This is a genomic window from Pseudonocardia terrae, assembly GCF_021343995.1.
GTDB lineage: Bacteria > Actinomycetota > Actinomycetes > Mycobacteriales > Pseudonocardiaceae > Pseudonocardia > Pseudonocardia terrae.
This window is the reverse complement of the sequence record NZ_JAJTTE010000004.1, coordinates 1-56,780: the sequence shown is the minus strand read 5'-3', so window position 1 is coordinate 56,780 and position 56,780 is coordinate 1. Positions and strand designations below refer to the sequence as shown.

General features: G+C 73.7%; 52 protein-coding genes and 1 pseudogene (1 of these 53 running past the window's edge). 38 read left to right on the top strand and 15 right to left on the bottom strand.

Features of this window, described 5'->3' with window-relative positions; genetic code table 11:
- The 5 genes from LWC33_RS03740 to LWC33_RS03720 all read left to right on the top strand — a co-directional run.
- Positions 1-1,343, top strand: partial view of a DNA repair helicase XPB gene (locus LWC33_RS03740; RefSeq protein WP_233302781.1) — the 3' portion only. Its footprint begins 319 nt before the window's first position; the window shows 1,343 of its 1,662 coding nt (coding positions 320-1,662); the start codon falls outside the window, past its left edge; the stop codon is at positions 1,341-1,343.
- 115 nt (positions 1,344-1,458) lie between these two features.
- A complete protein-coding gene (locus tag LWC33_RS03735; protein WP_233302780.1) occupies positions 1,459-1,677 on the top strand; it encodes a hypothetical protein in 219 nt (72 codons plus the stop codon).
- 75 nt (positions 1,678-1,752) lie between these two features.
- Entirely contained in the window at positions 1,753-2,004 is a 252-nt protein-coding gene (locus LWC33_RS03730) for a PspC domain-containing protein (RefSeq protein ID WP_233302779.1), read from the top strand.
- Positions 2,005-2,544: 540 nt separating this feature from the next.
- On the top strand, positions 2,545-3,246 hold the full coding sequence (locus LWC33_RS03725) for an endonuclease domain-containing protein (RefSeq protein WP_233302778.1): 702 nt from the start codon (positions 2,545-2,547) through the stop codon (positions 3,244-3,246).
- Positions 3,247-4,057: 811 nt separating this feature from the next.
- The gene (locus tag LWC33_RS03720) at positions 4,058-4,486 is read left to right on the top strand and encodes a hypothetical protein (protein WP_233302777.1); all 429 of its coding nucleotides are present in this window, start codon (positions 4,058-4,060) and stop codon (positions 4,484-4,486) included.
- 268 nt (positions 4,487-4,754) lie between these two features.
- On the opposite strand, the gene groL is transcribed toward LWC33_RS03720, so the two are convergent.
- On the bottom strand, positions 4,755-6,383 hold the full coding sequence (gene groL, locus LWC33_RS03715) for a chaperonin GroEL (protein WP_233302776.1): 1,629 nt from the start codon (positions 6,381-6,383) through the stop codon (positions 4,755-4,757).
- Between the two features lie 198 nt (positions 6,384-6,581).
- Between groL and moeA the strand changes: the two genes are divergently transcribed.
- The 4 genes from moeA (at position 6,582) to LWC33_RS03695 (ending at position 12,643) form a co-directional block, all read left to right on the top strand.
- Complete coding sequence (gene moeA, locus LWC33_RS03710; RefSeq protein ID WP_233302775.1) at positions 6,582-7,829, top strand: molybdopterin molybdotransferase MoeA; 1,248 nt, start codon at positions 6,582-6,584, stop codon at positions 7,827-7,829.
- 499 nt (positions 7,830-8,328) lie between these two features.
- Positions 8,329-9,195, top strand: coding sequence for a phosphatidylserine decarboxylase (locus LWC33_RS03705; RefSeq protein ID WP_233302774.1), 867 nt, complete (start codon positions 8,329-8,331; stop codon positions 9,193-9,195).
- Positions 9,192-10,199, top strand: a complete 1,008-nt coding sequence (locus LWC33_RS03700) for a CDP-alcohol phosphatidyltransferase family protein (protein WP_233302773.1) — start codon at positions 9,192-9,194, stop codon at positions 10,197-10,199. Before LWC33_RS03705 ends, LWC33_RS03700 begins: the two co-directional genes overlap by 4 nt.
- Before the next feature lie 107 nt (positions 10,200-10,306).
- Entirely contained in the window at positions 10,307-12,643 is a 2,337-nt protein-coding gene (locus LWC33_RS03695) for an AAA family ATPase (RefSeq protein ID WP_372476548.1), read from the top strand.
- Positions 12,644-12,720: 77 nt separating this feature from the next.
- On the opposite strand, the gene LWC33_RS03690 is transcribed toward LWC33_RS03695, so the two are convergent.
- Together LWC33_RS03690 and napA are read right to left on the bottom strand one after the other, a co-directional pair.
- Positions 12,721-13,413 (bottom strand): LytR C-terminal domain-containing protein, encoded by a 693-nt coding sequence (locus tag LWC33_RS03690; RefSeq protein ID WP_233302771.1) that lies wholly within the window; start codon positions 13,411-13,413, stop codon positions 12,721-12,723.
- A 39-nt stretch (positions 13,414-13,452) separates the two neighbouring features.
- The gene (gene napA, locus LWC33_RS03685) at positions 13,453-13,761 is read right to left on the bottom strand and encodes a nucleoid-associated protein NapA (protein ID WP_037048722.1); all 309 of its coding nucleotides are present in this window, start codon (positions 13,759-13,761) and stop codon (positions 13,453-13,455) included.
- Between the two features lie 185 nt (positions 13,762-13,946).
- On the opposite strand from napA, the gene LWC33_RS03680 reads away from it, so the two are divergent.
- Together LWC33_RS03680 and LWC33_RS03675 are read left to right on the top strand one after the other, a co-directional pair.
- Complete coding sequence (locus LWC33_RS03680; protein WP_233302770.1) at positions 13,947-14,519, top strand: peptide deformylase; 573 nt, start codon at positions 13,947-13,949, stop codon at positions 14,517-14,519.
- Positions 14,520-14,671: 152 nt separating this feature from the next.
- A complete protein-coding gene (locus LWC33_RS03675; protein WP_233302769.1) occupies positions 14,672-15,571 on the top strand; it encodes a S1C family serine protease in 900 nt (299 codons plus the stop codon).
- Between the two features lie 159 nt (positions 15,572-15,730).
- Here LWC33_RS03675 and LWC33_RS03670 read toward each other — a convergent pair whose 3' ends face one another.
- Positions 15,731-16,165 carry a nitroreductase family deazaflavin-dependent oxidoreductase gene (locus LWC33_RS03670; RefSeq protein ID WP_233302768.1) on the bottom strand — a complete coding sequence of 145 codons (435 nt, stop codon included), beginning with the start codon at positions 16,163-16,165 and terminating at the stop codon, positions 15,731-15,733.
- A 66-nt stretch (positions 16,166-16,231) separates the two neighbouring features.
- Here LWC33_RS03670 and thiD point away from each other — a divergent pair, with 66 nt between their 5' ends.
- The 5 genes from thiD (at position 16,232) to LWC33_RS03645 (ending at position 21,719) form a co-directional block, all read left to right on the top strand.
- On the top strand, positions 16,232-17,092 hold the full coding sequence (gene thiD, locus LWC33_RS03665) for a bifunctional hydroxymethylpyrimidine kinase/phosphomethylpyrimidine kinase (protein WP_233302767.1): 861 nt from the start codon (positions 16,232-16,234) through the stop codon (positions 17,090-17,092).
- 181 nt (positions 17,093-17,273) lie between these two features.
- Complete coding sequence (locus LWC33_RS03660; RefSeq protein WP_233302766.1) at positions 17,274-19,550, top strand: xanthine dehydrogenase family protein molybdopterin-binding subunit; 2,277 nt, start codon at positions 17,274-17,276, stop codon at positions 19,548-19,550.
- Positions 19,547-20,095: a (2Fe-2S)-binding protein gene (locus LWC33_RS03655; RefSeq protein ID WP_233302765.1), complete on the top strand. Its 549-nt coding sequence runs from the start codon at positions 19,547-19,549 to the stop codon at positions 20,093-20,095. Before LWC33_RS03660 ends, LWC33_RS03655 begins: the two co-directional genes overlap by 4 nt.
- Entirely contained in the window at positions 20,092-20,919 is an 828-nt protein-coding gene (locus LWC33_RS03650) for an FAD binding domain-containing protein (protein ID WP_233302764.1), read from the top strand. Before LWC33_RS03655 ends, LWC33_RS03650 begins: the two co-directional genes overlap by 4 nt.
- Positions 20,920-21,098: 179 nt before the next feature.
- Positions 21,099-21,719, top strand: a complete 621-nt coding sequence (locus LWC33_RS03645) for an antibiotic biosynthesis monooxygenase (RefSeq protein ID WP_233302763.1) — start codon at positions 21,099-21,101, stop codon at positions 21,717-21,719.
- Positions 21,720-21,764: 45 nt separating this feature from the next.
- Here LWC33_RS03645 and LWC33_RS03640 read toward each other — a convergent pair whose 3' ends face one another.
- From LWC33_RS03640 to mftM, 3 genes are all read right to left on the bottom strand, one after another.
- Complete coding sequence (locus LWC33_RS03640; RefSeq protein ID WP_233302762.1) at positions 21,765-22,367, bottom strand: carboxymuconolactone decarboxylase family protein; 603 nt, start codon at positions 22,365-22,367, stop codon at positions 21,765-21,767.
- Positions 22,367-22,933 (bottom strand): VOC family protein, encoded by a 567-nt coding sequence (locus tag LWC33_RS03635; protein WP_233302925.1) that lies wholly within the window; start codon positions 22,931-22,933, stop codon positions 22,367-22,369. The genes LWC33_RS03640 and LWC33_RS03635 overlap by 1 nt, the downstream gene beginning before the upstream one ends.
- Before the next feature lie 76 nt (positions 22,934-23,009).
- Entirely contained in the window at positions 23,010-23,708 is a 699-nt protein-coding gene (gene mftM, locus LWC33_RS03630) for a mycofactocin oligosaccharide methyltransferase MftM (protein WP_233302761.1), read from the bottom strand.
- 262 nt (positions 23,709-23,970) lie between these two features.
- On the opposite strand from mftM, the gene LWC33_RS03625 reads away from it, so the two are divergent.
- Complete coding sequence (locus LWC33_RS03625; protein WP_233302760.1) at positions 23,971-24,555, top strand: zinc-binding dehydrogenase; 585 nt, start codon at positions 23,971-23,973, stop codon at positions 24,553-24,555.
- Entirely contained in the window at positions 24,492-24,716 is a 225-nt protein-coding gene (locus tag LWC33_RS36425) for a zinc-binding dehydrogenase (protein WP_372476544.1), read from the top strand. The genes LWC33_RS03625 and LWC33_RS36425 overlap by 64 nt, the downstream gene beginning before the upstream one ends.
- Before the next feature lie 68 nt (positions 24,717-24,784).
- Here LWC33_RS36425 and LWC33_RS03620 read toward each other — a convergent pair whose 3' ends face one another.
- The 4 genes from LWC33_RS03620 to LWC33_RS03605 form a co-directional block, all read right to left on the bottom strand.
- A complete protein-coding gene (locus LWC33_RS03620; protein WP_233302759.1) occupies positions 24,785-26,326 on the bottom strand; it encodes a VWA domain-containing protein in 1,542 nt (513 codons plus the stop codon).
- Positions 26,327-27,547: an AAA family ATPase gene (locus tag LWC33_RS03615; protein ID WP_233302758.1), complete on the bottom strand. Its 1,221-nt coding sequence runs from the start codon at positions 27,545-27,547 to the stop codon at positions 26,327-26,329.
- A gap of 176 nt (positions 27,548-27,723) precedes the next feature.
- Positions 27,724-29,016, bottom strand: a complete 1,293-nt coding sequence (gene mdo / locus LWC33_RS03610) for an NDMA-dependent methanol dehydrogenase (protein WP_233302757.1) — start codon at positions 29,014-29,016, stop codon at positions 27,724-27,726.
- A gap of 195 nt (positions 29,017-29,211) precedes the next feature.
- Positions 29,212-30,402, bottom strand: coding sequence for a GNAT family N-acetyltransferase (locus LWC33_RS03605; protein ID WP_233302756.1), 1,191 nt, complete (start codon positions 30,400-30,402; stop codon positions 29,212-29,214).
- Between the two features lie 199 nt (positions 30,403-30,601).
- Between LWC33_RS03605 and mftA the strand changes: the two genes are divergently transcribed.
- The 7 genes from mftA to LWC33_RS34780 all read left to right on the top strand — a co-directional run bounded on the left by mftA (position 30,602) and on the right by LWC33_RS34780 (position 37,579).
- Complete coding sequence (mftA, locus tag LWC33_RS03600; protein ID WP_232868004.1) at positions 30,602-30,703, top strand: mycofactocin precursor MftA; 102 nt, start codon at positions 30,602-30,604, stop codon at positions 30,701-30,703.
- Positions 30,693-31,004, top strand: a complete 312-nt coding sequence (gene mftB, locus LWC33_RS03595) for a mycofactocin biosynthesis chaperone MftB (RefSeq protein WP_233302755.1) — start codon at positions 30,693-30,695, stop codon at positions 31,002-31,004. The genes mftA and mftB overlap by 11 nt, the downstream gene beginning before the upstream one ends.
- Positions 31,005-31,026: 22 nt before the next feature.
- A complete protein-coding gene (gene mftC / locus LWC33_RS03590) occupies positions 31,027-32,289 on the top strand; it encodes a mycofactocin radical SAM maturase (protein ID WP_233302754.1) in 1,263 nt (420 codons plus the stop codon).
- A gap of 64 nt (positions 32,290-32,353) precedes the next feature.
- Positions 32,354-34,672 (top strand): oxidoreductase, encoded by a 2,319-nt coding sequence (locus LWC33_RS03585; RefSeq protein ID WP_233302753.1) that lies wholly within the window; start codon positions 32,354-32,356, stop codon positions 34,670-34,672.
- A complete protein-coding gene (locus LWC33_RS03580; protein WP_233302752.1) occupies positions 34,672-36,537 on the top strand; it encodes a mycofactocin system FadH/OYE family oxidoreductase 2 in 1,866 nt (621 codons plus the stop codon). Before LWC33_RS03585 ends, LWC33_RS03580 begins: the two co-directional genes overlap by 1 nt.
- 64 nt (positions 36,538-36,601) lie before the next feature.
- Positions 36,602-37,312 carry a mycofactocin biosynthesis peptidyl-dipeptidase MftE gene (gene mftE / locus LWC33_RS03575; protein WP_233302751.1) on the top strand — a complete coding sequence of 237 codons (711 nt, stop codon included), beginning with the start codon at positions 36,602-36,604 and terminating at the stop codon, positions 37,310-37,312.
- A gap of 141 nt (positions 37,313-37,453) precedes the next feature.
- Entirely contained in the window at positions 37,454-37,579 is a 126-nt protein-coding gene (locus LWC33_RS34780; RefSeq protein WP_255690796.1) for a hypothetical protein, read from the top strand.
- Here the strand turns inward: LWC33_RS34780 and LWC33_RS03570 are convergent.
- Positions 37,566-38,717, bottom strand: a complete 1,152-nt coding sequence (locus LWC33_RS03570; protein ID WP_233302750.1) for an alkaline phosphatase family protein — start codon at positions 38,715-38,717, stop codon at positions 37,566-37,568. The genes LWC33_RS34780 and LWC33_RS03570 overlap by 14 nt on opposite strands.
- Positions 38,718-38,779: 62 nt before the next feature.
- On the opposite strand from LWC33_RS03570, the gene mftF reads away from it, so the two are divergent.
- From mftF to LWC33_RS35765, 8 genes are all read left to right on the top strand, one after another.
- Positions 38,780-40,243 (top strand): mycofactocin biosynthesis glycosyltransferase MftF, encoded by a 1,464-nt coding sequence (gene mftF, locus LWC33_RS03565; protein WP_233302749.1) that lies wholly within the window; start codon positions 38,780-38,782, stop codon positions 40,241-40,243.
- Positions 40,244-40,519: 276 nt separating this feature from the next.
- On the top strand, positions 40,520-41,032 hold the full coding sequence (locus tag LWC33_RS03560) for a (2Fe-2S)-binding protein (RefSeq protein WP_233302748.1): 513 nt from the start codon (positions 40,520-40,522) through the stop codon (positions 41,030-41,032).
- A 3-nt stretch (positions 41,033-41,035) separates the two neighbouring features.
- Entirely contained in the window at positions 41,036-43,516 is a 2,481-nt protein-coding gene (locus tag LWC33_RS03555; RefSeq protein WP_233302747.1) for a xanthine dehydrogenase family protein molybdopterin-binding subunit, read from the top strand.
- Positions 43,513-44,364 (top strand): FAD binding domain-containing protein, encoded by an 852-nt coding sequence (locus tag LWC33_RS03550; protein WP_233302746.1) that lies wholly within the window; start codon positions 43,513-43,515, stop codon positions 44,362-44,364. Before LWC33_RS03555 ends, LWC33_RS03550 begins: the two co-directional genes overlap by 4 nt.
- A 154-nt stretch (positions 44,365-44,518) precedes the next feature.
- The gene (locus tag LWC33_RS03545; protein ID WP_233302745.1) at positions 44,519-45,217 is read left to right on the top strand and encodes an SRPBCC family protein; all 699 of its coding nucleotides are present in this window, start codon (positions 44,519-44,521) and stop codon (positions 45,215-45,217) included.
- Positions 45,218-45,403: 186 nt separating this feature from the next.
- Positions 45,404-46,294 carry an alpha/beta fold hydrolase gene (locus tag LWC33_RS03540; RefSeq protein ID WP_233302744.1) on the top strand — a complete coding sequence of 297 codons (891 nt, stop codon included), beginning with the start codon at positions 45,404-45,406 and terminating at the stop codon, positions 46,292-46,294.
- A 416-nt stretch (positions 46,295-46,710) separates the two neighbouring features.
- Positions 46,711-47,739, top strand: a complete 1,029-nt coding sequence (locus LWC33_RS03535; RefSeq protein WP_233302743.1) for a P1 family peptidase — start codon at positions 46,711-46,713, stop codon at positions 47,737-47,739.
- Positions 47,740-47,930: 191 nt separating this feature from the next.
- Entirely contained in the window at positions 47,931-50,558 is a 2,628-nt protein-coding gene (locus tag LWC33_RS35765) for an FUSC family protein (RefSeq protein ID WP_233302742.1), read from the top strand.
- A gap of 101 nt (positions 50,559-50,659) precedes the next feature.
- On the opposite strand, the gene LWC33_RS03525 is transcribed toward LWC33_RS35765, so the two are convergent.
- From LWC33_RS03525 to LWC33_RS03515, 3 genes are all read right to left on the bottom strand, one after another.
- Positions 50,660-50,941 (bottom strand): MoaD/ThiS family protein, encoded by a 282-nt coding sequence (locus LWC33_RS03525; RefSeq protein WP_233302741.1) that lies wholly within the window; start codon positions 50,939-50,941, stop codon positions 50,660-50,662.
- A 5-nt stretch (positions 50,942-50,946) separates the two neighbouring features.
- Complete coding sequence (gene moaA / locus LWC33_RS03520) at positions 50,947-52,008, bottom strand: GTP 3',8-cyclase MoaA (protein ID WP_372476543.1); 1,062 nt, start codon at positions 52,006-52,008, stop codon at positions 50,947-50,949.
- Positions 52,009-52,208: 200 nt separating this feature from the next.
- On the bottom strand, positions 52,209-53,411 hold the full coding sequence (locus LWC33_RS03515; protein ID WP_233302740.1) for an acyl-CoA dehydrogenase family protein: 1,203 nt from the start codon (positions 53,409-53,411) through the stop codon (positions 52,209-52,211).
- Positions 53,412-53,516: 105 nt separating this feature from the next.
- Between LWC33_RS03515 and LWC33_RS03510 the strand changes: the two genes are divergently transcribed.
- From LWC33_RS03510 to LWC33_RS36700, 5 genes and pseudogenes are all read left to right on the top strand, one after another.
- Positions 53,517-53,921: a TOBE domain-containing protein gene (locus LWC33_RS03510; protein ID WP_233302739.1), complete on the top strand. Its 405-nt coding sequence runs from the start codon at positions 53,517-53,519 to the stop codon at positions 53,919-53,921.
- On the top strand, positions 53,918-54,703 hold the full coding sequence (gene modA, locus LWC33_RS03505; RefSeq protein ID WP_233302738.1) for a molybdate ABC transporter substrate-binding protein: 786 nt from the start codon (positions 53,918-53,920) through the stop codon (positions 54,701-54,703). Before LWC33_RS03510 ends, modA begins: the two co-directional genes overlap by 4 nt.
- A gap of 19 nt (positions 54,704-54,722) precedes the next feature.
- Positions 54,723-55,565, top strand: coding sequence for an ABC transporter permease (locus LWC33_RS03500; RefSeq protein WP_233302737.1), 843 nt, complete (start codon positions 54,723-54,725; stop codon positions 55,563-55,565).
- Positions 55,566-55,575: 10 nt separating this feature from the next.
- Positions 55,576-56,061: pseudogene (locus tag LWC33_RS36705) on the top strand (ATP-binding cassette domain-containing protein); the annotation flags it as partial.
- Positions 56,062-56,100: 39 nt separating this feature from the next.
- Complete coding sequence (locus tag LWC33_RS36700; protein ID WP_443719657.1) at positions 56,101-56,679, top strand: TOBE domain-containing protein; 579 nt, start codon at positions 56,101-56,103, stop codon at positions 56,677-56,679.
- Positions 56,680-56,780 lie beyond the last annotated feature (101 nt).

Sequence of the window (56,780 nt, the reverse complement as noted above, 5' to 3'; positions counted from 1 at the left end):
TCATGACCGCGCTGGACCGCGCGGTGCTGGAGGAGGTGCTCCGGCAGAAGAAGATCGCGCCGATGCTGGGGGCCCGGATCGACCAGGACACCGTCGTCGTCCACCCGTCGGAGCGCGGGCATCTCAAGCAGATGCTGCTCAAGGTGGGCTGGCCGGCGGAGGACCTGGCCGGCTACGTCGACGGCGAGGCGCACCCCATCGAACTGGTCCAGGACGGCTGGACCCTGCGCGACTACCAGGCCCAGGCCGTCGACGGGTTCTGGGACGGCGGCTCCGGTGTGGTCGTCCTGCCCTGCGGTGCGGGGAAGACGCTCGTCGGCGCAGCGGCGATGGCCCGGGCCGGTGCGACCACCCTGATCCTGGTGACCAACACCGTCTCGGGCCGGCAGTGGAAGCGCGAGCTCGTCGCGCGCACCAGCCTGACCGAGGAGGAGATCGGCGAGTACTCGGGCGAGAAGAAGGAGATCCGCCCGGTCACGATCGCGACCTACCAGGTGATCACCCGCCGGACCAAGGGTGAGTACAAGCACCTCGAGCTGTTCGACTCCCGGGACTGGGGCCTGGTCGTCTACGACGAGGTGCACCTGCTGCCCGCGCCGGTCTTCCGCATGACGGCGGACCTGCAGTCCCGCCGTCGGCTCGGCCTGACCGCGACCCTGGTCCGGGAGGACGGCCGGGAGGGCGACGTCTTCTCCCTGATCGGCCCGAAGCGCTACGACGCCCCGTGGCGAGACATCGAGCAGCAGGGCTGGATCGCGCCCGCCGAGTGCACCGAGGTCCGGGTCACGCTCACGGAGAGCGAGCGGCTCGGCTACGCCACGGCGGAGGCCGAGGAGCGGTACCGGATGGCCTCGACCGCGCGCACCAAGCTGCCCGTCGTCAAGGCCATCCTGGACCGGCACCCGGACGAGCCGACGCTGGTCATCGGCGCCTACCTCGACCAGCTCGACGAGCTCGGCGAGGTACTGGACTGCCCGGTGATCCAGGGCTCCACGAAGAACAAGGAGCGCGAGGCGCTGTTCGACGCCTTCCGCGCCGGGGAGCTGAAGCGACTGGTCGTCAGCAAGGTCGCCAACTTCTCGATCGACCTGCCCGAGGCCACCGTGGCCGTGCAGGTCTCCGGCACCTTCGGGTCCCGGCAGGAGGAGGCACAACGGCTGGGCCGGCTGCTGCGGCCGAAGGGCGACGGCCGGCAGGCGCACTTCTACTCGGTCGTGTCGCGGGACACCCTCGACACCGACTACGCGGCCCACCGTCAGCGGTTCCTCGCCGAGCAGGGGTACGCCTACCGCATCGTGGACGCGGACGACCTGCTCGGACCGGCCCTGCCCGAGATCGGCTGACCGGAGCGTGACGGCGGTTCCCCGGGACGGGGGTACCGCCTCACCCCGATGCGGCCGTGCGCGGAAAGGCCAGGTCGTGGACACTCGGTGGCGCAACCGTGACAGGGAGCCGAGAATGTCCGTCGCCGGCTGGGTCGTCGTCGGGGTGCTGGCCTGGGTGGTCGTCGCCCTGGTCGTCGCGGTGCTCGTCGGCCGGATGGTGCGGCTGCGGGACCGGCAGGTCCCCGAGGACCCCTTCCCGCGCCCGGCGCCGGCACCCGAGCAGGACCCGTCCTGGCCGGGCACGGGCGGGCGCACGCCCCGGACCCCGGAACCCCGCCGACCCCGGGGCTGATCCGGGTCGGTCTCCGGGAGGGATCCGGGGCCGACCTCGAGGTGCGGGCCGCCCGTCGGCGGCAGGCTCGTGGTCATGGAACAGCAGACCACCACCGCCACCCCCGACCAGCCGATCGTCGTCCCCGCCCCGCGGGAGCAGAAGCCCTTCCGGCTGCACCGCAGCCGCTCGGACAAGATGCTCGCCGGTGTGTGCGGCGGGCTCGCCGAGAGCCTGGACGTCGACGCCGGCCTCATCCGGATCGCGCTCGTCGCCCTGACCGTCCTCGGCTTCGGCTTCGGGATCGTCCTCTACCTCGCCGCCTGGTTCCTCGCGCCCGAGGAGTGAGAGTCGCTCGGGATGCCCGCGAGTCGCGCCCTGACCTCCCGCGAGTCGCGCTGTGGGCTTCCGCGAGTCGGGTTGTGGGCTTCGGCGAGTCGGGTTGTGGGCTCCCGCGAGTCGCACAGTGGGCCCTCGCGAGTTGGGGATTCGGTAGCGCGAGTCGGCGGTTTCGGGTCGCCGAGTCCGCGATGTCGGCAGGTCAGGGCCGGGCAAGCTGCACGAGCGCCCCGGCCCTTCCGTGTCAGCGCCGGCGTCCCGACCTGTTGGCGAGCCGTTCGGTCGAGCCTGCGCCCGGAGTCGGCTCCACGACCGTGCCCGAACGGGAGGTCCTCGCCCCGTCCCTCGGCCGAGATCAGGCGGCGAGCCACCGGACTGCTGTGGTCCGCCGCCCACGGCCCAGTCGCTGGTCAAGATCCGTCCGACGGCCACGGAAGCGCTGTCGTCGCGACTCTCCGGTGACCTTCGTACTGATCACGAGCCTGATGATCGATCCGAGTGTCACGGGAGTGTCGCCAGTACTACCACTCTGCCCCCCTCGGAAAGATCATGAACGAGCTGGGGCAGGGTTCCGTCCAAGAGGCCTCGTGCGGCCCGCCGGACGCGCTCGTCGACGTCGTGGTGCCCGGTGGGCAGCAGCGCGGACAACCGGGGCTGAGAGTCCGCCGCGGCCGGCTCTTCGCGGACGAGATCACCGGCGTCGCAGGCGTGCGGGTGACCTCGGCCAGGCGCACCGCCTTCGACCTCGCCTGCCGCTGCACCCTCTCGGACGCGATCGTGGCGGTCGACGCGCTGGCCAGAGTGGGGGAGTTCGAGCCGGACGAACTGCTGGTGATGCGGACGCGGCATCTCGGTGCCCGCGGAAGCGCACGGCTGCCGGAGATCGTGCGCCGCGCGGACCGGCGCTCGGGCTCGCCGATGGAGACCCGCATCCGGCTCGCAATCGCCGACGCGGGCCTGCCGTGTCCGACCCTCCAGCACCCTGTCGGGCCCTACGCGCTCGACCTCTCCTACCCCGCATTGCTGCTCGCGTTCGAGTACAACGGCGGCGACCATCTCGACCCGACACGCGCATTGCGCGATCTGGCCCGGGAGGCCCATCTCGCCCGAGCAGGTTGGCGGGTCGTGCGGTTCTCGGCGGTCGAGGTCCATCGGCACCCGGAGCGCGTGGCGGCGAGGGTCCGCCGCGAGCTGGAGGCGGCCTGTCGGGTGCGCGGCCTCGACCCGGAGCGGCTCGCAGGGCACCTGTGATCGCTTCGAGCGTCACAGGAGTGCCGCGTCGACAGCGACAGTGGCAGCCTCGGAACGATCATGTTCCGGTGAGCGATGCTTGCGGGTGCGCGGGCCCGGTCCAGCACTGAGTTGGGCTGGCCGGGCTGGTGGAGCGTGTGATCGTTCCGAGCGCCACGGGAGGGCTGTCGGACCAGTGATCCTGTCACGCTCGCAACGACTTTGGCCTGCGAGTGCGACGGGAGAGCTGTCGGATCAGCGATCTCGTCGCGCTGGGAACGATCTTGCTCCTGCGAGTCACGGCAGCCGCACCAGTGAACCCGTCGCAGCCGGAGATTTCGTCGAACTCGAATGATTCTTCCTCCCGGCGTCACGAGAGGGATGCGGGATCAGCGATTCTGTCGCGCCCGCAATGATCTTGGTCCTACGAGCGTCACGGGAGACCTGTCCGTCACGACCGTGGTCCTACGAGTGTCGCGGGAGAGCTGTCGGGCCAGCGATCCCGTCTCGCTCGGAACGATCTTGCTCGAGTGAGTTCCGGCTGCGGCTGCGGATGCGCGGCCGTGGCCCGGTGCTGCGCCGGCGGGGCTGGTGTGATCATTTCTAGCGTCACGGGAAGGCTGCCGGGCCAGCGATCCTGTTGGGGCCGGAATGATCAAGGAGGGTGAGTGTCACAGTGCTGCTGCGGCGACCGTGAGGCGACTCCCGGACGGATCACCGGATGGTCGCAGGGCGACATATCGCCGCAGGGCGATACATCACTGGGTGGCCGTAGGGTGGTGTGGTGGTGGCACGACTGCCCGGCGACCTGCGGGTTCGTAGCGTCGGGCCCGTGACCACGACACCGCACCACGATCCCGGCGCGGCGCGGTGGAACCCGCCCGTCGGTTCACCTCCGCGAGCGGGCGTTCCTGCGCTCCGGCTGCCCGCCCACCCCGCGGGCCTGCCCGAGGGCGTGCCGAAGGGGCGTCCGCCGGCGCCCGGCGCTGTGCTCGCGACCCGGATCGCCGGGCTCACCCTCACGGTCCTCTGTGCCCTCTGGCCCGCCTTGTTCGCCCTGATGGGGATCGCGTTCGGGCTCGGCCTCGGCGACGCGGGCGGCGTGGTGTTCGGCGCGGTCATGGGTGTGGTCGCCACCGCCTGGCCGGTCGGCTTCTGGTTCGCGACGCGGGGAGCGCGGCGGGTCTGGCCGGTGCTGGTCGCGCTGGTCCCGACCCTCCTCGTCGCCGGCGGCGGCATCTGGCTGTGGACGGCCGGCTGAGCCACCGAGCCACTCGACAACCCCGGCCACTCGACAACCCGAGCCACTCAACAGACCCGGGCCACCTGCCCGTCACCTGGGCCCCGCGCCCCAACACCTCAGCCACCGGCATCCCGAGACACCCGACACCCCGAGCCACGCGACACCCCTGCCGACGCACCCCGTGGAAGCCAACCCGAGAACGCCGCGGGGGCGGCGGGCCGAAGCCCACCGCCCCCGCGGGACGTACTGCGCGAGTGGCAGGACGCAGAGCTGGAGCGAGCTCCGCTCAGAAGTCCATGCCGCCCATGCCGCCGGTCGGGTCGCCGGCCGGAGCGGCGTTCTTCTCCGGCTTGTCGGCGATGACCGCCTCGGTGGTGAGGAACAGGGCCGCGATCGAGGCCGCGTTCTGCAGCGCCGAGCGGGTGACCTTGGCCGGGTCGATGATGCCGGCCTTGACCAGGTCCTTGTACTCACCGGTGGCCGCGTCGAGGCCCTCGCCGGCGGGGAGGTTGCGCACCTTCTCCGCGACGACGCCGCCCTCGAGGCCGGCGTTGACGGCGATCTGCTTGAGCGGCGCCTCCAGGGCGACCTTCACGATGTTCGCGCCGGTCGCCTCGTCGCCGTCCAGGCCGAGGCCCTCGAACAGGCCCGCACCGGCCTGGATCAGGGCGACGCCGCCGCCGGCGACGATGCCCTCCTCGACGGCCGCCTTCGCGTTGCGGACGGCGTCCTCGATGCGGTGCTTGCGCTCCTTGAGCTCGACCTCGGTGGCCGCGCCCGCCTTGATGACCGCGACACCGCCGGCCAGCTTGGCCAGGCGCTCCTGCAGCTTCTCGCGGTCGTAGTCCGAGTCGGTGCGCTCGATCTCGGCGCGGATCTGGTTGACCCGACCGGCGATCTGGTCCGCGTCGCCCGCACCGTCGACGATGGTGGTCTCGTCCTTGGTCACGACGACCTTGCGGGCGGTGCCCAGCAGCGACAGGTCGGCGTTGTCCAGCTTGAGGCCGACCTTCTCCGAGATGACCTCGCCGCCGGTGAGGATGCCCATGTCGGTGAGCATGGCCTCGCGGCGGTCACCGAAGCCCGGGGCCTTGATGGCGACGGACTTGAAGGTGCCGCGGATCTTGTTGACGACGAGCGTGGCCAGGGCCTCGCCCTCGACGTCCTCGGCGATGATCGCCAGCGGCTTGCCCGACTGCATGACCTTCTCCAGCAGCGGGAGCAGGTCCTTGACGGTCGAGATCTTCGAGCTGACGAGGAGGATGTACGGGTCCTCGAGCTCGACCTCCATGCGCTCCGCGTCGGTCACGAAGTACGGGGAGATGTAGCCCTTGTCGAAGCGCATGCCCTCGGTGAGCTCGAGCTCGAGCCCGAAGGTCTGCGACTCCTCGACGGTGATGACGCCTTCCTTGCCGACCTTGTCCATCGCCTCGGCGATGAGCTCGCCGATCTGCTTGTCCGCAGCGGAGATGGAGGCGGTGGCGGCGATCTGCTCCTTGGTCTCGACCTCCTTGGCCGACTTCAGGAGCGCCTGCGAGACGGCCTCGACGGCCTTCTCGATGCCGCGCTTGAGACCCATCGGGTTCGCGCCGGCGGCGACGTTGCGGAGGCCCTCGCGGACGAGCGCCTGCGCCAGGACGGTCGCGGTGGTGGTGCCGTCACCCGCGATGTCGTCCGTCTTCTTGGCAACTTCCTTGACGAGCTCGGCGCCGATCTTCTCCCAGGCGTCCTCGAGCTCGATCTCCTTGGCGATCGACACACCATCGTTGGTGATGGTGGGCGCGCCCCACTTCTTCTCCAGGACGACGTTGCGGCCGCGCGGGCCGAGCGTCACCTTGACGGCGTCGGCGAGGGTGTTCATGCCGCGCTCGAGCCCGCGGCGCGCCTCCTCGTCGAACGCGATCTGCTTCGCCATGGGGGTGGTCCTCCGGTTGGGATGACTCGTCGGTTCGAACACGGCGCCCGCGACGGACGGCCGGCAACCCTGCGCCGGCCTCACCGGCCCGACCTGGCACTCCCGACAGGCGAGTGCCAGCGCCGTTTTTAGCACTCGGGGTGGGCGAGTGCAACCGAGCCCGGGGCGACCCCGGCGCTGTTCCGGCCCTGCGGCAGGATGGCCGGTGTGAGCGCCGCCAAACCGCCCCGCACCGTCCAGGAGCACCGGGCCGTCGTCGCGGCTCTCCTGTCGCCCACCGGGGTCGAGGTCGTGTCGCTCGCCGAGGCGCGCGGGCGGGTCCTCGCCGAGCCGGTCGCGGCGGCGATCTCGCTGCCGCCCTTCGACAACTCCGCGATGGACGGCTATGCCGTCCGGGCCGCCGACGTCCGCGGGGCCACCGCGGACGCCCCGGTCACCCTGCCGGTCGCCACCGACATCCCCGCCGGCCGCACGGACGTGCCGCCGCTGGAGCCCGGCACCGCGGCCCGGATCATGACCGGCGCCCCGGTTCCGGCGGGCGCCGACGCGATCGTCCAGGTCGAGCTGACGGACGGCGGGACCGGGCGTGTCGCGATCTCCGCCGCCCCCGAGGCCGGCACACACGTGCGCACCGTCGGCGAGGACGTCCACGAGGGCACGGTGGTGCTCGACGCCGGCACCGTCCTCGGCGCCGCGCAGATCGGCGTGGCCGCCGCCGTCGGGCGGGACTCGCTGCCCGTGCGCCGCCGCCCGCACGTCCTCGTCCTCTCCACCGGCTCGGAGCTGGTCGCGCCGGGCGAGCCGCTCGCGCCCGGCCAGATCTACGAGTCCAACGGCGCGATGCTCGCCGCCGCCGTCCGCGACGCGGGCGCCACCGCCGACCAGCTCCGCTTCGTGCCCGACGACGTCGAGCAGTTCCGCAAGGTCCTCGCCGAACGGATCGTGGCGGGCGTCGACCTGGTGGTGACCTCCGGAGGGGTGAGCGCGGGCGCCTACGAGGTGGTGAAGGACGCGCTGACCGGGCACGGCGTGGAGTTCGTGAAGGTCGGCATGCAGCCCGGCGGGCCGCAGGGTGCGGGCGTGGTGGAGTTCGGCGAGGTCAGCTGCCCCGTCGTGACGCTCCCGGGCAACCCGGTGAGCTCCCAGGTCTCCTTCGAGGTGTTCGTGCGCCCCGCGCTGCGCCGGGCGATGGGCCATCCGTACGCCGAGCGGCCGGTCGTCACGGCCCGTTCCCGGGACTCGCTCCGCTCGCCCGCCGGGCGCGCGCAGTTCCGCCGCGGCACCCTCGACGCCCGGGACGGCACGGTCGGCGAGGTCGGGTCGCCCGCCTCGCACATGCTCGCGGCCCTGGCCAGGGCGGACTGCCTGTTCGTGGTCCCGGCGGAGGTGACGGAGGTCCGAGAGGGCGACGAACTCGAGGTGTGGTTGCTCGACAACGGCGTGTGAGCGGCCTCTAGGGGGTACGTCGCCCTTCTGTCACCCGGAAAGTGGTACGTGTCACACGCAGAGGGTGCAACACTTCGGCCCGCCGGGACGTCTTACCAGGTGAGTGTTCGGCCGATCGGTGCAGATCATCCAGTTCATCAGGGATTGATCTGGACGATCGGTCGGGTGCTGGGGATACTTTGAGCGAGGGGCGGGTACACCACCTCTCGACGCAGAGGACCTACCGCCCGTCGCTGGGGAGCGGACGAGCGGTTCCAAGGCCGGGGTCGCCGTCTCGGGGGATGGCGGCCCCGGCCCTTTGCTTTCCTCGGTGCCCGTCGCCCCCCGGCCTGTCGAGGCCCCTCCCGCGCCTCGGTCCAACCCCTTTCGTCCTGCCGGGCCCGCAGGGGCCCCACCGCCTCGTCCCGGCATCGCAGTAGCGTGGCGCCCGCGCCCTCCCTCCCGCACCGGCCGGGAGCCCGGGAGAAACGGCGCCGCCGACGAGGAGCCGCTGGCGACCATGGCCGCGACCACCCCCGCGACCCCGTCCCCGGGCGCCCCCGGGGACAGGCCCGAGCTGCACCCGGCGGGCGCGCCGCCCGCCACCGGTGGCGAGAACCCGCTGCTGCACGCGGCCAAGCTGGTCCGCGAGGCCGTCCCGCCGCTGCACCCCGGCGGCCGTCCGGTCATCGCCGCCGTCGCGGCTTCGGCCGGCGCCGTCCGGCTGCTGACCGGCCGGGGCACCGGCGCCGGTCTGCTGGCCACCGTCGCGACGGCCGCCTTCTTCCGCGCGCCGCGCCGCGTGCCGCCGCTGCGCCCGGGGGCCGTCCTCGCACCGGCCGACGGCACCGTCGCGCTGATCTCCGAGGTGGTCCCGCCCGCGGAGCTCGACCTGCCGCGCGAGCCGGTCACCCGGGTCAGCGTCTTCCTCTCCGTGCTCGACGTGCACGTCCAGCGCATCCCGATGCACGGCCGGATCCGCTCGGTCGAGTACCGCCCCGGCGCCTTCCTCTCCGCGGACCTGGACAAGGCCAGCGAGGACAACGAGCGCAACGGGCTGGTCCTGGAGACGCAGACCGGGCACCTGGTCGGCGTCGTCCAGATCGCCGGGCTGCTGGCGCGGCGCATCCGCTGCGACGTGCAGCCGGGCGACGAGGTCGCCGCCGGCGAGACCTACGGACTCATCCGCTTCGGCTCGCGCGTCGACACCTATCTGCCGCCGGGCGTCGCGCCCGAGGTGTCGGTGGGACAGCGCACCATCGGCGGCGAGACCGTCCTGGCGAATCTGGCCGTCGAGAAGGACGGCCCGGTGACGGACGCCGTGGTGGAGGACGCCGTGGTGCAGGACGCCGTGGTGCAGGACGCCGGGGAGAAGGGCCGGCCGTGAACACCTACCAGGCGGGCGTGCGGCTGCTGCCCAACGCGGTCACCGTCCTCGCGCTCTGCGCCGGGCTCTCCGCGGTCAACTTCGCGCTGCACGGCCGGTTCGAGCTGTGCATCGCCGCCGCGGGCGCGGCCGCCCTGTGCGACGCCCTCGACGGCGGACTGGCCCGTCTCCTCGACGCCAGCAGCCGCATCGGGCAGGAGCTGGACTCGCTGGCGGACCTGGTGTCCTTCGGCGTCGCGCCGGCGCTCGTCCTCTACATCTGGGCCCTGCAGGGCACCCGGCTCGGCTGGGTGGTCGCGCTGATCTTCGCCGTCTGCATGGCCCTGCGGCTGGCCCGCTTCAACACCCTGATCGACGACGAGGACCAGCCGCCGTTCGCCAAGGAGTTCTTCGTCGGGGTCCCGGCCCCGGCGGCCGCGCTCACGGCGGGCATCCCGCTGTACCTCTTCCTGCACTTCGGGCCCGGCTGGTGGTCCTCGCCGGTCACGGTGGGGGTGTGGGCGCTGTGCACCGCGGCGCTGATGGTCAGCCGCATCCCCACGCTCTCGCTGAAGACGGCGCGGGTGCGGCCGCGGTGGATCGCGCCGCTGCTGGTGCTGGTCGGGGTGGCCGCGGCGATCCTGCTGACCGCGCCGTTCCTCGGGATGGCCCTGATCGGCGTCGGTTATCTGCTGCTCATCCCGTACACGGTGTACCGCTACAAGTGGCTGGAGCGGCACCCGGAGGCGTGGGGCGTGCCGGTGCGCGAGCGCCGGGCCGTCGCCCGGGCCGCCCGGTCGGCCCGCCGGCTGGGCCTGCGCCCGCCGCTGCGCCGCCGCGTCGCCGGCCGGACGATGGCCGTCGCCCGGGGCATGGGCGGTATCGTGCGGCGCCGCAGCGCCGAGGACCCCGTCGAGCCGTTCGACTCCGGCCCCTCGCGTCCGATCCGGCCGATGCGCCCGCTGGGCGGGCAGGCGCGCCGCATGCCGAGCACCGAACGGCGTCGCGGGCTGCGCCGGCGCTGAGGGACGCGTGCGGAGCGAACCTCTGCGCTGAGCGACGCTTGCGGAGCGAACCTCTGCGCTGACCCCGCGGGCGGGTTCGGGCCGGTCGATACGGTTACCCGGTGCCCGTGATCACCTTGGTCGCCCGCCTCGCCACGTCCGCCGTCGACGCCCGGCGCGGGGTCGTGCGGCTCCACCCCGAGGTCCTCGACGCGCTGCACCTGCGCAGCTGGGACGCCGTCACCCTCACCGGAGGCCGGGTCACCAGCGCCCTGGCCGTGGCCGGCGACCCGGCCGCCGCGGCCGGTCAGGCACTGCTCGACGACGTCACGCTCTCCAACGCCGGCCTCACCGAGGGTGCGTCCGTGGTCGTCGGGCCGGTGGCGGTGGCCCCGGCCCGGCGGGTGGTGCTCGCCGGCTCGCGGCTGGTGCGCAGCGCGGTCCCGCCGGCCACGGCCCGGCTCGCGCTGCTCGGCAAGGTCCTCACCGGTGGCGACGCGGTCTCCCTGCTGCCGCAGGACATCGCCCCGCCGCCCGGGGCCGACGTCCCGAGGGCCCGGCGTGCCCTCGCCGCGGCGATCGGCGGGGCCTGGACCAGCGAGTTGGTCACCGTCTCGCAGGCCGACCCGCCCGGCCCCGTCTCGGTGCACCCGACGACCGTCGTCGGCTGGCTGGACGGGCCGACGACGGGGGACTCCCCGCAGGCCGGACCACGGCCGTCGACCAGACCGGCTGCCCCGCGGTCCGCTCCGCCACCCGCGCCACCCGCGCCGGCCGAGGCCACGGGAACCGCGCTCCCGCTCGACGCCCTGGTCGGCCACACCGCGCAGGCGCGCCGGCTCGTCGAGTGGCTCGAGCTGACCTTCTCCCGGCCGGAGCTGCTGGTCCGGCTCGGCGGGACGCCCCGGCTCGGGGTGCTGGTGACCGGGCCCGAAGGCGTCGGCAAGACGACGCTGATCCGCAGCGTGGCCGGCGCGGTCGGGGCCGGTTGCGTGGAGCTGCCCGGGCCGGCGGTCGCGGCGCTGGAGGCGGCCTCGGCCGCCGCGCGGGTCCAGGAGTGCCTGACCCGGGCCCGCGGCGAGGCGGCCGCCGGTCGGCCGGTGGTCCTGCTGGTCACGGACGTCGACGCGTTGCTCCCGGCCGCCTCACCGCCTCCGCTCGCCACCCTGGTCCTCGACGGCCTGCGGGAGGCCGTGGGCACGCCGAACCTGGCCCTCGTCGCCACGACGGCCGCGCCCGAGGCCGTCGACCCCCGGCTGCGGGCGCCGGACCTGGCCGACCGGGAGGTGGGCCTGGGCCTGCCGGACGCCGCGGTGCGGGCGGACCTGTTGCGCCGGCTGCTCGCCGACGTCCCGCTGGCCGACGACGTCGACCTCGCCGCGGTCGCCTCGCGGACCCCCGGGTTCGTCGTCGCCGACCTGGCCGCGGTCCGCCGCGAGGCCGCGGTGACGGCGGCGCTGCGGCACGGGGCCGGGAGCAGCGCCGCCGACGTCCCCGCGCCGGCGGTGCCGGACGACGCCGCGCCCGGTCCGGCCCCCGCGGAGGCACCGGCATCCCCGGAGACCGACGGGGCCCGGATCGAGATGGCCGACCTGCTGGGCGCGGTGGGGTCGGTGCGCCCGATCTCCATGTCCTCCACCGGCACCCTGCAGACCGGCGGGATCACCCTGGACCAGGTCGGCGACATGACCGACGTGAAGCAGGCGCTCACCGAGGCCGTGCTCTGGCCGTTGCGCTACCCGGACTCCTTCGCCCGCCTCGGTGTCGAGGCCCCGCGCGGCGTGCTGCTCTACGGTCCGCCCGGCGGCGGCAAGACCTTCCTGCTCCGCGCGCTCGCCGGGTCGGGGCAGCTCAACGTGTTCTCGGTGAAGGGCGCCGAGCTTCTGGACAAGTACGTCGGCGAGTCCGAGCGCGCGGTCCGCGAGCTGTTCCGTAAGGCCTCGGATGCCGCGCCTGCGCTCGTGTTCCTCGACGAGGTCGACGCCCTGGCCCCGCGCCGGGGCGGCTCCACCGACTCCGGCGTGGCCGACCGGGTGGTCGCCGCCCTGCTGACCGAGCTCGACGGGGCGACGCCGCTGCGCGAGGTCGTGGTGGTCGGCGCGACCAACCGGCCCGAGCTGGTGGATCCCGCGCTGCTGCGCCCCGGGAGGTTGGAGCGGCTGGTCTTCGTGCCGCCGCCCGACGCCGAGGCGCGCGCGGACATCCTGCGCGCCGCGGGCCGCAACACCCCGCTGGCCGACGACGTGGACCTCGCTGCGCTCGCCGCAGAGCTCGAGGGCTACTCGGCCGCCGACTGCGCCGCCGTGCTGCGCGAGGCCGCGCTCACCGCGATGCGGGAGTCGCTCGACGCCACCGAGGTCACGGCCGCGCACCTGGACAAGGCCCGCCGGGCCGTGCCGCCGAGCCTCGACCCGGTGCAGGTCGCCGAGCTGGAGGCCTACGCCGCCCGCCGCGCGGCGGACTGAAGCCCCTGAGAACGGCGAACGGCGCGCCCCGGACAGGGGCGCGCCGTGCGCTGGGGAGCGGATCGGTCAGTGGGGTGTCACTTGGCCTTGTAGTCCTTGGTGACGATCACGATGAGGCCGGGGCTGGCGTCCTCGATGCCCTGGAAGCGCGGCTCCGCCCGCAGCCCGTAGTCCTGCGCCAGCCGATCGGCCGACGCCTGCTCGCTGGTGCCCGGGCGGTAGTAGACCGTGCTGGTCGGGATCACGCCGTAGGGGTAGCCGGTGGTGTCGGTGACCGTCCAGCCGCCGTTGCGGAAGTCCGACGCGGCCCGCGCGGCCAGGCCCTCGACCGTGCTGTTGTTGTAGACGCGCAGGGGCAGCGTCGGGGCGGCTTCGACCCCACCTGCACCACCCGCGCCGGCGAGCCCACCGACACCGCCGGCGCCACTGGCACCACCGACACCGTTGGTGCCACCGACACCGTTGGCACCGCCGACGCCGCTGCCGTCGCCGAAGCCGCCCGCCGGTGTGCCGGCCGGCGCGGCCTCCGTCGGCGTGGCCGGGAAGGAGGGCACCGGGACCTCGTCCGTGCCGGAGCCCGGCGCGGGGGTCGCGGGGGCCACCGAGGCGGTGGGCGCGGCCGCGGTGGAGCCCGATCCGTCGTCCGAGCCCCCGCCCCCGCCCCCGGTGCCCAGCGAGACCAGACCGATGACGGCGGCGATCACGGCGACGCCGACGAGCGCGATGCCGCCGACCTTCAGCGGTGACGGTCCGGACGCGGGAGCGGTCACGTCAGTCCTCCGGTGCGGGGGCGGCGGGCGGGGTCACGGTCACCACGGCTCCATGCCGAGCCGGCGGGCGGCCCGGGTGCGCTGCCGGCTGGCGCGCAGCCGGCGGAGACGCTTGACCAGGAGAGGATCGGCGGCGAGGGCCTCGGGCGTGTCGACGAGCGCGTTGAGCACCTGGTAGTACCGGGTGGCCGACATGTCGAACAGCTCGCGGATGGCCTGTTCCTTGGCCCCCTGGTACTTCCACCACTGACCCTCGAAGGCGAGGATCTCGCGCTCGCGCCGGTCCAGCTCGCGGACCGGCGGGCCGGCGGGACGGTTCGTCCCACTGGTTTCCGTGGCGGACTCCATCACGCTCCCTGCACAGTCGCTCCGACGCCCGAATGACACAGCTGTCATTCGCGGGCGCCATTGAACCACGATGGACCGACAGAAACGGGGTGGACGCGCCACCCGGCGGCGTGAATCGCCGGACCGTCCCGGGGAGGCACCGGGCGGACACCGGGGACGTCCCGCGCGGACATTACTGTCTCGGTGTGGCCGTCCGTCCCATCGTCATCATCGGCGATCCCGTCCTGCACACGCCCACCCGCCCCGTCGAGACGTACGACGACGAGCTCAGGGCCCTGGTCGCGGACATGTTCGACACCATGGCGGCGGCGCACGGCGTGGGGCTCGCGGCCAACCAGATCGGCATCGGGCTGCGGGTGTTCGTCTACGACTGCCCCGACGAGGAGTCCCGCACGATGCGGCGCGGGGTGGTCGTGAACCCGGTGCTCACCACCTCGGAGAAGCCGCAGGGCATGCCGGACCCGGACGAGGACGACGAGGGCTGCCTCTCCGTCCCCGGGGAGCAGTTCCCGACCGGACGGGCCGAGTGGGCCAGGGTCACCGGCACGGACGAGTTCGGCGAGCCCGTCGACGTCGACGGCCTGGGCTTCTTCGCCCGGTGCCTGCAGCACGAGACCGACCACCTCGACGGCGTCATCTACGTGGACCGCCTCGTGGGCCGCAACCAGCGCGCGGCCAAGAAGATGCTGCGCAAGCACGGTTGGGGCGAGCCCGGCCTGGCCTGGGACCCTGCCGCGCAGGAGGCCGAGGAGGTCTGAACGGCGCCGCGGCGGTCTGTGGCGCTGCAATGGGTGTGCGGCCGCGTCGGAAGTGCCGCGACTCGTCCAGCGCGGGCGAGGACCGTGACCGGGAACACCCGGCCCCGCTACCCCGTTGAGCCTCCTGCAACGCTGTAATCAGGAGGCTCGCCATGGAGGAGCTCGACGCCTACTCCCGCACGGTCAGCACGGTCGCCGCGGAGCTCACGCCCCGCGTGGCGGCCGTCCGGTTCGGCCGCGGCTCCGGCTCGGCGGTCGTGGTCGCGCCGGGGGAGCTGCTGACCAACGCGCACGTCGTGGGCCGGTCCACCCGCGGCCGGGCCGACTTCGCCGACGGTGCCCAGGTCCCGGTCCGGGTGGCCGGTTCGGACCCGCTCTCCGATCTCGCCCTGCTGCGCGCCGACGAGCCGCTGCCGGAGCCCGCGCGGCTCGGCGAGGCGGAAGCGCTCGTCGTCGGGCAGCTCGTGGTCGCGGTCGGGAACCCGTTGGGTCTGGCCGGCTCGGTGACGGCCGGGGTCGTGAGTGCGCTCGGCCGGGCCCTGCCGACCCGGGACGGGTCCGCGGGCCGGGTGGTGGAGGACGTCATCCAGACCGACGCGGCGCTCAACCCCGGCAACTCCGGGGGCGCGCTGGCCGATGCCCGCGGCCGCGTCGTGGGGATCAACACCGCGGTCGCCGGGACCGGCCTGGGCCTGGCGGTGCCGATCAACGCGACCACCCGCCGGATCGTGGAGACGCTGCGCCTCGAGGGCCGGGTGCGGCGCGCCTACCTCGGCGTGGTCGGTGCCCCCGCGCCGGTGCCGGCCGTGGTCGCGGACCGGTACGGGCGGCGCAACGGGCTGCGGCTCGCCGAGGTGGTCACCGGCAGCCCGGCCGACCGGGCCGGGTTGCGCCGCGGCGATCTCGTGCTCGACGTCGGGCGCACGCCGGTCGAGGACGCCCAGGGCATCCAGCGCCAGCTCTTCGGCGACGCCATCGGCGTGCCGCTGCCGGTGACGGTGCTGCGCAACGGGGCGATGGTCGACGTCGTCGCGGTGCCGACGGAGCTGTGAGAGCGGAGCGTGCGGCCGGGGCGCGAGAACGGGCACCGAGGCCGGGCCCTGAGCAGGAGGCCCTGAGAACGAGGGCCCTGAGAACGGGGCCCGAGAACTGGCTCCGAGAACGCGCGGGCGGCGGGTGCCTCGGCACCCCCCCCCCCCGATCCCGTCAGGTCAGGACTTCGGGTCCAGCACGAACACCGGGATCTGCCGGTCCGTCTTCTCCTGGTACTCCGCGTAGGACGGGTAGGCCTCGACCGCGCGCTCCCACCAAGAGGCGCGCTCCGCGCCGTCGACCTCGCGGGCGACGTAGGTCTTCGTCTCGGTGCCGTCCTGGAGCGGGAACTCGGGGTGCGCCTTGATGTTGTAGTACCAGACCGGGTGCTCGGGGGCCCCGCCCTTCGACGCGACGACCGCGTAGCTGCCGTCGTGCTCCACGCGCATCACCGGCGTGTAGCGCAGCTTCCCGCTCTTCGCGCCGCGCAGCGTCAGCAGCACGATCGGGCTGCCCAGGATGTCGACGCCCTCGGTCGTGCCCGTCTCCAGGATCTTCTTCGTCTGGTCCTGCACCCAGCCCTCGGGGCTGAGCTCCACCTTCTCGTCCGCCATGTCCCCAGTGAACCGGACCGCCCGCCACCGCATTCCGCCGCCCGTCCCGCGGGCTACCGTCCTCCCATGCCCGAACCGTCTCTCGGCACCACCCCGCCCCGCGTCATGACGATCGCGGGCACGGACTCCGGCGGCGGTGCCGGCATCGCCGCGGACCTGCGCACCTTCGCGGCCTGCGGGGTGCACGGCTGTCTCGCCGTCTGCGCCGTCACGGTGCAGAACTCGGTCGGGGTGACGGGCGTGCACACGATCCCGCCGGAGATCGTGGCCGCGCAGATCTCGACCGTGGCGTCGGACATCGGGCTCGACGCCGCCAAGACCGGCATGCTCGCCGGTGCCGAGATCATCGAGGCGGTGGCGGCGGCCTGCGACGCGAACGGAATCGGCGCGGACGGGCGGACGCCCCTGGTCATCGACCCCGTCGCGGCCTCCATGCACGGCGACCAGCTGCTCGCCGACTCCGCGCTCGACGCCTTCCGCGACCTGCTCTTCCCGCGCGCGACCCTGGTGACCCCGAACCTCGACGAGGTGCGCCTGCTCATCGGCATCGACGTGCACGACCGCGAGGTGCAGTACGCCGCGGCGAAGGAGCTGCACGCCCTCGGCCCGCGGGCGGTGCTCGTCAAGGGTGGGCACCTCGCGGAGGACACCGACGGCTGCGTCGACCTGTTCTTCGACGGCGAGTCCTTCACCGAGCTGCCCGGCCCGCGCTTCGCGACCGGCCACACCCACGGCGGGGGCGACTCGCTGGCCGCGGCGATCGCGTCCGGCCTCGCCCGCGGGCTCGCGCTTCCGGAGGCCGTGGAGTTCGGCAAGCGCTACATCGTCGAGGCCGTGCGGTACGCCTATCCACTCGGCCAGGGGCACGGCCCGGTCTCGCCGTTGTGGGCCGTCCGGCCCTGGTGGGACGCTCCGCCATCGGTGTGAACGTTCGTTCGCTCAGGAAACGATGCCCCGGCTGCGACCCGCAGGTGCGGTATGCTCCGGCGGAATCCCCCGCTAGCGCGGAAACGCGGGTCGGTGCTGCCGACTTAGGGCACGCTAACCTGCAGGTCAGGGGCCTGCGGGAGGTCGCATGCGGCTGCCCACGGGGCTAGTGTCGCGCCCGATGAGCATCTTGGGCACGCGCGTTGTCCGTACCGAGGACCCGGTGTTCCTCACACGGGGCGCGACATACACCGACGACCTGACCGACGAGCGGCTCACCGGGGCACTGCACGTGACCCTGGTCCGCTCCCCGCTGGCCCACGCCACGATCAACTCGATCGACGTCGAGGAGGCGCGCAACGCGCCCGGCGTCGTGGCCGTCTTCACCGGCGCCGACTGCGACATCGCGCCGGCCCTGCTGTTCCCGGCGGCCAACAAGAAGATGCTGCGGCCGTTCCTGGCCACGGACCGGGTGCGCTACGTCGGCGAGGCGGTCGCGGCCGTCCTCACCGAGGAGGCCTACCAGGGCGAGGACGCCGCCGACCTGGTCGACGTCGACTACGAGCCGCTCGACGCCGTGGTCGACATGAAGGAGGCCCTCAAGGACGAGGTCCTCCTGTTCCCCGAGGCCGGGACGAACAGCGTCACCGCGATGCACCTGAACAAGGAGGAGCCGGGCGACGACTTCTTCGCCGACTGCGAGGTCGTCGTCAGCCGGGAGATCGTGAACCAGCGGGTCGCCGCGGCGCCGCTGGAGACGCGTGCGGCCTCCGCCTACTGGGGCGAGGACGGCCGCTGCACGATCTTCTGCTCCACCCAGAACGCGCAGAGCGCCCGCGACGAGGTCGCCGGCTGGCTGGGCATGGACGCCAAGGACCTGCGGCTGATCCTGCCGGACGTCGGCGGTGGCTTCGGCGCGAAGATCGGCGCCGACCCCGAGTTCGCGCTGGTCGCGTGGCTGTCGAAGAAGGTGGGCCGCCCGGTCCGCTGGAACGAGAGCCGCTCGGAGAACATGACCGGGATGGTGCAGGGCCGCGCCCAGCTGCAGACCATCACGATCGGCGGCGACCGGGACGGCACCGTCAAGGCCTACCGCCTCGACGTCGTGGCCGACGCCGGCGCCTACCCGCGCCTCGGCGTCGCCCTCCCGATGTTCACGCGGATGATGGCCCCCGGCACGTACGACATCCCGAAGGTCTGGTCGACCGCCCAGGTCGTCGCGACCACCACGACGTCGACCGCGGCCTACCGCGGCGCCGGTCGCCCCGAGGCCACCCAGGCCATCGAGCGCGCGATGGACCTCTTCGCGGACGAGATCGGGATGGACCCGGCGGAGCTCCGCAAGAAGAACGTCGTCAAGCCCGAGCAGTTCCCCTTCACCACGAAGGGTGGCGCCGAGTACGACACGGGCGAGTACGCGAAGGCGATCGACCTGGCCTGCGAGGCGGCGAACTACGAGGGCCTGCGGGCCGAGCAGGCGCGCCGCCGCGAGCGCGGGGACGCGCTGCAGCTGGGCATCGGCGTGTCGTCCTACGTCGAGATCACCGGCGGCGGCGCGTTCGTGGAGAACGCGACCGTGCAGGTGCACGCGGACGGCACCGTCACCGTGCTCACCGGCACCTCGCCGCACGGCCAGGGCCACGCGACCGCGTGGGCGATGCTGGCCAGCGAGGAGCTCGGCATCCCGGTCGAGAAGATCACCGTGAAGCACGGCGACACGGACCTGATCCCCACCGGCGCCGGCACCATGGGCTCGCGGAGCCTGCAGACCGGCGGCGTCGCGGTGCACAATGCCGCGGTCGAGCTGGTCGAGCTGGCCAAGCAGCGGGCCGCGGACGTGCTCGAGGCGAGCATCGACGACCTGGAGCTGGACAAGGCGACCGGGTCGATCGTGGTCAAGGGCGCCCCGGGCGCGAAGAGCGTCTCGCTGGCCGACCTGGCCGGCACCGAGGAGCTCAAGGTCTTCCACGAGTGGGACGCCAAGAAGCCGTCCTTCCCGTTCGGCGCGCACGTCGCCGTCGTCGAGGTCGACGTGGAGTCCGGCAAGGCCACCGTCGAGCGGATCTGGGCGCTCGACGACGCCGGCCCGATCCTCAACCCGCTGATCTTCGACGGCCAGCGGCACGGCGGCATCGCGCAGGGCATCGCGCAGGCGATGCTCGAGGAGGTCGTGTTCGACCCCGAGGGCCAGCCGCTCACGGCGACCTTCGCGGACTACGGCATCCCCTCGGCCGCGGAGCTGCCCAGCTTCGACCTGGTCACCATGGAGACGCCCACGACGATCAACTCCATGGGCTACAAGGGCGTCGGCGAGGCCGGGACCATCGGGTCCTGCCCCGCGGTGCAGAACGCGGTGATCGACGCCGTGTCGCACCTCGGCGTCCGCCACATCGACATGCCCCTCACCCCGGTGCGGGTGTGGACCGCCATCAAGGAAGCGCAGGAGGCCACCCGATGAAGGTGGAGATCACCGTCAACGGTGAGCACACCAGCCACGACGTCGAGCCGCGCACGCTGCTCGCGCACTACCTGCGCGAGAACCTCGGCCTCAAGGCCACCAACATCGGCTGCGACACGACGTCCTGCGGCGCCTGCACCGTCCTCGTCGACGGCGAGGCCGTGAAGTCCTGCACCGTCCTCGCGGTCCAGGCCGACCAGCAGACGGTCACCACGATGGAGGGTCTCGACGGCGCCGCGAAGGGCGAGCTGGGCCACCCGGTCACCAAGGCGTTCCGCCAGGAGCACGGCCTGCAGTGCGGGTTCTGCACCCCGGGCATGGTGATGGCCGCGGTCAGCCTCATCGAGGAGAACCCGGACCTCACCGAGAAGGACGTCCGGGAGGGGCTGGAGGGCAACCTCTGCCGCTGCACCGGCTACCACAACATCGTCCGCGCCGTCCTGGTCGCGGCGGGCAAGGACCCCGACGCCGCGCAGGCGGCCGAGGCCGTGTCCGACGAGCGCACCACGGCGCCGGGCTTCTCCACCGGGGAGGGCGACAAGTGATCCCCGTCGGCTTCGACTACCAGCGCCCGGAGTCGCTCGACGCGGCCCTGGCCCTGCTCGCCGAGCACGGCGAGGACGCCACGGTGCTGGCCGGCGGGCACTCGCTGCTCCCGGTCATGAAGCTGCGCCTGGCCGCGCCCGAGATCGTCATCGACATCGGGCGGCTGGCCGAGCTCAACTACATCCGGGTCGACGGCGACGAGGTGGCCATCGGCGCGGGCACCCGCTACCGGGACATCGTCATCTCCGACGTGCTGGCGAAGGAGTGCGCGCTGCTCCCGGCCGTCACCCGGACCGTCGGCGACCCGCAGGTCCGCCACCGCGGCACCCTGGGCGGCGCGCTCGCCCACGGCGACCCGGCCGGCGACCTGCCCGCCGCGATCCTGGCGCTCGAGGGCACGATCGTGCTGCGCAGCCCGCGGGGCGAGCGGAAGGTCCCGATCACCGAGTTCTACACCGGGGTGTTCTCCTCGGTGAAGGAGCCGGACGAGCTGCTCGTCGAGATCCGGGTGCCGCGCACCGGCGCCACGGGGTGGGCCTACGAGAAGTTCACCCGGCGCAGCAACGACTGGGCGATCGTGGCGGTGGCCGTGGTGACCGCCCCGGACGGCGCGCGCCGGATCGGGCTGGTCAACATGGGCTCGACCCCGCTGCGGGCGAAGGCCACCGAAGCCGCGCTGGCCGAGGGCAAGAGCATCGAGGAGGCGGCCGCGCTCGCCGCCGAGGGCACCGAGCCCCCGGCCGACAACGCCGGCACCCCCGAGTACCGCCGCCACCTGGTGACGGTGCTGACCCGGCGGGCCCTGCAGACCGCCGCGGGCTGAGTCCGCACCTGTTCCTCCTTCCCGACGTCCCGGTTCCCCGTCCGCGGGGCCGGGACGTCGGCGTTCCCGGGGGTCCGGCACGGGGCGTTGGTCCATGGTGCGCGGGACCGGGCGCGAGGATCCTGTCCGGCGTCCGGCGGCGCCGCCGGGGCGCCGCCCCGACCGGAAGGAGGTGGGCCGTGTACGCACGTTCGACCACCATCCTGGCCCATCGGGAGAGCATGGACCGCGGCATCGCGCTGATCCGCGACGAGATCATGCCCGCGGTGCTCGACATGCCGGGGTGCATCGGCATGTCGATGCTGGCCGACCGCGAGTCCGGCCGCTGCATCGCGACGACCGCCTGGGACTCCCACGAGGCGATGGAGGCCTCCGCGGGGGTCGTCCGCCCGATGCGGGACCGGGCGGCCGACGCCCTCGGTGGCACCGCGCAGGTCGACGAGTGGGAGCTCGCCGTCCTGCACCGCAACCACACCTCCGCGCCCGGCGCGTGCGTGCGGGTGAGCTGGGTGCGGTCCGACCCGGCGACGCTGGACCGGGCCGTCGGGTTCTACAAGGCGACGATGCTCCCGGAGATGGAGCAGTGGGACGGCTTCTGCAGCGCCAGCATGCTGCTCGACCGCGACGAGGGGCTCTCGGTCTCGTCGGTGACCTTCGACAGCTACGACGCGATGGCCACGCTCCGGGACCGGGCCGCCCGCTTCCGGGACAACGCCATGCAGGAGATCGGCGGGGAGGTGCTCGAGGTGCGGGAGTTCGAGCTCGCCCTGGCCCACCTGCGGGTGCCCGAGCTGGTGTGACGCGGGTTCCGGGCGCCGGCGCTCCGGGGCCGGCGCCCGGTGCCGCTACGCGCCGGGTGCGGGGACCTCGGTGACGGGCTCCGCGCGGTCGTCGTACTCCAGGCGCAGCGCCCGGCTGATCGTCGCGTGCATCTCGTACAGGCAGGTGACGTAGGTCAGCAGGAGGATCTGCTCGTCGTCGAGGCCGCCCGCGCGCAGGGCCTCGACGACACCGTCGGGTACCCGGCCGCCGTCGAGCACCAGGGCGTCGGTGTACGCCAGGACCGCCCGCTCCACCGGGCTCCAGCAGTCCGCGGCGGCCCAGGCCGGGACCGCCGCGATGCGCTCCTCGGAGACGCCGAGATCCCGCAGGGCCTTGCAGTGCTGGGAGAACACGAACGAGCTGCCCCGCGCCCAGCCCGCCCGGCACTGGGCGAGCTCGCGCAGCACCGGGTCGAGCCGCGCGCCGCGGTAGAGGGCGAACCCGTCGACGGCGTGCCGGAACGTGTCGGGGGACAGCGCGAACACGGTCCACCAGTCGCCGGGCGTGCCGGTGGCGGTGCCGGGCTCGGCCACCGGGTCGCGGTCCGGGCCGAAGAGCCGGTCGTAGAACTGGAGGATGCGGGGGTCGGTGACCTCCGCGCGCGGGACCTGGCGCAGCCGCGGCATCAGGCGGTCGCCGTCGGCACGCGCCGGTCGGCGGCGGTCCGCGGAGCGTGCTTCACGTCGTCGGGCCCGAACGAGCGGGTCCAGCAGGCGAACTCCAGCAGCTCGCCGTCGGGGCCGGAGAAGTAGAACGACCGCACGAACACGCCGGGGTGGAACGCCCGCGCCACCGTGCTCGGGCTGTCGTCGTGGTCGAGGATCGGGCTGACGTCGACCCCCTTGGCCGCGAGCCGGCGCCGGTACTCCTCGAACTCCTGCACGGGGACGTGGAAGGCCACGTGGTTCATCGAGCCGGTGGCGCTGGCCAGGTCGCCCTCGCCCGGCTTGGCCGCCGGGGCGGAGATGCCCGGCACGCCGTCCGGCGCGTCCGGGAACCAGAAGAAGGCCAGGCAGTCCCCGCCGCCGCAGTCGAAGAAGAAGTGCTGGCCGCCGCCGGGCAGCTCGATGGTCTTGATCAGCGGCATGCCCAGCACGCCGGAGTAGAAGTCGATCGTGCGCGCCATGTCCGAGCAGACGAGCGCGAGGTGGTTGATGCCGCCGAGCCGGAACTCGGAGTTGAGGGCGCCCATGGTCACGGTCCTCCTCGTCGAGGCGGCCGCGGGACCCCGGCCGTTCCCCGATGGAACCGTCCGGGGGCGGGCGCCGTCAACGGTCGAGGATCAACCACCCGCCGTGGTGCGCGGAGACCTCGTACCGCAGCCCGGTGGTGGCGCCGAGCTCGTGCAGGGCAGCCTCGTCGAAGGTCGTCACGTGCCCCCAGGTCTCGTTCGGCTCGTCCTCGAAGGGCACCGCGACGACGACCCGGCGCCGGGCCAGCCGGATCCCCTCGGCGAGCACCGCCTTGCCCTCCTCGGCCGGCAGGTGCTCGAGCAGGTGCACGGCCAGCACCGTGTCGGCGTGCCCGTCGGGCAGGGGGACGTCGCGGGCGTCGGCGACCAGGGTGTCGACGGCCAGCCCCAGCCGCGGGGCCATCCGCCCGAGCAGACCGACGGTGCCGGGGACGAGGTCGGTCGCGGTGACCTCGTGCCCGGCCTGGGCGAGCCGGAGCGCGAGGAACCCGAAGCACGACCCCAGCTCCAGCACGCTCCCGACGGCCAGCTCCTCGGCCCGCTCGTGGACGGGCTTCAGCTGGGCGTTGGTGCCGCCCGGCTCCGGGTCGCCGCGCAGGGCGTCGAGGGTGTTGCGGTAGAAGGCCAGCCAGGCGTCCTCGGGGTCCGGCGCCCCCGAGGTGACGATCGCGACGAAGGCCTCCTCGAACCGCTCCGGCGGCAGCACCCCGGGCACGACGAGCGTGCGGTCCAGCCAGCCGGCCAGGTCGTTGTCCAGCCGTGCGAGCCCGATCATGGCGGCTCCCTTCGTCGGTCCCGACGCTAGGGAGCGGACGCCAGCCGCGGGGCCGATCCCGTCCGGCGGACACCGCGGAACCCTCCGACCGGAGAGGGGGCGGTGCTGCCGGACGGGCGGGCGCTCGTCCGCCTCGATCCCGCGGCGCAAGGCGGCCCCTCGCCTACGGTCGCGGCCATGAGCACACGCACCACCGCGATCGACGCCTCCACGTTCACGGAGATCGAGCACGAGGTCCCGGACCCTGGTCGACGAGCACGTCGTGGGCCGCAACCCCCGCACGCTCGACTGGGCGGAGGCGGCCGCCCTGCCGCTGACCACGATCACGGCCTGGGAGACCCTGTTCGACGCCCTCCGGCTCGGTCCTGCCGACACGGGGCGCCTGCTCGTCGTCTCGGCGGCCGGCGGGGTCGGCGCGATGGTGACCCAGCTGGCCGAGGCGCTGACCGGTGTCGAGGTGATCGGCACGGCGTCGCGCCAGGAGTCCGCGGAGTTCGCGCGCAGCATGGGCGCGGACCACATCGCGGACCACCACGCACTGGTCGAGTCGGTGCGGAAGGTGGTGCCGGACGTGCAGTACGTCTTCTCGCCGGTCTCGGGGAAGAACGTCGAGGCCTACGCGGAACTTCTCACCCCGCGCGGCGAGATCGTGGCGATCGACGAGCCGCCGGGCATGGATCTGCTCCCGCTCAAGTCCAAGAGCATCACCTGGCACTGGGAGCTGATGTTCACCCGGCCGCTGTTCCAGAAGACGGACGCGACCCAGCGCGGACTGCTCGACTTGTGGCGGATCTGGTCGACGAGGGCCGGATCCGCACCACCCTCACCCGCACCTTCGAGGGCCTGACCAGCGAGAACCTGCGCGCGGCGCACGCGCAACTGGAATCGGGCCACACGATCGGAAAGGTCGTCCTCACCCCTCTGAGCGCAGTATGGAACCATAATGCGCCAGAGGGGGCGGTCCTAGACGCACTACGGAACCATAACGTGTCCAGAATCAGCTCCTGAGCGCACTACGGAACCATAACGCGCAATTGTTCGAGCTGTGAGCGCATTATGGTTCCATAGTGCAAGCGTCAGCGGCCGATCAGTTCGCCCGCCATCTCGTTCGTGGTCTGCTCCAGGCCGGTGAGGTCGCGGACGACCCGGACCCGGTCGCAGTACTCGGCGTAGTCCGGGAGGTCGCAGCGGCCCAGCCCCCACGAGTAGCGGGGCTCGGGCGTCAGCCAGATGGTCTCCCGGGCCCGCCGGGTGATCTCGACGAACGCCTCCATGTTCGGGTCGTTGCCGTTGCCCCGCCCGTCGCCGAGGATCAGCACCGTCGACCGCCGGGTGACGGCCGAGCCGTGCTCGTCGAGGAACCGGCCGAAGGCCAGCCCGTAGTTCGAGTTGGCGTCGACGTCGACCACGTCCCCACCGAAGACCAGCCCGAGCGCGTGCTCCACGGGGTGGTCGGCGAACAGCTCGGTGATCTCGGCGATCTCGTCGACGAACGCGAAGGAGCGGACCTGCCCGAACAGGTCCTGCAGGCCGTGGACCAGGTGCAACGTGAACCGGGCCGTGGCCCGCACGGACAGCGACACGTCGGCCAGGACGACGAGCCGCGGCTTGTCCTCCTGCCGGCGCACCGTGACCGGCGTGAACGGCACGCCGTCGAAGCGCATGTTCCTGCGCATCGTGCGGCCCGAGTCGATCCGGCCCTGCGGCGAGACCCGCCGGCGGTGCGTCAGCGCCCCGTGCAGCGTCTTCGCGAGCCGGCGCAGCGAGTCCTCCAGCTGCATCCGCTCGGTCTCCGACGCCCGGTCGACCTCGGCCACCCGGCCGTCGCCCTCGCCCCCGTCGATGATCCGCTGCTCGATCTCCAGCAGCTTCTCCAGGTGCGCCTTGATCGCCTCCGGGAGGTTCTGCAGGACGCCGGCGAGGCGCCGGCGCAGCGCCGCCGCGTCGTCCTCGGTCCCCTCGGAGCCCGCGACGTCCTCTTCCGCGGCGGTCAGCCAGCCGAGCAGCGCCTCCTGCTCGGCGACCGAGAGGTCGGCGTCGACCTTGGTCCCGGTGGCCGTCGAGATGTCGCCGGGCAGCCCCGCGCCGGAGAGCCGGTCCGTCTCGATCTGGACCCGGTTGCCCTCCGACAGCGGCGAGCCCTGGTTGTCCTTCGAGAAGACGATCTCCTCGGTCATCGCGGCGAGGTCGATCTTGTTGGCCTCCTGGTGCAGGTTGTACTGCTGCGCCAGGTCCTCGGGGTCGAAGTAGTCCCGGATGTCGACGGGCTTGCCGTGCTCGTGGCCCTGCTGCGGGGTCTCCGACGGGTCCTCGGAGAAGGTGAAGTCGTCGAGCGTGCCTTCGTCGGAGAGGTCGCCGTGGCCGTGCCCGTGGCCGTGCCGGGTCTCCGGCTCGCCGACCTTCACCAGGGCGAAGAACAGGTCGAAGACCTCGTCGAAGGTGGCCTCGTCCCGCCGGTCCTTCACCAGGGCGACGCGCAGCGCCTCCTTGAGCACCCCCTTGTCGGCCAGCACACCCGGCTGCGAGGCGCACCGCATGGCGTCGACGGCCTCGGAGACCGAGATCCGTACGCCGCGGATGCGCAGCAGCCGGACGAACCGGTGGATCGACGCCTCCATCTAGAGCGCCCTCTTGCGTCCCAGCCCGAAGGAGCGGGAGCCCTGCCCCGAGGTGACGTTGCGCGTCTTCGCCGGGGCATCCTTCTCGGTGCCCTTGGCGTAGTTCGGGGTCCCGTAGACGCCCTCCCCGTGCCGGCCCGCGGTGTCCTTCGCGGTCCGGATCTCGCTGCCGTCCGGGCCGCCGTCGTCGTCGTGCGAGTGGCCGTGGCCGTGCCCGTGTCCATGGCCGTGCCCGTGCGAGTGCTCCTCGACGACGGCGTTCGGGTCGACGAGCCGGGGCAGCGCGTCGAGCGCCTTGGTCACGTCCTTGTCGTACTTGACCACGACGGACACGGTGTCCGAGAGGATCTGCGAGTCGAGCTCGTCCACGCCCAGCACGGCGAGGGTGCGCGCCCAGTCGATCGTCTCGGAGATGCTCGGGGCCTTGCGCAGCTCCAGCTCGCGCAGCCCACGGACCACGTTGACGAGCTCCTCGGCGAGGGAGTCCGACAGCCCGGTCTTCTTGGACCTGACGATCTCCAGCTCGCGCTCGGCGGAGGGGTAGTCGAGGAACAGGTGCAGGCAGCGGCGCTTGAGCGCGGCGGCCAGGTCACGGGTGTTGTTCGAGGTCAGCAGCACGTACGGGCGCTGCTTCGCGGAGAACGTGCCGACCTCGGGGATCGAGATCTGGAACTCGCCGAGGGTCTCCAGCAGCACGGCCTCCAGCGCCTCGTCGGCCCGGTCGACCTCGTCGATCAGCAGCACGACGGGCTGCTCGGAGCGGATCGCCTCCAGCAGCGGGCGCGGGGCGAGGAAGCGCTCCGAGAAGAAGACGCTCTCGTTCTCGCCGATCCGCTCCACGGCGGTGCCCAGGTCGGGGGCGTCCTCGACGACCTGCCCGATCTTCTCGCGCAGGATCTGCGTGTACATGAGCTGCTTGCCGTAGTCCCACTCGTACAGGGCCTTGGTCTCGTCCTGGCCCTCGTAGCACTGCAGGCGCAGCAGCCGGCGGCCGGTCGCGGCGGCGAGCATCTTGGCCAGCTCGGTCTTGCCGACGCCCGCGGGCCCCTCGAGCAGCAGCGGCTTGTCCAGCCGGGTGAGCAGGAAGACGGTCGTGGCGAGCCGGGTGTCGGCGATGTAACCCTGGTCGCGGAGCGCCGCCACGACCTCGTCGACGGACTCGAACGGCGGGTCGGGATCGGTCTGCGGGCCGTCGGAGAGGCCGTCGGACAGGCTGGTCAAGGCCGGAACTCCTTCCGCGCGGCTCGCCGGCGAGCCGCGGTCGTGCGCACGTGAGGGAGGCGCCCAGGCGGGCGGGCCCGCCACGGATCCAGTGTGCGCCGGATTCACGTGGCGGGCCCGTCGGATCCCTGAGCTGTCGGGAGCGACGACCGCCGGGGCGGCCGCCGCTCACGGGGTCAGCTGAGCAGGTCGTCCAGGTCGCCGTTGATGCAGTGGTCGACGACCGGGCGGACCGTCTCGAAGGTGCACTCCTTGGGGTTGCCGGGGGTGCACGCGTCGCCGAGGACGTGGTTGGTGATCCGGTCGACGTCGGCGGCGTCGCCCTTGATCTCCTTGGCGTTCTCGTAGTACTTCGTCGGACCCTGGCCGAGCCGGTTCTTCGAGTAGCTGTCCTGTGTGACGTCGATGAACCGCTCCGGGATGCCCACGTCGCGCAGCAGCCGGATCGCGGCGGCCAGCGCGGCCTCCGCGGCCTGCACCTTGGTCATGCCGTGGGTGTCGATGCCCATGGCCTCCGCGATGTCGGCGAAGCGCTCGTAGCAGACCGGCATGTTGAACGCCCACACGCGCGGCAGCGCGATGGCGTTGTTCAGGCCGTGGTGGGTGTCGTAGAAGGCCGACACCGCGTGCGAGATCGAGTGGATGATCCCCAGACCACCGGAGTTGAACGCCTGGGCGGCGATGTACTGCGCGTACATCATGCCCTCGCGTCCGGCCAGGTCCTGGCCGTTCCACACCGCGGCGCGCAGGCTCTGCGCGGTCAGCTTGATCGCGTGCAGCGCGTTGCCCAGCGAGGGCTGGAAGTTCAGCCGGGACACGTACGGCTCGGAGGCGTGCGCGAGCACGTCGAACCCGCACTGCGCGGTGAAGTCGATCGGGCAGTCGTAGTAGAGGACCGGGTCGTCGATCGCCAGGGTGGTGACCGAGGCGTCGTCGAACGCGACGTACTTGTGGGGGTTGTCCGGGTCCGTCGTGGTGTCGGTGATGACGTAGGCCCACGAGGTCTCCGAGCCGGTGCCGGCCGTGGTGGAGACCGCGATGTGCGGCGGGTTCTGCGGGTTCTCGGACTTGTTGAAGCCCTCGAACTCGTTGACGTTGCGGCCGTCGTGCGCCACCGAGATGCGCGCGCCCTTGCAGGCGTCGTGCGAGGAACCGCCGCCGATCGAGACGAACGAGTCGCAGTTGTTCTGCTGGTAGAGGCCCACAGCGTCCATGACGTTGTAGTCCTTGGGGTTCGACTCGACCTGGTCGTACACGACGACCTCGAGGCCGTGGTACTTCATCGACTCGACGATCTTGTTGACGATGTTCGTGCCGCGGAGGCCGGACGTCATCACGAGCGTCTTCTTGAAGCCGAGCTTCAGGGCCTCCGGCCCGATCATCTCGTGCGCACCCGGGCCCAGCAGGGCCTTGGGGAACGGGTGGAACTCCTTGAGCGGGAACGGCTTGAGCAGTTCGTCGACCTGCATGGCAGCCCTTTCTGGTGCAGGTGATGTCGGTCGACGGGGACGCTAGGACGGGCGTGACGGCGGGCACAGGGGGCCGCGGGGGAAACCGTCAAGAGGTGGGGGCGGAAACCGTCGGGTCGGAGGGGTGGGCGCCGCAGTGACCCCGGACGACCCGACGGGGGAGCGCGCGGAACCGGCCGTCCGGGCCCGCGGGCGTCACGGCTCGCGCCCGGCCGACCACGCGTCGTCGAGCACCCGGAAGCCGTGGCGGGCGTACCAGTCGCGCGGTGCGCTGTCGGCCTGCGCGTGCAGCGCGAGCAGGTCGCAGCCGGCCCGGTTCGCGACCGCGACGGCCCCGTCGAGCAGGGCGTTCCCGTGTCCGCGGCCCCGGTGCGGGGCCGCGGTCTCGATCGCCTCGAGCACCGCCGTGGCGCCGTCGAGGTACAGCGCGGCCGCGGCGACGACCTCGTCGCCCTCGCACACGGCCAGGATGCGGAGGTCGGTTCCGCGGTCCTCGGCGAGGTACCGGTCCGGCAGCCGGAGGCGGCGGGGGTCGTCGGGGGGCAGGTCGGGCCGCCAGGCCTGCGTCCAGAGGTCCCGGACGGCGCCGATGGTCGACTCCGCAAGCTCCGTCTCCGCCTCGAGCGGCACCTCCTCCGCCGACGCCGCCGCCGGCGGGGTCGACGCAGGGTCCGGCGCCGGGGCGGGCGCCGGGTCCGCGTCGTCGAGCCTGCGCGCCATGACGACGTCGTGCTGCACCCACCAGCCGGACCGGCCGAGCTCGCGGGCGACCGGGCCGGGGTCGGTGCCGCGGATCGTCACGCAGCGGTGGGCGCGGCCCGCCCCGCCCAGCACCCGGTCGGCCTCGGCGGCGAGCTCCTGCGCGGGGGTGCCGTCGTCGACGAGCAGCCGGTTCAGCGCAGGCGCCCACGGCACGTCGTCCTGCAGCACGGCGAGGCCGCCGGCGACGGGCACCTCGGCGCTCGCCACGCGGCGCGGCAGCGAGTCGGCGAAGGCCCGCAGCCGCCCGGCACGGTCGGCGCGGGCGGGTGGCTCGGCCGGCGCCTCGAAGGCGCCGTCGGGCCCGGGGCGGAAGGCCGAGACGGCGACGACGGCGGACACCGGCACGGGACCGTAGGCGTGCGGGAACCGCATCGAGGCCGGGTCGCCGGGCACGCCGGGCTCGTAGCGGATCGCGCAGCCGACCGTTGCGGCGTCGACGGCGAGCAGCACCAGGTCCCGCCGCCCGGCGAAGAGCCGCTCGGCCGGGAGGGCGACCTGGTCGGCGGTGGAGAGGTGGACGAAGCCGACCTCGGCGAGCGACGGCGGCGTCACGGCGCCCGTCCGGAGAGCTGTACGCCACTCGGCGGGGGTGGTCAGGTGCAGCAGGGTCGCGGGTGCGGACACGGGGTCAGCATGCCCGCCACCTGGGCGTTCGTCCTCCCCGGGCGGGGCTCGGGGTGATCGTCGCGGGGCCCGGGCCGCCTCTCCGAAGGGAGGGGGACCCGGCGGGCCCCTTGCTTCCGGCACCCGGTGCCAATATCGTCCGACCTGCCGGCCGGCACGTCCGACACCGATGTCCACAGGTCGCACCAGGAGGTTCGCCATGGCCCCGATCGAGAAGTCCGAGCAGGTCGAGGACGCCCCCGTCGTCGAGGAGACCCTCGTCGAGGAGGTCTCCATCGACGGCATGTGCGGTGTCTACTAAGAGCGCCGAGAGCGCTGGTGCCGCCGGGGTCGGCGACTTCGACCCCGGCGCCCCCTACCGGTGCAGCCCGCAGGTGTCCCTGCGGCCCGAGCCGTTCGGGGCGCTCGTGTACCACTTCGGCACCCGCAAGCTCTCCTTCCTGAAGACCCTCCCGCTCGTGGAGGTCGTCAAGGGGCTCGAGGACCACCCGGACGTCCACTCGGCCATCGAGGCCGCGGGCGTCGAGGAGGCCCAGCGCCCCGCCTACCTGAAGGCGCTGGCCGGTCTGGCCGCCTCGGGGACGATCGAAGCCCGCCAGTAACCACCACACCGGAGTGCCCCCGATGAAGCTGGTCGACCACTTCCAGTACGGCCTCAACTCGCCGATCTGTCTGACGTGGGAGCTCACCTACGCCTGCAACCTCTCGTGCGCCCACTGCCTGTCCTCGTCCGGCCGCCGCGACCCGCGTGAGCTGTCGACGGCCGAGGCCAAGGCCGTGATCGACGAGCTGCAGCGGATGCAGGTCTTCTACATCAACATCGGCGGTGGCGAGCCCACGGTCCGACCGGACTTCTGGGAGCTGCTCGACTACTCCATCGCGCACAACGTCGGGGTCAAGTTCTCCACGAACGGCCTGAAGATCGACAAGAAGCGGGCCGCGCAGCTGGCGGCGACCGACTACGTCGACATCCAGATCTCGCTCGACGGCGCGACCCCCGAGGTCAACGACTACGTTCGCGGCCCCGGCTCGTACGACATGGCGATCCGCGCGCTGGAGAACCTGGCCGAGGCCGGGTTCGCGCAGCCGAAGATCTCGGTCGTCATGACCCGGCAGAACGTCGACCAGCTCGACGAGTTCAAGGCCATCGCGGACAAGTACGGCGCCCAGCTGCGGATCACCCGCCTGCGCCCGTCCGGCCGCGGTGCCGACGTGTGGGACGAGCTGCACCCGCTGCCCTCGCAGCAGAAGCAGATGTACGACTGGCTCGTCGACCGCGGCGACCAGGTCCTCACCGGGGACTCCTTCTTCCACCTCTCGGCGTTCGGCGAGGCCCTGCCGGGGCTGAACCTATGCGGTGCCGGGCGGGTCGTCTGCCTGATCGACCCGGTCGGCGACGTCTACGCCTGCCCCTTCGCGATCCACGAGAACTTCCTCGCCGGCAACGTCCGGGACGAGGGCGGCTTCCAGCGCGTGTGGGAGTCCTCGGACCTGTTCACCGAGCTGCGCCAGCCGCAGACCGGCGGTGCCTGCCAGAGCTGCATGCACTACGACGCCTGCCAGGGCGGGTGCATGGCGGCCAAGTTCTTCACCGGTCTCCCGCTCGACGGCCCGGACCCCGAGTGCGTGCGCGGGTTCGGCGAGCAGGCCCTCGCGGCCCGCGGCGACGACCACGTGATCCCGAAGTCCGACGTCAACCACTCGCGGACGAAGCTCGGCAAGAAGTCGCCGGTCCTGCTGCAGCTCTCGATGGGCCGCCCTGATGCGCCCTCGACGGGACCACGTGTCTCGGGACGGCCCGACCGCGCCTGCGAGACCAGCCCGCTCGCGGGCATGGGCGCGTCGGACACCGACTCGGGCCTGCGGCTCCCGGTCGCCGGCTCGTAACCCCACAGACCGCCGGCGCCGGACCCGGGGACGACGGGTCCGGCGCCGCGCGACCCACCTGGAGATGATCACGGATCCGGTCGTACTGCGGGGCCGGACCGCGCCCTCCCGCGTCCTGTTCGGCCCGCACGTGACCAACCTCGGCCGGGGCCGGGCCCTCTCCGAGCGGCACGTCGCCTACTACGCCGAGCGGGCCGCGGGCGGGTGCGGGGTGATCGTCACCGAGACGGCGTCCGTGCACGAGTCGGACCAGCCGTACGAGCGGGCGCCCCTGGCAGCGGCCTGCGGCCCCGGCTGGCGCGCGATCCGGTCGGGGTGCGGGCCGGCCCTCGTCCTCGCGGGGCTCGGGCACGCCGGTGCGCAGGGCACCACCGCCTTCACCGGGCGGGCGCTCTGGGGGCCGTCCCGGGTGCCGGACGTCGTGTCCCGCGAGGTCCCGCAGGTCATGGAACAGGCGGAGATCGACGCGCTGGTCGCGGGTTGTGCGACGGCCGCGGCGGAGGCGGTGGCCGCTGGGCTCGACGGGGTCGAGATCCAGGCGGGCCAGCACTCCCTGCTCCGGCAGTTCCTGTCCGGGCTGACCAATCACCGCCCCGACGCCTACGGGGAGGATCGCTCCCTGCTCCTCCGCGAGGTCGTCGGGGCGGTGCGTGCCGCGCTCGGCCCGGACCACGTCCTGGGCCTGCGCCTCTGCTGCGACGAGCTCGCCCCCTGGGCCGGCATCACCCCCACCGCCGCCCATGACCTCCTCGCCACCCCGCGAGCCACGCTGTCGCCCCCCGCGAGTCGGGCTCTCAGCCCCCGCGAGTCGGGCTCTCCGCCCCCGCGAGTCGGGACGTCCGACCCCGCGAGTCGGCAGTCCCGGGGCCCCGAGTCGGCAGTTCCCGTCGCGCAGCTCGTCGACTACCTCGTGCCCGTGCGGGGCTCCGGGCTGACCGTCCCCGCGACCCGCCCCGACCTGCACACCCCGCCCGGCTTCAACCGCCCCCTCGTGCGCGCGTTCCTCGGGCTCGGCGTGCCGGTCGTGCTGCAGGGCAGCGTGGTGGACCCGGAGATGGCGGAGGCCGCGCTCGACGAGGGGAGCGCACTCGTCGAGATGACGCGGGCCCAGATCGCCGATCCGCGGCTCGTCGCACAGGTGCGTGCCGGGACGCCCGAGCGCATCCGCCCCTGCACCCTCGCCAACCAGCACCGCGCCCGGGACCCGCGGAACCCACTGGTCACCGACGAGGCGGAGCCGCGATCGGGGCACGAGACCCTCGACCGGCCGCTCCCACTCGAACCGAGCGCGCGGCGGGGCGACCTGCTCGTCGTCGGGGGCGGGCCGGCCGGGATGGAGGCCGCCCGGACGGCCGCGCTGTACGGCTACCGGGTGCGGCTCGTGGAACGGGCGCCCCGACTCGGGGGTGCGCTGCGGTTCGCCGCCGCCGTGCACGGACGGGCGCGCTTCGGCCTGCTCGTGGAATGGTGGGAGCGCGAGCTCGAGCGGCTCGGCGTGGAGGTGGCGCTCGGCGTCGAGGCGGATCCCGCGGACCTGGTCGGGGACGTCGTGCTCGCGACCGGCTCCGTGCCGTCGCCGCCCGCCTTCGCCGCCGGACCCGACGTCGTCGTGCTCCCGGCGGGCGAGTTCGAGGCCGCCGTACACGCGGCGGCCGGTCCCCGTCGGCCCTCCGACCCGCCCGGCCCCGACGCGACGGCCGCCGTGCTGCCCGCGGGCGCCCGGGTCGTCGTGCACGACCCGATCGGCGACTGGACGGGTGTCGGGATCGCCGAGCAGGTCGCCGTCGCGGGGGTGCCGTGCACGCTCGTCACGCCCGACGCTGTCGCCGGCGCCCAGCTCTCCCGCACCGGGGACCTCGCCGACGCCAACGCCCGCCTCGAGCGCGCCGGCGTCGCGCGGGAGCTGTTCGCGCGGCTGCGGTCGGCCGGGGGCGGGACGGCGCTGCTCACGGACGTCGACCACGGGGCGGCCCGGGAGGTGCCGTGCACCGTGGTCGTCGACTGCGCCCATCGGCTGCCCGACGACGATCTGTGGCGCGGGCACCCCGGCCTCCTGCGGGTGGAGCACGAGGCTCCTGACTCGCGGTGCCGGAACTCGCGACTCGCGGAAGCTCACAGCGCGACTCGCGGGTGTGGAGAGCGCGACTCGCGGGAGGGGACGGCGCGACTCACCGTAGCTCACAGCGCGACTCGCGGGGGTGGAGAGCGCGACTCGCGGGAGGGGACCGCACGACTGGTCGTGGCGGGGGACTGCGTCGCGCCCCGGACCGTGCACGAGGCGGTGCGGGAGGGGCGGCGGGCGGTGCAGCGTCTCCGCAGCTCACCGGCGGTCGAGCGTGCCGACCGCACGTCCGACGGCCCTGCGCACCCATGGGGGCCGTGATGCTGCACGAACCGCTTCGGGCCGGGCGGCTGAGCCTGCGCAACCGCATCGTCTTCACCGCCCACCTCACCGGTTACGCGACGGACGGCCTGCCCACCCCGGAGCACGTCGCCTACTACGCCGCGCGGGCCGCGGGCGGGGCCGGACTGGTGATCACCGAGGAGCACTCGGTCCACCCGCACGACCGTCCCTACGAGAAGCTCATCCGCGGCCACGACCCCGCGGTCCTGCCGGGCTACCGCGCGATCGCCGACGCCGTGCACGCCCACGGCGCGGCCGTCCTCGCCCAGCTCAACCACAACGGGCCGCAGTCCTCCGGGATGTACTCCCGCGAGCCGGTCCGCGGTCCCTCCGCCGTCCCCGACCCGATGTTCCGCGAGGTCCCGGTCGCGATGACGGAGGCGGACCTCGACGAGGTCGTGGCCGGCTACGCCCGGACCGCGCGGCACTGCGTCGAGGGCGGGTTCGACGGCGTCGAGCTGCAGTGCTCGCACGCCTCCCTGGTCCGCTGCTTCCTCTCGCCCGCGACCAACCACCGTGACGACGCGTACGGCGGCACCTTGGAGAACCGGGCCCGCCTGCTCCTGCGGATCGTCGCCACGGTCCGGCGCGAGCTGGGCGACCGCGTCCTCGGCGTGCGGCTCGGCGGCGAGGAGGGCATCGAGGGCGGCATCGGGCTCGACGAGGGCGTCGCCCTGGCCCGCCTGCTCGAGGACACCGGCGATGTCGACCACCTCAACACCTCGATCGGCGTGGCGACGGCGTCGCTGCACCTCATCGAGGCCTCGATGCACACGCCGGCCAACTACGCGACCTTCATCCCCTCGGCGATCCGGGCGGCCGTGCGGCTCCCGGTCGTCGCGGTCGGGCGGTTCACCGAGCCGGCGGTGGCGGAACAGGCGTTGGCCGAGGGGCACTGCGATCTCGTCGGGGTCGCCCGTGGACAGATCGCCTCCCCGGACTTCGCGGCGCCGGCCGGCCCCACCCGGGTGTGCGTGGGGTGCAACCAGGACTGTGTCGGCCGGGTCGGGATGAACCGTCCACTGCGGTGCGCGGTGAACCCCCGGGCCGGGCGGGAGTCCGTCCCGCTGCCGGCCCCCGGTGTGCCGCGGCGGGTGGTCGTCGTCGGGGGCGGCCCGGCCGGGCTGCGCGCCGCCGCGACCGCCGCCGCCCGCGGGCACCGGGTGACGCTCTACGAGCGGGACCGGCTGGGTGGGCAGCTCGCCCTGGCCGCCCTGGCACCCGGGCGTGGCGAGCTGGCCCACGTGGTCCGGGACCTCGTCGGCGAGTGCGGGCGGGCCGGGGTCGAGATCGTCCGCGGCGAGCCCGGGGACCTCGGGAGTGCCGACGTCGTCGTCCTCGCCACGGGCGCCCGGCCCGCCCGCCGCCCCGGCACGGTCGACGTCCGGGACGTGCTCGACGGCACCGTCGCGCCCACCGGCTCCGTCCTCGTCGTCGACGAGCTGGGGTTCCACCACGCCACCTCCGTGGCCGAGCTGCTGGCCGCCCGCGGCTGCACCGTGGAGATCGTGACCCCCGGGATGGTGGTCGGCCAGGACCTCGGGCTCACGCTCGACCGCGAGGGCTTCCGCCGCCGAGCCCACGAGGCCGGCGTCCGGCTCAGCGCGGACCGGCTGGTGACGGCCGTCGAGCCGGGCCGGGCGACCCTGGTGCACCATCCCACGGGCAGGACGGAGACGAGGGAGGTCGACGCCGTGGTCTGTGCGGTCCCCGCCGAGCCCGACGACGCGTTGTGGTCCACGCTGCGTGATCGCCCCGGGGTCCACCGGATCGGTGACTGCCTGGCGCCGCGGCGGATGGACGCGGCGCTGCGCGACGGCGAGCGGCTGGCGGTGACGCTGTGAAACCTGAGAGTGGTATCCACCTGTGGATCCACACTGTGGACAACCCGGTTCTCGCAGGTCAGTCGTGAGGGCCGAGGAGCTCACGTGGACCGTACTCACCGACGGTCCACCCCGGACCCTGGTCGTCCCCGTGGGGTCGGTCGAGCAGCACGGTCCCCATCTGCCGTTGACCACCGACGTGCGGGTGGCCGAGCAGGTGGCCGCCCGGATGGAGCAGCGCGATCCCGGGCTGGTCCTCGCCCCCGCGGTCGCGTACGGCGCGGCGGGGGAGCACGAGGGATTCCCCGGCACCGTCTCGATCGGACACGAGGCCCTGCGCGCGGTCCTGGTCGAGCTCGGCCGCTCGGCCTGCCGGTGGGCGGCCCGGCTGGTGTTCGTCAACGGCCACGGCGGCAACGTCCCCACCCTGGTCGAGGCCGTCCGGCTGCTGCGGTACGAGGGTCGCGACGCCGCCTGGGTGCCCTGCGTCGCCCCGGGCGCCCGCGGCGACGCGCACGCCGGCCGCACCGAGACCTCCCTGATGCTCGCGCTCGACCCCGACCGGGTCGGACCCGCGCGGGACGCCGGCGCGACGGCCCCCCTGCGCGAGCTGCTCCCGGTGATGCGGGAGCAGGGCGTGGCCGGGGTCAGCCCGAACGGTGTGCTCGGCGACCCGGGCGGCGCCACCGCCGAGGAGGGCGAGGCCCTGCTGGCCGCGATGACCGACGCACTCGCCACGGCCGTCGCCCGGTGGGAGCCCGACGAGGGGACGGGCCGGCTGGCGTTCGGTCCCTGACCCGTTCGCGCTGGTGAACCGCACCGCGGTCCCGCGCGCCCGATCCGGCCGAGCCCCCCGGATCGTCGGTCCCGGCTGCCATGCGAGTACGCCGACGCCGGGATCCCGCAGTACTGGATCGTCGACCTCGCCGGCCCACCCGTGCTGACGGCCTCTGTGCTGGTCGGCGGCGACCACGAGCTCACGGGTGAGCACCGCGGGCAGGTCACGACCGAGATCGCCGGCATCCCGGTCACCCTCGACCTCGACCGCCTCACCGCGCGGTAGTCGCCACCAGCAGCGGCACCAGCTGCTCCTCCGCGGTCAACGAGCCGTGCTGGCCGGGCAGGCCGGCGAGGACCGGCTCGGCGACCGTCCGCACCACCCCGGCGGGCCCGCGCATCGCCACGACGAGGTCCCCGATCCGGTCGGCGACGTGCGGCCCGAGCGGGCCGAACCAGGCGGCGGCCACCGCCTCGTCCCGGGTGACGATCCAGGCGTCGTCGCGCAGCGTTTCCTGCCAGGCGGCGCGGACCTCGTCGACCGCGCCCTCCTCGACATAGACGTGTCGGGCCCGCGGGTCGCCGCCGAGCAGCCGGACGCCGAGCCGCAGCGGAGTGAGCTCGTCCGCGTCGTAACGGCGGGTCATCTGCACCATGCCGTGGTCGCCGGTGACCGCGAGGAGCGCATCGGCCGGCAGCTGGTCGGCGACCGTCTCGACGAGCCGGTCGATCTGCCGCAGCTGGTAGCGCCACGCCACCGAGCCGGGCCCGTGCACGTGGCCGAGGGTGTCGAGGTCGGCGTGGTAGCCGTAGCAGAGCCGGCGCCCCGGGCCGGTGAGCGCGTCCGCGACCGCGGCGGCGAGGTCGCCGAGCGCCAGCACCCCGCGGTACCGCCCGCCCCGCAGCGCCGCCCGGGTCAGACCCGAGCCGCGGAAGGCCCGCGGCCCCACCGAGGTCACCTGCACGCCGTCGGCGGCGGCCCGTTCGAGCGCGGTGGGCGCGGGCTGGACCTCCTCCGGCAGCAGGGACTCGCGCAGGTCGGCGGGCTGGGGCTCGCCGTAGGTGGTCCACCTGAGCGAGTCGAGCAGCGCATCGCCGCAGGCCCGGAAGCTGATCCCGACCACGCCGTGCCCGCCCGGCGGCAGCCCGGTGCCGAGCGAGGTGATGCTGATGGAGGTGCTCGACGGGAAGCCGACGGTCAGCGGCTCGCCCGCGAGCGAGGCCAGGAACGGCGCGTCGTCGGCGTGGTCCCGGAGCAGCTCGGCGCCCAGCCCGTCGACGAGCAGGACCGCGGCCGCGCGCACCGGCGGCAGCGTGATCGCGGGTGCCGGGCCGGGCACGCCCAGCGCCGCGAGGACAGCGGGGAACACCTCGGCCAGCGAGCGCTCGCCGTAGCGCGGGAGCAGCAGATCACCGGTGGACACGGCGTGAGCGTCCCACGTCACGGGGCGGTCGCGGGAGCACGCCCGCGTGTTTGGATTCCCGGGTGGGTGCGACGAGGCCGGGACCGCTGCCGGACGGGATGCGCGTGGTGCTGGACCGGCGGGTGCGCCGGCTGGCCGGGCGCGACGGCGGGTCGGCGCTGCTCGGCGGGGCGCCGCCCAAGCTCGTCCACCTGACACCGCGGGCGCAGGACGTCCTCGGCGCGGGCGACACCGTGACCGTCGCCGACCCGACCTCCCGGTCCCTGGCCCGCACGCTGCTCGACTCCGGCTTCGCCCACCCCGCCCACCCGATCCCCGGCGGGCCGGGGCGCGGCGAGGTCACCGTCGTCGTCCCGGTGAAGGACCGCCCGCTCGACCGACTGCTCGCCACCCTGCCCGCGGACCTCGGCGGCCTGGTCGTGGTCGACGACGGCGGGTCGGACCCCGAGGACCTCGCCGCCACGGTCAAGGCCGCGCACGGCCGCGTGATCCGGCACGAGTCGCCGCGCGGACCGGCCGCGGCCCGCAACGCCGGGCTGGCCGCGGCGACCACACCGCTGGTGATGTTCCTGGACTCCGACGTCGTGCCGCAGGAGGGCTGGCTCGACCCGCTGCTCGAGCACCTCGCCGACCCCGCCGTGGCGCTGGTGGCCCCGCGGATCGTGGCGCTGCATCCGGTCGGTCCCGATGGCCGGTTCCGCAGGCTCCGCCTCCGGAGCGTGATCGGCCGGTACGAGGCGGTCCGGTCCAGCCTGGACCTGGGCCCCGATCCCGCGCTGATCGTGCCGCGCAGCCGGGTCGCGTACGTGCCGAGCGCGGCGATGCTGGTCCGGCGCGACGCCGTCGGCGCGGGGTTCGACGAGGACATGCACGTGGCCGAGGACGTCGACCTCGTGTTGCGGCTGCACGCCGCGGGTCGGCGCCTGCGCTACGAGCCGGCTGCGCGGGTCGCGCACGACCACCGGACGTCGCCGGGCGCGTGGTGGCTGCGCAAGGCCTACTACGGCACCGGGGCCGCCCCGCTCGCCCGCCGGCACCGGGGTGCGGTCCCGCCGATGGTGCTCAGTCCGTGGACGGCAGCGGCGTGCGCGGCGTTGCTGGCGCAGCGCCGCTGGTCGATTCCGGTGGCCGCGGCGGTCACCGGTGTGGCGGCGGAACGGTTGTCCCGCAAGCTCTCCCGCCTCGAACGGCCGCGGGTGTCGGCGGCCCGGCTGGCGGGGCTCGGGCTGTCCGGCGCAGGGCTGCAGGTCGCGAACGCGCTGCTGCGCCACCACTGGCCCGTCGCCGCGGCCCTGCTGCCCTTCTCCCGGCGTGTCCGGCGCGCGGTGCTGCTCGCCGCGGTCGCGGAGGGGCTGGGGGACTGGTGGACGCACCGGCGGTACGACCCGGCCGTCCGACCGGACCCCGTGACCCACCTGGTCGCCCACCGCCTGGACGACCTGGCGTACGGCGCCGGGCTCTGGTGGGGTGCCTGGAAGGCCCGCGACACGGCGGCGCTGCGCCCCGCCTCACCCGGTCGGAAGTGACCCACCCCCCGAGAGGACTGGCCCGGACGGGTGATTGACCTTGCCCGGACGCGCCGCGTCTGCGGGGTGTGGGCCGGACAATGATCCGCGACTGCGGATCTGTGTCGGGCGAGCGCGTCCGCCCTGGTGGGAGGGGACTTTGGGCGCCTTGCACCACCTGATGATCGGGAGTGTGATGTGCTCGCCGCCACAGACGTATGTGCGGCCCGAGAGCGCACCGGCCACCGGTGGCTCTCCCGGAGGACGCGACCACCACCGCGGTTGGGAGAGAGACTCATGGCAGAGGTCCGGGTCACCGTCGACGGCGTGAACTACGCCGACGAGGTGGAGCCCCGCATGTTGCTGGTCCAGTACCTCAGGGAACGGCTCGGGAAGACGGGCACGCTGATCGGCTGTGACACGAGCAACTGCGGGGCCTGCACCGTCCATCTGAACGGGCAGAGCGTGAAGAGCTGTTCGGTGCTGGCCGTCCAGGCGGACGGCGGCGAGGTGCTCACCATCGAGGGCCTGGCCCGCGACGGCGAGCTGCACCCGGTGCAGAAGGCCTTCAACGAGTGCCACGGCCTGCAGTGCGGCTACTGCACCCCGGGCATGATCATGGCCGCCGTCGACCTGCTCGGGGACAACCCCGACCCCGACGAGGGCGAGGTGCGCGAGGGCATCGAGGGCAACCTCTGCCGCTGCACCGGTTACCAGAACATCGTGCGGTCCGTGCAGCGCGCGGCCCAGATGATGAAGCCCGGCGCGTCCGCCCCGACCGAGACGCCCGCACCCGTCGCAGGAGACTGAGAGATGACCGCGACCGCCGACACCACCGCGCTCGAGTTCGGCAAGGCCCGCGTCCGCAAGGAGGACGCCCGCCTGATCACCGGCCGGAGCCGCTACACCGACGCGATCACCCCGCCCGGGACCCTGCACGTCGCCGTCGTCCGCTCCCCGCTGGCGCACGCGCGGATCACGAGCATCGACACCACCGAGGCCAAGCGCGCCCCGGGCGTGCACGGCGTCTACACCGTCTCGGACCTGGGCGCCGACGAGGTCGGCATGCCGTGCGCCTGGCCGATCACCCCGGACCAGAAGGCGCCGCAGCGCCCCGTCCTCGCCAAGGACACCGTCCACTTCGCCGGTGAGGGCGTGGCGGTCGTCGTCGCGCGCAGCGCCGCCGAGGCCAAGGACGCCGCCGAGCTCGTCGAGGTCGACTACGACCCGCTCGACCCGGTCCTCGACATGGAGGCCGCGCTCGGCGAGGGCGCCACCCTGGTGCACCCGGACCTGGGCACCAACGAGTCCGCCACCTGGGTCTTCGACTCCGGCGAGGCCGGCACCGGCGGCAGCGTCGCCGACGCGATCGCCGCCGCCGAGGCCGACCCGGACCAGGTCGTCGTCCGGCGCCGGTTCCGCCAGCAGCGCCTGGTCCCGGCCTTCATGGAGCCGCGCTCCTGCGTGGTCGACCCGACCGGCGAGCAGATGGTCATCTACTCGGCGACCCAGGTCCCGCACATCCTCCGCACCATGACCACGGTGACGCTCGGCATCCCCGAGTCGAAGCTGCGGGTCATCGCCCCCGACGTGGGCGGCGGCTTCGGCGGCAAGATCGGCGTGCTGCCCGAGGAGATGATGACCGTCCTGCTGGCCCAGAAGCTGGGCCGGCCGGTCAAGTGGACCGAGACCCGCTCGGAGTCCATGCTCACCGCCCACCACGGGCGGGACCAGATCCAGGACCTCACGATCACCGCCAAGAAGGACGGCACGATCACCGGCCTGGACGTCCGGCTGCTCGCCGACATGGGCGCCTACCTGGGCCTGGTCGGTCCGGGTGTGCCGGTGCTCGGTGCGTTCATGTTCAACGCGATCTACAAGGTCCCGGCCTACCGCTTCCAGACCACCAACGTCTTCACCACGAAGACCCTGACCGACGCCTACCGCGGCGCCGGCCGCCCGGAGGCCACGTTCGGCATCGAGCGGATCATCGACGAGCTCGCGGTCGAGCTCGGCCGGGAGCCGCTGGAGCTGCGCGAGCAGAACTGGATCAAGCACGAGGAGTTCCCGTTCACCACGGTGTGCGGGCTGACCTACGACTCGGGCAACTACGAGCAGGCCACCGCCCGGGCCAAGGAGCTCTTCGACTACGACGCCCTGCGCCGCGAGCAGGCCGAGCGCCGCGAGCGCGGCGACCAGGTCCAGCTGGGCATCGGCATCTCGACCTTCACCGAGATGTGCGGCCTCGCCCCGTCGCGCGTGCTGGGCTCGCTGGCCTACGGCGCCGGCGGCTGGGAGGCCGCGAGCATCCGGATGCTGGCCACCGGCAAGGTCGAGGTCATCACCGGCGCCTCCGCGCACGGCCAGGGCCACGAGACCGCCTTCAGCCAGATCGTCGCGGACAAGCTGGGCGTGCCGTTCGAGGACGTCGAGATCCTGCACGGCGACACCGCGTCGTCGCCCAAGGGCCTCGACACCTACGGCTCGCGCTCGCTGGTCGTGGGCGGCATCGCCATCACGATGGCCGCGGACAAGGTCATCGAGAAGGCCAAGAAGATCGCCGCGCACCTGCTCGAGGCCGACGAGGCCGACATCGAGTTCAGCGCCGGACAGTTCAGCGTCCGCGGCACGGACAAGGGCAAGGCGATCCAGGAGATCGCGTTCGCCGCGTTCATGGCGCACGACTACCCGGAGGGCATGGAGCCGTCGCTCGACTCCGACGCCGTCTACGACCCGGAGAACTTCTCCTTCCCGCACGGCACCCACCTCGCGGCCATGGAGGTCGACACCGAGACGGGCCGGGTGAACCTGCGCCACTACGTCTGTGTCGACGACATCGGCAACGTCGTCAACCCGCTGATCGCCGAGGGTCAGGTCCACGGCGGCCTCGCCCAGGGCATCGCGCAGGCGCTGTTCGAGGAGGCCAACTACGACGACCAGGGCACCCTGGTCAGCGGCACGTTCGTCGACTACACGCTGCCGTCGGCGGCCGACCTGCCGAGCTTCACCACGGAGATCGTCAGCACGCCGGCCACGTCGAACCCGCTCGGCGTGAAGGGCGTGGGCGAGGCGGGCACCATCGCCTCCACCCCGGCGATCGTCAACGGCGTGCTCGACGCGGTCCGCCACCTCGGCGTCGCGGACATCCAGATGCCGACGACGTCGCAGCGCGTGTGGCGCGCGATCCAGGAGGCGAAGGGCCGCTCCACCCAGGAGACGCCCGTCGACACCCACTCGCCGGGTGCCGGCCTCGGCTCCATCGACCCCAACAACCCGCAGGGAGAGGTCCAGTGATCCCCGCCAAGTTCGACTACGTCCGGCCGTCGACGGTCGAGGAGGCCGTCAGCGCGCTGCAGCAGGGCGGGGACGACGCCAAGATCATCGCGGGCGGGCAGAGCCTGCTGCCGGTGCTGCGGCTGCGGCTCGCGGCGCCCTCGGTCGTCATCGACCTGGGCGGCATCCCGGAGCTGCGGCGGATCGCCGAGGACGGGGACCGGATCGCCATCGGCGCCATGGCCCCGCACCACGACGTGATGCGCGACGACCTGGTCAAGGAGCACGTCACGCTGCTGTCGCAGGCCACCGCGACCGTGGCGGACCCGCAGGTCCGCCACCGCGGCACCCTCGGCGGCGCGCTGGCGCACGCCGACCCGGCCGGTGACCTGGGCGCCGTCGCCCTGGCGCTCGAGGCCGAGTTCGTGATCGCCGGGTCCTCCGGGACCCGCACGGTCCCGGCGGCCGAGTTCTTCGTCGACTACTTCACCACCGCGATCGGCGAGGGCGAGATCCTCACCCAGGTGCGGTTCCCGAAGTACACCGGCTGGAGCACGCACTACGAGAAGTTCAACCGGACCGCGCAGGCCTGGTCGATGGTGGCCGTCGCCGCCGCACTGCGGGTGGAGGGCGGCTCGATCGCCGAGGCCCGCATCGGGCTGACGAACATGGGCACCACGCCGATCCGGGCCACCGGCGTCGAGCAGGCGCTGGTGGGCCAGCCCGCGACCGCGGACTCGGTGCGTGCCGCGGCCGAGCACGCGACGGAGGGCACTGCCGCTCCGAGTGACGCCGATGCCGCGGCCGACTACCGTGAGCACCTGGCCAAGGTGCTCACGGGCCGAGCGGTGCTGGCCGCCGCCGGCTGAGCACGGTCCGCGGAGCGAGCAACGTCTCCGTGGGCACGAGCGAGACGGCTGGACGCCTGCCCGGGTGCCCGGGCAGGCGTCCCGCCGTTTCTCCTACCAGGAGCCCCCGCCCGCACCCGCCGGGCACGGCTCGCCGACGAGGAGACTGGAAGTCATGCAGCTGGAGAACAAGTTCACGATCGCGGCGCCCATCGCGGACGCCTGGGCGGCCCTGAACAACCCGGAGACCGTCGCCCCCTGCTTCCCCGGCGCCACGCTGACGGAGTACACGGGCGACTCCTTCACCGGCACGGTCAAGGTGAAGCTGGGGCCGATCTCGCTGACGTACAAGGGCAAGGGCACCTACATCGAGCGGGACGACGCGAACCACAAGGTCGTCATCGACGCCACCGGGCGCGACTCGCGCGGCAACGGCACCGCCGCCGCCAAGGTCACCGGGACCATGAAGGCCGCGGGCCCGGACAAGACCGAGGTCACGATGGTCACCGACATGACCATCACCGGCCGGCCGGCGCAGTTCGGCCGCGGCGTGATCTCGGACGTCGCCGACAAGATCATCGGCCAGTTCTCGTCCTGCCTCGCCGACAAGCTCGCCGACAAGCAGGAGGAGGCCCAGGCCCAGCCGGTCACCCCCGCGACCACGGCCGCCCCGACCACGCCCACCGCCAGTGGCGTCCCGGCCGAGGCCGCCAAGCCGGCCAGCACGCCCGCCCCGATGAAGAGCAGCGTCGACGCCATCGACCTGCTCGACACCGCCGGCGCCCCGATCGTCAAGCGGCTCGTCCCGGTCGCCGGTGGGCTCGGTGTGCTGCTCGCGATCTTCCTGATCATCCGCGCCCTGCGGAAGAGCTGACCTCGACCCGAACCCGAGGGCCGGCGACCGACCAGGGTCGCCGGCCCTCGGCGTCTCCGGTCTTCTGCCCGTCGCCGTCCCGCGCGGGCGCGCCTACGGTCGCGACCGCCGCGCCGAGGCGGTCGTGGGGTCGGCGTGGCGTCCCGTCCGGCTCACCCGGAGCCGGACCCCTCGGGAGGGAGCGCCATGCAGGAGTTCCGGCGGGGCACCGTTCGCGCCAACAACCTGACCTTCGAGTACCTCACCGCCGGGGACGGGCCGCTCGCCCTGTGCATGCACGGATTCCCGGACTCGCCGTACACGTACCGCTATCTCCTCCCCGCCCTGGCCGACGCCGGCTTCCGGGCCGTGGCCCCGTTCAACCGGGGCTACGCACCGACCGAGCTGCCGATCGATCGTCACCACGTCCACAGCTCGACGATGGTGGCCGACCAGATCGCGCTCCACGAGGCGCTGGGCGGTGACGAGCGCGCGGTCGTGCTCTCCCACGACTGGGCCGCCCTCGGGACCTGGGGCGCCGCCGCCAAGGAGCCGGAGCGCTGGTCGCGCTGCGCGATCGTCAACATCCCGCCCTTCGCGATCTTCGCCGAGAACATCGTGACCTACGACCAGATCAAGAAGTCCTTCTACTTCTGGTACTTCCAGATGACGAACGTGGTCGAGCAGATCGTGGCCGCCGACGACTTCGCGTTCATCGACCACATCTGGGCCGACTGGTCGCCGGGCTACGACGCCTCCGAGGACCTGCCGCTCATGAAGGACTGCATCCGCGATCCGGAGCATTTCCGCGCGGCCCTCGCGTACTACTGGGGGCAGTTCGACCCGAAGCGTTTCGGGACGCCGGAGTGGGCTGCCGAGCAGGCGGACGCCTGGGGCGCGGACATCCCGCAGCCGACCCTCTACCTGCACGGCACGGACGACGGCTGCCACGGCATGACCCAGGAGCAGGTCGACCGGGTGCCGTCGCACTGCGGCCCGGGGTCCCGCTCGGAGCTGATCCCGGGCGTCGGGCACTTCATGCACGTCCAGCGGCCCGCCGACGTCAACAAGCGGATCGTGGAGTTCGTCGCGGGATGACCCAACCCGAGGGCCGGCGACCCGACGAGGGTTGCTGGCCCTCGGCGTTCTCGGCGGGGCGTTCTCGGTGGCTCGACCGTCGGCGGACCTCGACGGCGAGGCGATCCTCGCGCGGCCCGCCGTGCCGGGATCGCCGTCTCCGTGCGCTCACGGCGGTGGTGTCGACCGTGGGTGCACCGAACCGGCGATCACGGGGAAGCGGCAGCGTCAGGCGCCCGGGTGATCGTTGTCTTCGTGCGCTGGTGGCGACGCGGCCGACCGCCAGTGCACCGGAACGGCGATCGGCCGGCGGTGATCAGTGCACGGTGTCGCGGTCGTCGCCGGTGACGAGGTCAAGGTGACCCTGCGCTGCGAGGGCGACCACCCGCTCGGCGACGTCCGTGTGGAGCGCGACGGCTGAGTGCGAGGATCGGGGCATGCACGCCGGTCCGCACAACGCGATCATCGACATCCCCGGGCTCCGGGTGGGACATGCGGCGCTGACCGGGAAGGACGCGCTGAGCGGCACCACCGTGGTGCTCTGCCCGCCCGGGGGCGCGACGGCCGGGGCGGACGTCCGCGGCGCGGCGCCCGGCACGCGGGAGACGGACCTGCTCGCCCCCGGCAACTCCGTGCAGCGGGTGCACGCGGTCGTGCTGTCGGGCGGCAGTGCGTACGGGCTGGCCGCCGCCCAGGGGGTGATGGACCGGCTCGAGGCGGCGGGGGAGGGCTTCCCCGTGCCCGGCGGCGTCGTCCCGATCGTGCCGGCCGCGGTGCTGTTCGACCTCGGGCGCGGCGGCCGGTTCACCGCGCGCCCGACCGCGGAGACCGGGGCGGCCGCCTACGACGCGGCCACCTCGGGCCCCGTCCTGCAGGGGGTGGTCGGCGCGGGCACCGGCGCGACGGCCGGGGGCCTGAAGGGCGGGATCGGCACCGCCAGCGCGGTCCTCGCCGACGGCACCACCGTCGCCGCGCTCGTCGCGGTCAACGCGGCGGGCTCGGCCGTGCACGGCCCCACCGGCACCCTGCTGGGGGCGCGGCACGGACTGCCCGGCGAGTTCCCCGAGGCCGACGTCGCGCCGGAGGTCGCCGAGGAGCTGGCGGCGGTGTTTCGCGGGCGGCGCACCCTCAGCGCGGGCACGGCGACCTCGCTCGCGGTGGTCGCCACCGACGCGACGCTGGACAAGGCGGGGTGCGGGCGCCTCGCGACGGTCGCACACGACGGCTACGCCCGCTCCCTCGACCCCGTGCACACCGCGATGGACGGCGACGCGATCTTCGCCCTGGCCACGGGGGACCGCCCGGCGCCGGGGCCGGAGGGCCTGTTCGCGCTGCACGCGGCGGCGGCCGACGTCGTCACCCGTGCCGTGGTGCACGCGGTGCTGGCCGCCACCCCGGTGACCACGAAGGGCGGCTCGTGGCCCTCCTACCGCAGCGTCACCGGGGCCGGGGAGCCCACGGCATAGATCACCGACGAGCGGGCCGTGACCCGGGGGTCAGCGGGCGCTGACCAGCGGTTCCGGGGCCGGCGCGCCGGGCCGGAGGAAAACATCACGGCCGAGAACGGGGAGGGAACCCCGCCGAGCGGTTACGATTAGCAATAACAACCAATCGGCTCCGGGGGCGGACGTGTGCCCGCGGGCGGGAAGGAGCGCGAGTGGTGGCGCGAGGCGGGCGGCGCGCGGACCGGTGGGACCGGCTGGCGGCCTCCGACCCCGGACTGAACCGGCTCACCTCCGCGGCCCGCGCGGCCTTCGGCGTCGGGGCGGCGCTCGGCATCGAGTACCTGGTCGCCTCGGCCCTCGGCATCCCCGCCATGGTCCCGATGATGATCGGGGCCGTCCTCACGATGATGGCGTCGTTCGGCGTCGCCGACCCCACGCGCGGCGGCCGCGCGGTCACCCTGCTCTGCCTGCCCCTGTTCCTCTTCGCGGGGATGGGGGTCGCGCTCGCCGTGGACCACTGGCGAGTGCTGTCACTGGTCGTGTTCGTCCTGGTCATGTTCGCGGCCGTGGCGGTCCGCCGGTTCGGGCCGCGGTGGTTCAACGGCGGCATGGTCGCCTTCATGGGCTACTTCTTCGCCCTCTTCCTGATGCTGAAGCCCCAGCAGCTCCCGGTGATCGTGCTGGCCGTCGCGGTCGCCACCGCCTGGTCGCTGCTGCTGTCGCTGGTCGTGTGGCCGGTGCGCAACGGCGTGGTGCTGGCCCGCATGGTCCGCGGGTTCGACGGGCGGGTGCGGGGGGTGGCCGACGCCGCGGCGGCGCTGCTCGCCGATCCCGACGGCGACCGCTCCGGCGACCTGGTCGCACGGCTGGAGAGCAAGCTGGTGCAGGTCAACGAGTCGGCGCTGATCATCGACGGGCAGCTCGGCACGCCGGGTGCGGTCGTCGACGACGCGACCGCGCGGGCAGTCCGGCACGCCCTGATCGACGACGAGCTCGCGGCCCGTGCCCTCGCCGACTCCGTCCGGCTGCTCGCGGCCTGCGCGGCGTGGCTGCCGTCCGACGTGCGCACCGGCGTCGTCGCGGTGCTCGACGGGCTGCGCACCGGGTCGTGGGCCGAGGTGGAGGGCCGGGCCCGCGCGCTCGACGCCGTGGCCGCCGGCGCGGACCGTCCGCTGCCGGTCGCCGTGCCCCGTCCCTCGGGGTCCGACGAGCACGCGCCGCCCACGGCCGCCCAGGTCGTCCGCCGGTTCGCCGCCGCGGCCCAGGGGTTGGTCGAGGGACACCGGCACCGGCACACCGCGCACCCGGCCCGCGAGCAGGACTACTCGGAGTCCGGGTTCGTGCCGGCCGTGCAGCTCTTCGCGGGGAACATGCCCGGGTCGGCCGGCACGATCGCGGAGATGCTCGAGGAGCGCACGGGTGCCTGGTGGACCCGGCTCTCCCTGACCACCCGGCAGGCCGTGCAGGTCGCCGTCGCGACCGGGCTGGCGATCGCGGCCGGGGACGCGATCTCCGGTCAGCGCTACTACTGGGCGGTCCTCGCCGCGTTCATCGCGTTCACGGGGACGGCGACGGCCGGGCAGACGATCTTCAAGGCCGTCAACCGCGTGCTCGGCACGATGCTCGGCCTGCTCGGCGCGATCCCGCTGGTCGCCGTGACCGGACACAGCCCGGCGGTGGCGCTGCCGATCGTCCTGGTGTCGATCTTCGCCGCGTTCTACCTGATGCGGGTCTCCTACGCGCTGATGACCTTCTTCATCACGCTGCTGCTCGGCGAGCTCTACGCCATGATCGGCACGTTCACCCCGGAGCTGATGCTGCTCCGGCTGGCCGAGACCGCGGTCGGGGGTGCGATCGGCGTGGCGGTGGCCGCGTTCGTGCTGCCGCTGCGCACGGCGGTGGTCGCGACGGCGGCCCGGCGGGCGTTGCTCGGCCAGCTCCGCACCCTGCTCGAGGACCTCGTGCGTATCCTGCGCGATCCCGCCGCGGCCGGCACGGCCGGCGACGATCTGGCCGGGGCCTCCCGTGCCCTCGACGCCCGGCTGCACCAGCTCCTGCTCCTCAACGCCACGCTGCTGCGGCCGGCGCCCTTCCTGCGCAACGGCGAGCGCGGCCGGCGCCTCATGCTCTACACCTCGCTCGCACACCACGCGCGGCGCCTGGTGCGCCTGGCAGGGGAGGGCGGGGCCCGGCTCGACGCGGAGGTCCGTCCGGTGCTGACCCATGTCGTCGAGCGGACCGTGGACCTGGTCGACGCGCTCCGGGCCGACGGGCCGGAGATCGACCCGGACCGCTCCGCGGCCACCACCGAGCTGCTCTCCGCCGTCGACGTGTCCGACCCCGGGGTGCGGGGCGTGGTGCACGAGCTGGGGCACCTGCACGACGCGCTGGTCTCGCTCGGCGACGCCGCGGCACCCGCCCGGCGCACCTCCGGCGGCCCCGTGCCGGCGCTGTACGGCCGGGTCCGCGGCGCCGACACGGAGCCGGTGCAGGCGGTACTCACACTGGCCGACGTCCGGGGCGCGCAGCAGGACCGCACGCGGACCGCCCCGGACGGCAGCTACCGGCTGCAGGCCGCGGGACCCGGCATGCACCTGCTCATCTGCACCCCGTTGGTGGCGGACGCGGTCCCCGTGGCCGAGTGGGTGCGGCTGCGCGACCGCGCCTCCGTCCGCGACGTGCAGATCCCGGACGGGACGGCCCCGACGGGCGAGACGGCCGAGGCCGTCCCGACCGAGCCGTCCGCCCGGCGCGCACCTTTGCGCCTGCCGGAGCCGGCGCGCCACCGGCCGACGAGCCGGGCAGGGGCCGCGGAGGTCCCCCGCGGTTCGTCGCGGTGAGCGCGGGCCAGGCGTCGTCGCGGTGAGCGCGGGTCCGGCGTCGGCGCGGTGAGCGCGGGTCCGGCGTCGGCGGAGTGGGCCAGCCGCGCGGCGTACGGCCCTCAGCCGCCGGCGAAGGGCGGCAGCACGTCGACGACGGCGGCGTCGGGCAGCACCCGCTGCGGGTCGCGGACGGCGACCTCGTCGACGAGGTAGGAGCAGCGCGCGAGCACCCGCGCGAACTCGGCCCCGTGCCGCTCGGCCAGGTCCTCGGCGAGCGCCGCGACGGTCGCCCCGGCCGGCACCTCGACGGCCTCGGCGTCCAGGCCGGCGGCCGACTTCGCGGCCGCGAAGTACCGAACGGTCACGGTCCGCAGGGCGGTGGTGGTGGTCACCGGACTCATTCTCCTCACCCGCCGATGGCGCTCATCGGGCGGTCGGGCTGCAGGAACCCGGGATCGTCGATGCCGTGCCCGGCGAGCTTGCCCCACATCGCGTAGCGCCAGGTGTCGGCGATCTCCGTGTCGCTCGCGCCGCCCCGCACCAGGGCACGGAGGTCGGTCTCGGTGCGGGCGAACAGGCAGGAGCGGACCTGGCCGTCGGCGGTCAGCCGGGTGCGGTCGCAGGCGCCGCAGAAGGGCCGGGTCACCGACGCGATCACGCCGACCCGGGCCGGGCCGCCGTCGACCAGGTAGCGCTCGGCGGGGGCGCCGCCGCGCTCCTCGCCGTCGGGCGTGAGGACGAAGCGCGTGGACAGCTTCTCCATGATCTCGCCCGCGGTGATCATCTCCGCGCGCTGCCAGCCGTGCTGCGCGTCGAGCGGCATCTGCTCGATGAAGCGCAGCTCGTAGCCGTTCTCGACGGCGAAGGCCAGCAGGTCCGTGGCCTCGTCGTCGTTCACGCCGCGCAGCAGCACGCTGTTGATCTTGACGGGCTCCAGGCCGGCCGCGCGGGCTGCGGCGAGCCCGGCGAGGACGTCGGACAGGCGGTCGCGACGGGTGATGGTGGCGAAGCGCTCGGGGCGCAGCGTGTCCATCGAGACGTTGAGCCGGTTGACGCCGGCAGCGGCCAGTGCCTCCGCCCGGCGGGCCAGCCCGATGCCGTTGGTGGTCAGCGAGATGTCGGGCCGCGGCTCGAGGGCGGCCGAGGCGGCGATGACCTCCTCGAGGCCCTTGCGCAGCAGCGGCTCGCCGCCGGTGAAGCGGAGCTCGTGGATGCCGAGGTCGCGGACGGCGATGGTGACCAGCCGGACCAGCTCGTCGTCCGTCAGCTGTTCCTCGCGCGGCATCCAGTCGAGGCCCTCGGCGGGCATGCAGTAGGTGCAGCGGAGGTTGCACCGGTCCGTCAGCGAGATGCGCAGATCGGTGGCGACCCGGCCGAACCCGTCGATCAGGCGGCTGTCGTCGGGGCGGCCCGGGTCCCGCTTCGCGGTTCCCCGCAGGGCGGGGAGACCCAGTTCGGTTGCCGTCACGAACACGAGGGTAGCCGTCGGGTGCGATCTTCAACCAGGGCGCAAAACGCCAGGTCAGAGGGCTCCGCAGATGCGGACCCGGACGCCGCCGCGGACCGCAGGAGCGGGGCGCGACGACGCCGCCGGCCTGTCCGGAAGGCGAGGATCACCCCGCCCTCCGGACACTGCGCGCCGGACCCGGATCCCGAGGGCCCGGCGGATCAGTGCTGCGCGAGCTCCTGGCGGGCGACGGAGCGGATGTGCACCTCGTCGGGGCCGTCGGCGAAGCGCAGCGCGCGGGCCCAGGTGTAGAAGTAGGCGAGCGGGAAGTCGTCGCTCATCGCGCCGCCGCCGTGGACCTGCATGGCCCGGTCGATCACGGTGCACGCCATCCGCGGCACCACGACCTTGATCGCGGCGATCTCGCTGGCCGCGCCCTTGGCGCCGAACTTGTCGATCAGCCAGGCGGTCTTGAGCACGAGCAGCCGGGCCTGCTCGATCTCCATCCGGGACAGGGCGATCTGCTCGCGCACCACGCCCTGGTCGGCCAGCGGCCGGCCGAACGCGACACGGTCCTTGGCCCGGCGGACCATGAGGTCGACCGAGCGCTCGGCCATGCCGATCAGCCGCATGCAGTGGTGGATGCGGCCCGGGCCGAGGCGGGCCTGGGAGATCGCGAACCCGCCGCCCTCCTCGCCGAGCAGGTTCGACACCGGCACCCGCACGTCGGTGAGCCTGAGCTCGGAGTGCCCGTGCTGGTCCTGGTAGCCGAAGGTCGGCAGGTGCCGGGTGATCTCCAGGCCCGGGGTGTCGCGGGGAACCAGGACCATCGACTGCTGGCGGTGCTTGGCCGCCTCGGGGTCGGTCTTGCCCATGACGATGAAGATCCGGCAGCGCTCGTCGGCCGCGCCGGAGATCCACCACTTGCGGCCGTTGATGACGTACTCGTCACCCTGGCGCTCGATCCGGGTCTCGACGTTCGTGGCGTCGGACGAGGCGACCTGCGGCTCGGTCATCGCGAAGGCCGAGCGGATCTCGCCCTCCAGCAGCGGGTTCAGCCAGAGCTCCTTCTGCTCGGGCGTGCCGAACAGGTGCAGCGTCTCCATGTTCCCGGTGTCGGGGGCCTGGCAGTTGATCACCTCCGGGGCGATCACCGGCGACCAGCCGGACACCTCGGCCACGGCGGCGTACTCCAGGTTCGACAATCCGGAGATCGCCGGCAGGAACAGGTTCCACAGCCCGCGCTCGCGGGCCTTGGCCTTCAGCTCCTCGACCACCGGGGGCAGGTCCCACTCCTGCGGGGTCCCGCGGCGTTCGGCGCGGAAGGCGTCGTACGCGGCCTCGGCGGGGAGGACCTCCTCGTCGAGGAACGCGCGCATGCGCTTGGTGTAGTCGGCAGCGGCGGCGCTGGGTTCGAAGTCCACGCGGGCATGACACCACAATGCAGCTGCATTAAACAACGTGGCCGACGTGACCTGCGTCCCTGACCTGGTGGCGACCCGCGCAGACGCGGACATAGGATCCGCGTCGTGCCGCAATTCCGGATCGCCGAGGCTGCGCGCCTGCTCGGGGTCAGCGACGACACCGTTCGTCGCTGGGTCGACGCGGGCACGTTGCCGGCGCACCCGGACGCGTCGAACCGCAAGGTCATCGAGGGCGCCGTGCTCGCGGAGTTCGCGCGCGACCAGGCCAGCGCGCCGCCCGACCCGTCGGGCGCCCGGCGTTCGGCCCGCAACCGCATGGTCGGACTGGTCACCGGGGTCCTGATGGACCACGTGATGGCGCAGGTCGAGATGCAGTGCGGGCCGCACCGGGTCGTCTCGCTCATGAGCAGCGAGGCGGTGCGCGACCTCGGCCTGGAGCCCGGGTCGCCGGCGGTGGCCGTCGTCAAGTCCACGAACGTCGTGGTGGAGATCCCCGGAGGAAGTTCATGAAGCGTCTCGTGGCCGCCGGCGTCGCCGGCCTGGCCGTCGTGCTCGCCGCGGCGTGCAGCTCGCCGTCGCAGGCCCCGAGCACCGGCGGGTCGTCCGCGGCGCCCGAGGCACGCACGCTGACGGTGTTCGCGGCGGCGTCGCTGACCGAGTCGTTCACCGCGCTCGAGAAGCAGTTCGAGACCGACAACCCGGGTGTCGACGTCAAGCTGAGCTACGGCGGCTCGTCCGACCTGGCCCAGCAGATCGTCAACGGGGCGCCGGCCGACGTCTTCGCCGCGGCCAGCGACTCCACCATGAAGACGGTCACCGACGCGAACCTCACGGCCGCGGCGCCGACGACCTTCGCCACCAACGTCCTGCAGATCGCGACCGCGCCGGGCAACCCGAAGGGCATCGCCGCCTTCGGCGACCTCGCGAAGCCGGACGTCACGACCGTCGTCTGCGCACCGCAGGTACCGTGCGGGGCGGCCACCACCAAGGTGGAGCAGAGCACCGGCGTCGCGCTGAAGCCGGTCAGCGAGGAGAACGACGTCAAGTCCGTGCTGAGCAAGGTCTCCACCGGCAACGCCGACGCCGGCCTCGTCTACGTCACCGACGTCAACGCCGCCAAGGGCCAGGTCCAGGGCGTGAGCTTCCCGGAGTCCTCCGCCGCGAAGACCAACTACCCGATCGCCGTCGTGAAGAACGCCCCGCAGGCCGACCTCGCGCAGAAGTGGGTCGAGCTGGTGACCGGCGAGACCGGCCAGAAGACGCTCGAGGCCCAGGGCTTCGGGGCGGCGTGAGTCCCGTCGTGAGCACCGCATGACGGCTCCCCCCGCCACACGGGCACGGGTCCCACGGAAGCCCGACCGGCACGAACAGTCGGTCGGGCTCCCGTGGTTCGTCTGGATCCCCGCCGGCCTGGCCTTCCTGCTGATCGCGCTGCCGGTCGTGGGCCTGCTGTGGAAGGCCGACTGGTCGCGGATGCCGGAGCTGCTGCTCAGCGACGCCGCGCTCGACGCTCTCCGCCTCTCCCTGGAGACGGCCGCGGTCTCGACGCTGCTCTGCATCCTGCTGGGCGGCCCCCTCGCGGTGGTGCTCGCCCGCGGGCGGCTGCCGGGGCTGCGCACGCTGCGCTCGGTCGTGCTGCTCCCGCTGGTGCTGCCCCCGGTCGTCGGCGGGCTGGCCCTGCTCTTCCTGCTCGGCCGCACCGGACTGGTCGGCCGGGGGCTGGACCTGGCCTTCGGGATCACCGTCCCCTTCACCACCGCGGCGGTCGTACTGGCGCAGACCTTCGTGGCGTTGCCCTTCCTCGTCGTCTCGCTGGAGGGCGCCCTGCGCACCGCGGGCCGGCGCTACGAGGCCGTCGCGGCCACGCTTGGCGCCTCGCCCGCGCTGGCCTTCCGGCGGGTCACGATCCCGCTGGTCCTGCCCGGTCTCGCGTCGGGTGCGGTGCTGGCCTTCGCCCGGTGCATGGGCGAGTTCGGCGCCACCATCGCCTTCGCCGGCAGCCTGCAGGGCACCACCCGGACCCTGCCGCTGCTCGTCTACCTGGAGCGGGAGACGGACGCCTCGGGGGCCGTCGCGCTGTCGCTGCTGCTGGTCGTCGTGGCGATCATCGTGATCGTCGTGGGGCGGCCGCGCGGGACGGAGGGGCTGACATGAGGGTGGCGGCGTGAGCCTCGACGTCGACGTCCGGCTCGACCGGGAGTCCTTCTCGCTGCACGTCGCGATGGCGGCCGCGCCCGGCGAGGTCCTCGCCGTCCTCGGCCCCAACGGTGCGGGCAAGTCGACGCTGCTGGGGATCCTGTCCGGGCTGCTGCGGCCCGACGCCGGCCACGTGCGGGTGAGCGACCACACCGTGACGGACGTCGAGGGCGGCGTGTTCGTGCCGGCGCACCGCCGCGGCGTCGGGCTCCTCGCCCAGCAGGCGCTGCTCTTCCCGCACATGACGGCCGAGGCGAACGTCGCCTTCGGGCCGCGGGCCCGGGGCGTGCCGAAGCGCGAGGCCGAGGCACGGGCGCGCGCCCTGCTCGCCGACGTGCTGCCCGACGTCCCCGGGCTGCCCGGCCGCAAGCCCGCCCAGCTGTCGGGCGGTCAGCAGCAGCGGGTCGCGTTGGCCAGGGCGATCGCGCCGGAGCCGGACCTGCTGCTGCTCGACGAGCCGCTCGCCGCCCTCGACGTCGACGCCGCGCCCGCCATGCGTTCGCTGCTGCGCCGGGTGATCCGGGACGGCAAGCAGACCGCGGTGCTGGTCACGCACTCCGCGCTCGACGCGCTGGTGCTCGCCGACCGGGTCGTCGTGCTCGGCCGGGGGCGGGTCGTGGAGCAGGGGCCCACGCGCGACGTGCTCGGACGGCCCCGTAGCGCCTTCACCGCCCGGATCGCGGGCCTGGACCTGATCCCCGGGGTGCACGAGGCGGGGGCGCTGCGCGCGAGCGACGGCACGGTGATCGCGGGGCGGGACGGCGAGGCCGGCGAGCCGATCGGCACCGGGGACCCGGCGGTCGCGGTGTTCCCGCCCTCGGCGGTGGCGGTGTACGCCGACGAGCCGCACGGCAGCCCCCGCAACGTGCTGCCGGTCCGGCTGGCCTCGATCGAGCCGCGCGGCGACATCGTCCGGCTGCGCGCGGCGCCGCGCGACGGCGGGCCGGAGTGGCTCGACGGCCTCGCCGCGGACGTCACGCCGGCCGCGGTCGCCGACCTGGCCGTCGAGCCGGGCTGCCCGCTGTGGTTCACGGTCAAGGCGACCGAGGTGGAGATCCACCCGGCGGGCTAGTGGTTGAGGTCGTTAGTTCGTCGGGGGTCACGCCGCGGGAGTGAGCGTGTGGCGTGCTCCGGGCGGGTCGACCCGGTCGAGCAGGGTGCGGAGGTCGTGGC

Coding starts and splice junctions, on each gene's coding strand:
- LWC33_RS03735 (WP_233302780.1), top strand. CDS start 1,459: ATGTCCGTCGCCGGCTGGGTCGTCGTCGGGGTGCTGGCCTGGGTGGTC.
- LWC33_RS03730 (WP_233302779.1), top strand. CDS start 1,753: ATGGAACAGCAGACCACCACCGCCACCCCCGACCAGCCGATCGTCGTC.
- LWC33_RS03725 (WP_233302778.1), top strand. CDS start 2,545: ATGAACGAGCTGGGGCAGGGTTCCGTCCAAGAGGCCTCGTGCGGCCCG.
- groL (WP_233302776.1), bottom strand. CDS start 6,383: ATGGCGAAGCAGATCGCGTTCGACGAGGAGGCGCGCCGCGGGCTCGAG.
- moeA (WP_233302775.1), top strand. CDS start 6,582: ATGGCCGGTGTGAGCGCCGCCAAACCGCCCCGCACCGTCCAGGAGCAC.
- LWC33_RS03705 (WP_233302774.1), top strand. CDS start 8,329: ATGGCCGCGACCACCCCCGCGACCCCGTCCCCGGGCGCCCCCGGGGAC.
- napA (WP_037048722.1), bottom strand. CDS start 13,761: ATGGAGTCCGCCACGGAAACCAGTGGGACGAACCGTCCCGCCGGCCCG.
- LWC33_RS03675 (WP_233302769.1), top strand. CDS start 14,672: ATGGAGGAGCTCGACGCCTACTCCCGCACGGTCAGCACGGTCGCCGCG.
- LWC33_RS03670 (WP_233302768.1), bottom strand. CDS start 16,165: ATGGCGGACGAGAAGGTGGAGCTCAGCCCCGAGGGCTGGGTGCAGGAC.
- thiD (WP_233302767.1), top strand. CDS start 16,232: ATGCCCGAACCGTCTCTCGGCACCACCCCGCCCCGCGTCATGACGATC.
- LWC33_RS03660 (WP_233302766.1), top strand. CDS start 17,274: ATGAGCATCTTGGGCACGCGCGTTGTCCGTACCGAGGACCCGGTGTTC.
- LWC33_RS03655 (WP_233302765.1), top strand. CDS start 19,547: ATGAAGGTGGAGATCACCGTCAACGGTGAGCACACCAGCCACGACGTC.
- LWC33_RS03640 (WP_233302762.1), bottom strand. CDS start 22,367: ATGCCGCGGCTGCGCCAGGTCCCGCGCGCGGAGGTCACCGACCCCCGC.
- LWC33_RS03635 (WP_233302925.1), bottom strand. CDS start 22,933: ATGGGCGCCCTCAACTCCGAGTTCCGGCTCGGCGGCATCAACCACCTC.
- mftM (WP_233302761.1), bottom strand. CDS start 23,708: ATGATCGGGCTCGCACGGCTGGACAACGACCTGGCCGGCTGGCTGGAC.
- LWC33_RS03620 (WP_233302759.1), bottom strand. CDS start 26,326: ATGGAGGCGTCGATCCACCGGTTCGTCCGGCTGCTGCGCATCCGCGGC.
- mdo (WP_233302757.1), bottom strand. CDS start 29,016: ATGCAGGTCGACGAACTGCTCAAGCCGTTCCCGCTCAAGGAGTTCCAC.
- mftA (WP_232868004.1), top strand. CDS start 30,602: ATGGCCCCGATCGAGAAGTCCGAGCAGGTCGAGGACGCCCCCGTCGTC.
- mftC (WP_233302754.1), top strand. CDS start 31,027: ATGAAGCTGGTCGACCACTTCCAGTACGGCCTCAACTCGCCGATCTGT.
- LWC33_RS03585 (WP_233302753.1), top strand. CDS start 32,354: ATGATCACGGATCCGGTCGTACTGCGGGGCCGGACCGCGCCCTCCCGC.
- LWC33_RS03580 (WP_233302752.1), top strand. CDS start 34,672: ATGCTGCACGAACCGCTTCGGGCCGGGCGGCTGAGCCTGCGCAACCGC.
- LWC33_RS03560 (WP_233302748.1), top strand. CDS start 40,520: ATGGCAGAGGTCCGGGTCACCGTCGACGGCGTGAACTACGCCGACGAG.
- LWC33_RS03555 (WP_233302747.1), top strand. CDS start 41,036: ATGACCGCGACCGCCGACACCACCGCGCTCGAGTTCGGCAAGGCCCGC.
- LWC33_RS03545 (WP_233302745.1), top strand. CDS start 44,519: ATGCAGCTGGAGAACAAGTTCACGATCGCGGCGCCCATCGCGGACGCC.
- LWC33_RS03540 (WP_233302744.1), top strand. CDS start 45,404: ATGCAGGAGTTCCGGCGGGGCACCGTTCGCGCCAACAACCTGACCTTC.
- LWC33_RS03535 (WP_233302743.1), top strand. CDS start 46,711: ATGCACGCCGGTCCGCACAACGCGATCATCGACATCCCCGGGCTCCGG.
- LWC33_RS03525 (WP_233302741.1), bottom strand. CDS start 50,941: ATGAGTCCGGTGACCACCACCACCGCCCTGCGGACCGTGACCGTTCGG.
- modA (WP_233302738.1), top strand. CDS start 53,918: ATGAAGCGTCTCGTGGCCGCCGGCGTCGCCGGCCTGGCCGTCGTGCTC.
- LWC33_RS03500 (WP_233302737.1), top strand. CDS start 54,723: ATGACGGCTCCCCCCGCCACACGGGCACGGGTCCCACGGAAGCCCGAC.
- LWC33_RS36700 (WP_443719657.1), top strand. CDS start 56,101: ATGCGTTCGCTGCTGCGCCGGGTGATCCGGGACGGCAAGCAGACCGCG.